Source organism: Nocardioides sp. B-3 (assembly GCF_024703895.1).
In the GTDB taxonomy this organism is placed as follows: domain Bacteria; phylum Actinomycetota; class Actinomycetes; order Propionibacteriales; family Nocardioidaceae; genus Nocardioides.
Genome location: NZ_CP087968.1, coordinates 1,979,688 through 2,034,074 on the forward strand (window position 1 = coordinate 1,979,688; position 54,387 = coordinate 2,034,074).

Annotated in this window: 64 protein-coding genes, 1 tRNA gene and 6 pseudogenes (2 of these 71 running past the window's edge); 34 read left to right on the forward strand and 37 right to left on the reverse strand. The window is 71.0% G+C overall.

Going from position 1 to position 54,387, the window contains the following annotated elements:
- The 3 genes and pseudogenes from LP418_RS13060 to LP418_RS13070 form a co-directional block, all read right to left on the reverse strand.
- Positions 1-149, reverse strand: a pseudogene (locus LP418_RS13060) (acetyl-CoA carboxyl transferase) (its annotated part extends 178 nt beyond the left edge of the window); the annotation flags it as partial.
- Positions 150-363: 214 nt separating this feature from the next.
- Positions 364-831: pseudogene (locus tag LP418_RS13065) on the reverse strand (carboxyl transferase domain-containing protein); the annotation flags it as partial.
- 13 nt (positions 832-844) lie between these two features.
- Positions 845-1,969 carry a M1 family metallopeptidase gene (locus LP418_RS13070; RefSeq protein WP_257956589.1) on the reverse strand — a complete coding sequence of 375 codons (1,125 nt, stop codon included), beginning with the start codon at positions 1,967-1,969 and terminating at the stop codon, positions 845-847.
- On the opposite strand from LP418_RS13070, the gene LP418_RS13075 reads away from it, so the two are divergent.
- Complete coding sequence (locus tag LP418_RS13075) at positions 1,920-2,336, forward strand: hypothetical protein (protein WP_257956590.1); 417 nt, start codon at positions 1,920-1,922, stop codon at positions 2,334-2,336. The genes LP418_RS13070 and LP418_RS13075 overlap by 50 nt on opposite strands.
- A gap of 51 nt (positions 2,337-2,387) precedes the next feature.
- Here LP418_RS13075 and LP418_RS13080 read toward each other — a convergent pair whose 3' ends face one another.
- On the reverse strand, positions 2,388-2,561 hold the full coding sequence (locus LP418_RS13080) for a sigma factor-like helix-turn-helix DNA-binding protein (protein WP_257956591.1): 174 nt from the start codon (positions 2,559-2,561) through the stop codon (positions 2,388-2,390).
- 426 nt (positions 2,562-2,987) lie between these two features.
- On the opposite strand from LP418_RS13080, the gene LP418_RS13085 reads away from it, so the two are divergent.
- Together LP418_RS13085 and LP418_RS13090 are read left to right on the forward strand one after the other, a co-directional pair.
- The gene (locus LP418_RS13085; protein WP_257956592.1) at positions 2,988-3,479 is read left to right on the forward strand and encodes a protein kinase; all 492 of its coding nucleotides are present in this window, start codon (positions 2,988-2,990) and stop codon (positions 3,477-3,479) included.
- A complete protein-coding gene (locus tag LP418_RS13090) occupies positions 3,422-4,456 on the forward strand; it encodes a hypothetical protein (protein ID WP_257956593.1) in 1,035 nt (344 codons plus the stop codon). Before LP418_RS13085 ends, LP418_RS13090 begins: the two co-directional genes overlap by 58 nt.
- Here the strand turns inward: LP418_RS13090 and LP418_RS13095 are convergent.
- Complete coding sequence (locus tag LP418_RS13095) at positions 4,431-5,069, reverse strand: hypothetical protein (protein ID WP_257956594.1); 639 nt, start codon at positions 5,067-5,069, stop codon at positions 4,431-4,433. The genes LP418_RS13090 and LP418_RS13095 overlap by 26 nt on opposite strands.
- A 43-nt stretch (positions 5,070-5,112) precedes the next feature.
- Between LP418_RS13095 and LP418_RS13100 the strand changes: the two genes are divergently transcribed.
- The 8 genes and pseudogenes from LP418_RS13100 to LP418_RS13130 all read left to right on the forward strand — a co-directional run bounded on the left by LP418_RS13100 (position 5,113) and on the right by LP418_RS13130 (position 9,998).
- Positions 5,113-5,535: a hypothetical protein gene (locus LP418_RS13100; protein WP_257956595.1), complete on the forward strand. Its 423-nt coding sequence runs from the start codon at positions 5,113-5,115 to the stop codon at positions 5,533-5,535.
- A 13-nt stretch (positions 5,536-5,548) separates the two neighbouring features.
- On the forward strand, positions 5,549-5,878 hold the full coding sequence (locus tag LP418_RS13105; protein WP_257956596.1) for a hypothetical protein: 330 nt from the start codon (positions 5,549-5,551) through the stop codon (positions 5,876-5,878).
- Positions 5,793-6,644, forward strand: a complete 852-nt coding sequence (locus LP418_RS13110; protein ID WP_336276075.1) for a penicillin-binding transpeptidase domain-containing protein — start codon at positions 5,793-5,795, stop codon at positions 6,642-6,644. The genes LP418_RS13105 and LP418_RS13110 overlap by 86 nt, the downstream gene beginning before the upstream one ends.
- A complete protein-coding gene (locus LP418_RS13115; protein ID WP_336275986.1) occupies positions 6,592-7,776 on the forward strand; it encodes an amidohydrolase family protein in 1,185 nt (394 codons plus the stop codon). The genes LP418_RS13110 and LP418_RS13115 overlap by 53 nt, the downstream gene beginning before the upstream one ends.
- Positions 7,740-8,117: pseudogene (locus LP418_RS33340) on the forward strand (amidohydrolase family protein); the annotation flags it as partial. The gene LP418_RS13115 and the pseudogene LP418_RS33340, both read left to right, overlap by 37 nt.
- On the forward strand, positions 8,032-8,469 hold the full coding sequence (locus LP418_RS33345; protein WP_442940263.1) for an amidohydrolase family protein: 438 nt from the start codon (positions 8,032-8,034) through the stop codon (positions 8,467-8,469). The pseudogene LP418_RS33340 and the gene LP418_RS33345, both read left to right, overlap by 86 nt.
- A gap of 30 nt (positions 8,470-8,499) precedes the next feature.
- Entirely contained in the window at positions 8,500-9,585 is a 1,086-nt protein-coding gene (locus LP418_RS13125; RefSeq protein ID WP_257956598.1) for an RNA polymerase sigma factor, read from the forward strand.
- An 8-nt stretch (positions 9,586-9,593) separates the two neighbouring features.
- A complete protein-coding gene (locus LP418_RS13130; protein WP_257956599.1) occupies positions 9,594-9,998 on the forward strand; it encodes a hypothetical protein in 405 nt (134 codons plus the stop codon).
- On the opposite strand, the gene LP418_RS13135 is transcribed toward LP418_RS13130, so the two are convergent.
- The 3 genes from LP418_RS13135 to LP418_RS13145 all read right to left on the reverse strand — a co-directional run bounded on the left by LP418_RS13135 (position 9,963) and on the right by LP418_RS13145 (position 12,189).
- Positions 9,963-10,853 carry a hypothetical protein gene (locus LP418_RS13135; RefSeq protein ID WP_257956600.1) on the reverse strand — a complete coding sequence of 297 codons (891 nt, stop codon included), beginning with the start codon at positions 10,851-10,853 and terminating at the stop codon, positions 9,963-9,965. The two genes, LP418_RS13130 and LP418_RS13135, sit on opposite strands and share 36 nt — an antisense overlap.
- A gap of 9 nt (positions 10,854-10,862) precedes the next feature.
- Positions 10,863-11,198 (reverse strand): hypothetical protein, encoded by a 336-nt coding sequence (locus tag LP418_RS13140; protein ID WP_257956601.1) that lies wholly within the window; start codon positions 11,196-11,198, stop codon positions 10,863-10,865.
- Between the two features lie 121 nt (positions 11,199-11,319).
- On the reverse strand, positions 11,320-12,189 hold the full coding sequence (locus LP418_RS13145; RefSeq protein WP_257956602.1) for a helix-turn-helix domain-containing protein: 870 nt from the start codon (positions 12,187-12,189) through the stop codon (positions 11,320-11,322).
- A 430-nt stretch (positions 12,190-12,619) separates the two neighbouring features.
- Between LP418_RS13145 and LP418_RS13150 the strand changes: the two genes are divergently transcribed.
- The 6 genes from LP418_RS13150 to LP418_RS13175 all read left to right on the forward strand — a co-directional run bounded on the left by LP418_RS13150 (position 12,620) and on the right by LP418_RS13175 (position 18,711).
- A complete protein-coding gene (locus LP418_RS13150; protein WP_257957029.1) occupies positions 12,620-13,549 on the forward strand; it encodes an FAD-binding oxidoreductase in 930 nt (309 codons plus the stop codon).
- Between the two features lie 17 nt (positions 13,550-13,566).
- A complete protein-coding gene (locus tag LP418_RS13155) occupies positions 13,567-13,725 on the forward strand; it encodes a hypothetical protein (protein WP_257957030.1) in 159 nt (52 codons plus the stop codon).
- Between the two features lie 19 nt (positions 13,726-13,744).
- The gene (locus LP418_RS13160; protein WP_257956603.1) at positions 13,745-14,938 is read left to right on the forward strand and encodes a fatty acid desaturase family protein; all 1,194 of its coding nucleotides are present in this window, start codon (positions 13,745-13,747) and stop codon (positions 14,936-14,938) included.
- A gap of 718 nt (positions 14,939-15,656) precedes the next feature.
- On the forward strand, positions 15,657-16,814 hold the full coding sequence (locus LP418_RS13165; protein ID WP_257956604.1) for a carboxypeptidase-like regulatory domain-containing protein: 1,158 nt from the start codon (positions 15,657-15,659) through the stop codon (positions 16,812-16,814).
- Complete coding sequence (locus LP418_RS13170) at positions 16,795-17,037, forward strand: hypothetical protein (protein ID WP_257956605.1); 243 nt, start codon at positions 16,795-16,797, stop codon at positions 17,035-17,037. Before LP418_RS13165 ends, LP418_RS13170 begins: the two co-directional genes overlap by 20 nt.
- A 72-nt stretch (positions 17,038-17,109) precedes the next feature.
- Positions 17,110-18,711 (forward strand): hypothetical protein, encoded by a 1,602-nt coding sequence (locus tag LP418_RS13175; RefSeq protein WP_257956606.1) that lies wholly within the window; start codon positions 17,110-17,112, stop codon positions 18,709-18,711.
- Between the two features lie 69 nt (positions 18,712-18,780).
- Here the strand turns inward: LP418_RS13175 and LP418_RS13180 are convergent, their stop codons facing one another.
- From LP418_RS13180 to LP418_RS13195, 4 genes are all read right to left on the reverse strand, one after another.
- Positions 18,781-19,236 (reverse strand): hypothetical protein, encoded by a 456-nt coding sequence (locus LP418_RS13180; RefSeq protein WP_336275987.1) that lies wholly within the window; start codon positions 19,234-19,236, stop codon positions 18,781-18,783.
- Positions 19,125-19,742, reverse strand: coding sequence for a glycerophosphodiester phosphodiesterase family protein (locus tag LP418_RS13185; RefSeq protein WP_257956608.1), 618 nt, complete (start codon positions 19,740-19,742; stop codon positions 19,125-19,127). The genes LP418_RS13180 and LP418_RS13185 overlap by 112 nt, the downstream gene beginning before the upstream one ends.
- A 120-nt stretch (positions 19,743-19,862) precedes the next feature.
- Positions 19,863-20,786 carry an SDR family NAD(P)-dependent oxidoreductase gene (locus LP418_RS13190; protein ID WP_257956609.1) on the reverse strand — a complete coding sequence of 308 codons (924 nt, stop codon included), beginning with the start codon at positions 20,784-20,786 and terminating at the stop codon, positions 19,863-19,865.
- Positions 20,783-21,388: a maleylpyruvate isomerase family mycothiol-dependent enzyme gene (locus LP418_RS13195; protein WP_257956610.1), complete on the reverse strand. Its 606-nt coding sequence runs from the start codon at positions 21,386-21,388 to the stop codon at positions 20,783-20,785. The genes LP418_RS13190 and LP418_RS13195 overlap by 4 nt, the downstream gene beginning before the upstream one ends.
- On the opposite strand from LP418_RS13195, the gene LP418_RS13200 reads away from it, so the two are divergent.
- The 3 genes from LP418_RS13200 to LP418_RS13210 all read left to right on the forward strand — a co-directional run bounded on the left by LP418_RS13200 (position 21,378) and on the right by LP418_RS13210 (position 23,745).
- Entirely contained in the window at positions 21,378-21,626 is a 249-nt protein-coding gene (locus tag LP418_RS13200) for a hypothetical protein (RefSeq protein ID WP_257956611.1), read from the forward strand. The genes LP418_RS13195 and LP418_RS13200 overlap by 11 nt on opposite strands.
- 20 nt (positions 21,627-21,646) lie before the next feature.
- Positions 21,647-23,359 carry an NHL domain-containing thioredoxin family protein gene (locus LP418_RS13205; RefSeq protein ID WP_257956612.1) on the forward strand — a complete coding sequence of 571 codons (1,713 nt, stop codon included), beginning with the start codon at positions 21,647-21,649 and terminating at the stop codon, positions 23,357-23,359.
- A gap of 173 nt (positions 23,360-23,532) precedes the next feature.
- Entirely contained in the window at positions 23,533-23,745 is a 213-nt protein-coding gene (locus tag LP418_RS13210) for a hypothetical protein (RefSeq protein WP_257956613.1), read from the forward strand.
- 4 nt (positions 23,746-23,749) lie between these two features.
- Here the strand turns inward: LP418_RS13210 and LP418_RS13215 are convergent, their stop codons facing one another.
- The 8 genes and pseudogenes from LP418_RS13215 to LP418_RS33360 all read right to left on the reverse strand — a co-directional run bounded on the left by LP418_RS13215 (position 23,750) and on the right by LP418_RS33360 (position 28,857).
- Entirely contained in the window at positions 23,750-24,364 is a 615-nt protein-coding gene (locus LP418_RS13215; RefSeq protein WP_257956614.1) for a response regulator transcription factor, read from the reverse strand.
- Complete coding sequence (locus tag LP418_RS13220; RefSeq protein WP_336276076.1) at positions 24,361-25,209, reverse strand: sensor histidine kinase; 849 nt, start codon at positions 25,207-25,209, stop codon at positions 24,361-24,363. Before LP418_RS13220 ends, LP418_RS13215 begins: the two co-directional genes overlap by 4 nt.
- On the reverse strand, positions 25,112-26,104 hold the full coding sequence (locus LP418_RS13225; protein WP_257956615.1) for an ABC transporter permease: 993 nt from the start codon (positions 26,102-26,104) through the stop codon (positions 25,112-25,114). The genes LP418_RS13220 and LP418_RS13225 overlap by 98 nt, the downstream gene beginning before the upstream one ends.
- A gap of 105 nt (positions 26,105-26,209) precedes the next feature.
- Positions 26,210-26,716 (reverse strand): ATP-binding cassette domain-containing protein, encoded by a 507-nt coding sequence (locus tag LP418_RS13230; protein WP_257956616.1) that lies wholly within the window; start codon positions 26,714-26,716, stop codon positions 26,210-26,212.
- A 94-nt stretch (positions 26,717-26,810) separates the two neighbouring features.
- Positions 26,811-27,068, reverse strand: a pseudogene (locus tag LP418_RS13235) (ATP-binding cassette domain-containing protein); the annotation flags it as partial.
- A gap of 127 nt (positions 27,069-27,195) precedes the next feature.
- Entirely contained in the window at positions 27,196-27,603 is a 408-nt protein-coding gene (locus LP418_RS33350; protein WP_442940264.1) for an acyl-CoA dehydrogenase C-terminal domain-containing protein, read from the reverse strand.
- Positions 27,604-27,745: 142 nt separating this feature from the next.
- Positions 27,746-28,627: pseudogene (locus LP418_RS33355) on the reverse strand (acyl-CoA dehydrogenase family protein); the annotation flags it as partial.
- Positions 28,591-28,857 carry a hypothetical protein gene (locus LP418_RS33360; RefSeq protein WP_257957330.1) on the reverse strand — a complete coding sequence of 89 codons (267 nt, stop codon included), beginning with the start codon at positions 28,855-28,857 and terminating at the stop codon, positions 28,591-28,593. The gene LP418_RS33360 and the pseudogene LP418_RS33355, both read right to left, overlap by 37 nt.
- Positions 28,858-29,329: 472 nt before the next feature.
- On the opposite strand from LP418_RS33360, the pseudogene LP418_RS13260 reads away from it, so the two are divergent.
- Positions 29,330-29,787: pseudogene (locus LP418_RS13260) on the forward strand (RrF2 family transcriptional regulator).
- A gap of 8 nt (positions 29,788-29,795) precedes the next feature.
- Here LP418_RS13260 and LP418_RS13265 read toward each other — a convergent pair.
- Positions 29,796-30,335: a hypothetical protein gene (locus LP418_RS13265; protein ID WP_257956617.1), complete on the reverse strand. Its 540-nt coding sequence runs from the start codon at positions 30,333-30,335 to the stop codon at positions 29,796-29,798.
- Between the two features lie 106 nt (positions 30,336-30,441).
- On the opposite strand from LP418_RS13265, the gene LP418_RS13270 reads away from it, so the two are divergent.
- On the forward strand, positions 30,442-30,903 hold the full coding sequence (locus LP418_RS13270; protein WP_257956618.1) for a nuclear transport factor 2 family protein: 462 nt from the start codon (positions 30,442-30,444) through the stop codon (positions 30,901-30,903).
- A gap of 56 nt (positions 30,904-30,959) precedes the next feature.
- Positions 30,960-31,466, forward strand: coding sequence for a SigE family RNA polymerase sigma factor (locus LP418_RS13275; protein ID WP_257956619.1), 507 nt, complete (start codon positions 30,960-30,962; stop codon positions 31,464-31,466).
- Between the two features lie 118 nt (positions 31,467-31,584).
- Here LP418_RS13275 and LP418_RS13280 read toward each other — a convergent pair whose 3' ends face one another.
- A complete protein-coding gene (locus LP418_RS13280) occupies positions 31,585-31,908 on the reverse strand; it encodes a hypothetical protein (RefSeq protein WP_257956620.1) in 324 nt (107 codons plus the stop codon).
- Here LP418_RS13280 and LP418_RS13285 point away from each other — a divergent pair.
- The gene (locus tag LP418_RS13285) at positions 31,892-32,299 is read left to right on the forward strand and encodes a hypothetical protein (RefSeq protein ID WP_257956621.1); all 408 of its coding nucleotides are present in this window, start codon (positions 31,892-31,894) and stop codon (positions 32,297-32,299) included. The genes LP418_RS13280 and LP418_RS13285 overlap by 17 nt on opposite strands.
- Positions 32,300-32,329: 30 nt before the next feature.
- Here LP418_RS13285 and LP418_RS33365 read toward each other — a convergent pair whose 3' ends face one another.
- The 10 genes from LP418_RS33365 to LP418_RS13335 form a co-directional block, all read right to left on the reverse strand.
- Complete coding sequence (locus tag LP418_RS33365; RefSeq protein WP_257956622.1) at positions 32,330-33,004, reverse strand: DUF2461 domain-containing protein; 675 nt, start codon at positions 33,002-33,004, stop codon at positions 32,330-32,332.
- A gap of 10 nt (positions 33,005-33,014) precedes the next feature.
- Positions 33,015-34,034 (reverse strand): hypothetical protein, encoded by a 1,020-nt coding sequence (locus tag LP418_RS13295; RefSeq protein ID WP_257956623.1) that lies wholly within the window; start codon positions 34,032-34,034, stop codon positions 33,015-33,017.
- Positions 34,034-34,942: a hypothetical protein gene (locus LP418_RS13300; RefSeq protein ID WP_257956624.1), complete on the reverse strand. Its 909-nt coding sequence runs from the start codon at positions 34,940-34,942 to the stop codon at positions 34,034-34,036. Before LP418_RS13300 ends, LP418_RS13295 begins: the two co-directional genes overlap by 1 nt.
- Entirely contained in the window at positions 34,897-35,232 is a 336-nt protein-coding gene (locus LP418_RS13305) for a hypothetical protein (protein ID WP_257956625.1), read from the reverse strand. The genes LP418_RS13300 and LP418_RS13305 overlap by 46 nt, the downstream gene beginning before the upstream one ends.
- A gap of 88 nt (positions 35,233-35,320) precedes the next feature.
- Positions 35,321-35,875: a hypothetical protein gene (locus tag LP418_RS13310; protein ID WP_257956626.1), complete on the reverse strand. Its 555-nt coding sequence runs from the start codon at positions 35,873-35,875 to the stop codon at positions 35,321-35,323.
- 89 nt (positions 35,876-35,964) lie between these two features.
- The gene (locus LP418_RS13315; protein ID WP_257956627.1) at positions 35,965-36,408 is read right to left on the reverse strand and encodes a hypothetical protein; all 444 of its coding nucleotides are present in this window, start codon (positions 36,406-36,408) and stop codon (positions 35,965-35,967) included.
- On the reverse strand, positions 36,350-37,723 hold the full coding sequence (locus tag LP418_RS13320) for a hypothetical protein (RefSeq protein WP_257956628.1): 1,374 nt from the start codon (positions 37,721-37,723) through the stop codon (positions 36,350-36,352). The genes LP418_RS13315 and LP418_RS13320 overlap by 59 nt, the downstream gene beginning before the upstream one ends.
- Before the next feature lie 148 nt (positions 37,724-37,871).
- Positions 37,872-38,195, reverse strand: coding sequence for a cyclic nucleotide-binding domain-containing protein (locus LP418_RS13325; protein ID WP_257956629.1), 324 nt, complete (start codon positions 38,193-38,195; stop codon positions 37,872-37,874).
- A 372-nt stretch (positions 38,196-38,567) separates the two neighbouring features.
- Positions 38,568-38,640 (reverse strand) — tRNA-Gly (locus tag LP418_RS13330).
- A 37-nt stretch (positions 38,641-38,677) separates the two neighbouring features.
- Entirely contained in the window at positions 38,678-39,436 is a 759-nt protein-coding gene (locus LP418_RS13335) for an SGNH/GDSL hydrolase family protein (RefSeq protein WP_257956630.1), read from the reverse strand.
- 63 nt (positions 39,437-39,499) lie between these two features.
- Here LP418_RS13335 and dcd point away from each other — a divergent pair, with 63 nt between their 5' ends.
- The 9 genes from dcd (at position 39,500) to LP418_RS13375 (ending at position 45,690) form a co-directional block, all read left to right on the forward strand.
- Positions 39,500-40,075 carry a dCTP deaminase gene (gene dcd / locus LP418_RS13340; protein WP_257956631.1) on the forward strand — a complete coding sequence of 192 codons (576 nt, stop codon included), beginning with the start codon at positions 39,500-39,502 and terminating at the stop codon, positions 40,073-40,075.
- Positions 40,075-40,710 carry a Pr6Pr family membrane protein gene (locus LP418_RS13345; protein WP_257956632.1) on the forward strand — a complete coding sequence of 212 codons (636 nt, stop codon included), beginning with the start codon at positions 40,075-40,077 and terminating at the stop codon, positions 40,708-40,710. The genes dcd and LP418_RS13345 overlap by 1 nt, the downstream gene beginning before the upstream one ends.
- A 62-nt stretch (positions 40,711-40,772) precedes the next feature.
- Complete coding sequence (locus tag LP418_RS13350; protein ID WP_257956633.1) at positions 40,773-41,183, forward strand: hypothetical protein; 411 nt, start codon at positions 40,773-40,775, stop codon at positions 41,181-41,183.
- A 66-nt stretch (positions 41,184-41,249) separates the two neighbouring features.
- Positions 41,250-41,606: a hypothetical protein gene (locus LP418_RS13355; protein WP_257956634.1), complete on the forward strand. Its 357-nt coding sequence runs from the start codon at positions 41,250-41,252 to the stop codon at positions 41,604-41,606.
- Positions 41,597-41,812: a hypothetical protein gene (locus LP418_RS13360; protein ID WP_257956635.1), complete on the forward strand. Its 216-nt coding sequence runs from the start codon at positions 41,597-41,599 to the stop codon at positions 41,810-41,812. The genes LP418_RS13355 and LP418_RS13360 overlap by 10 nt, the downstream gene beginning before the upstream one ends.
- Positions 41,813-41,989: 177 nt before the next feature.
- Positions 41,990-43,906, forward strand: coding sequence for an iron chelate uptake ABC transporter family permease subunit (locus LP418_RS13365; protein ID WP_257956636.1), 1,917 nt, complete (start codon positions 41,990-41,992; stop codon positions 43,904-43,906).
- Positions 43,903-44,307, forward strand: a complete 405-nt coding sequence (locus tag LP418_RS33370) for an ATP-binding cassette domain-containing protein (protein WP_442940189.1) — start codon at positions 43,903-43,905, stop codon at positions 44,305-44,307. Before LP418_RS13365 ends, LP418_RS33370 begins: the two co-directional genes overlap by 4 nt.
- Complete coding sequence (locus LP418_RS33375; protein ID WP_442940190.1) at positions 44,204-44,746, forward strand: ABC transporter ATP-binding protein; 543 nt, start codon at positions 44,204-44,206, stop codon at positions 44,744-44,746. The genes LP418_RS33370 and LP418_RS33375 overlap by 104 nt, the downstream gene beginning before the upstream one ends.
- Entirely contained in the window at positions 44,743-45,690 is a 948-nt protein-coding gene (locus LP418_RS13375) for a siderophore-interacting protein (RefSeq protein ID WP_257956637.1), read from the forward strand. Before LP418_RS33375 ends, LP418_RS13375 begins: the two co-directional genes overlap by 4 nt.
- A gap of 109 nt (positions 45,691-45,799) precedes the next feature.
- Here the strand turns inward: LP418_RS13375 and LP418_RS13380 are convergent, their stop codons facing one another.
- The 4 genes from LP418_RS13380 to LP418_RS29885 all read right to left on the reverse strand — a co-directional run bounded on the left by LP418_RS13380 (position 45,800) and on the right by LP418_RS29885 (position 50,945).
- Positions 45,800-46,621: a DUF4097 family beta strand repeat-containing protein gene (locus LP418_RS13380; RefSeq protein WP_257956638.1), complete on the reverse strand. Its 822-nt coding sequence runs from the start codon at positions 46,619-46,621 to the stop codon at positions 45,800-45,802.
- Between the two features lie 68 nt (positions 46,622-46,689).
- On the reverse strand, positions 46,690-47,229 hold the full coding sequence (locus LP418_RS13385) for a toxin-antitoxin system HicB family antitoxin (RefSeq protein WP_257956639.1): 540 nt from the start codon (positions 47,227-47,229) through the stop codon (positions 46,690-46,692).
- Between the two features lie 175 nt (positions 47,230-47,404).
- Positions 47,405-50,221 carry a (Fe-S)-binding protein gene (locus tag LP418_RS13390; RefSeq protein ID WP_272496335.1) on the reverse strand — a complete coding sequence of 939 codons (2,817 nt, stop codon included), beginning with the start codon at positions 50,219-50,221 and terminating at the stop codon, positions 47,405-47,407.
- Positions 50,169-50,945 (reverse strand): hypothetical protein, encoded by a 777-nt coding sequence (locus LP418_RS29885; protein ID WP_272496336.1) that lies wholly within the window; start codon positions 50,943-50,945, stop codon positions 50,169-50,171. Before LP418_RS29885 ends, LP418_RS13390 begins: the two co-directional genes overlap by 53 nt.
- Before the next feature lie 334 nt (positions 50,946-51,279).
- Here LP418_RS29885 and LP418_RS13395 point away from each other — a divergent pair, with 334 nt between their 5' ends.
- Positions 51,280-51,684 carry an SRPBCC family protein gene (locus LP418_RS13395; RefSeq protein ID WP_257956640.1) on the forward strand — a complete coding sequence of 135 codons (405 nt, stop codon included), beginning with the start codon at positions 51,280-51,282 and terminating at the stop codon, positions 51,682-51,684.
- A 2,695-nt stretch (positions 51,685-54,379) separates the two neighbouring features.
- On the opposite strand, the gene LP418_RS13400 is transcribed toward LP418_RS13395, so the two are convergent.
- Positions 54,380-54,387: the 3' end of an IclR family transcriptional regulator domain-containing protein gene (locus LP418_RS13400; protein ID WP_257956641.1), read on the reverse strand. It continues 283 nt past the right edge of the window; only the last 8 of its 291 coding nucleotides appear in the window; its start codon lies beyond the right edge, outside the window; its stop codon occupies positions 54,380-54,382.

Here is a 54,387-nt window from a genome sequence, read left to right on the forward strand (position 1 = left end):
CCGGTGCCGTTGAGCGGCACCACGTCGGACGCGGCATAGCGCAGCAGACGGCGCACTCCCGGGCGGTCCGGACGACGCGAGCGCTTCACCGCGTCCCGGGTGTCGACGTCGGGCACGTCCTCCTGCCCCGGGTCGGCAACCGGCGCCACTCCCTCGCGCGGTGCCTGCAGGATCGACAGCGCGCGATCGAGGATGCCGGCGATCTCGGAGGGCGGGAAGACGCCGTCGATGATGCCGCGCTCGAAGAGGTTCTCCGAGGTCTGGACGTCCTCGGGGAAGTCGCGCCCGTAGAGCGCGGAGTAGACCCGCGGGGCCGAGGAAGCCGACGAGGGCTCCGGGCTCCGCGACCGTGACGTGCCCGAGGGAGCCCCACGACGCCATCACGCCGCCGGTCGTCGGGTTGCGGAGGTAGACGAGGTAGGGCAGCCCGGCCGCCCGATGGGCCGCAACCGCGGCGGAGATCCGCACCATCTGCACGAAGGCCGGCGTCCCCTCCTGCATCCGCGTGCCGCCGGAGACCGGCGCCGCGAGCAGTGGCAGGCCCTCGCGCGTCGCCCGCTCGATGCCGGCCACGACCCGGTCCGCGCTGGCCCGCCCGATCGACCCGGCGAGGAACCGAAACTCTCCGAGCAGTACGGCGACGCGCCGGCCCTTCATGCGACCTTCACCGGTGATGACCGACTCGTCGGTGCCGGCCTTCTCCGCGGCGGCGGCCAGCTCTGCGGCGTACTCCTCGGAGATGCCCATGCGCGACGGCGCCGTGTCCCACGAGGTCCACGAGTCGGCGTCGAGGACGAGGTCGATGAGGTCGCGAGCGCCGAGGCGGGTCATGCGCGCAGAGTAGTCAGACTCCGGGCGGTGGCGTCGTGCGTCCCATGATCCACGCGTCGAAGAAGGCCGACAGCTCGAGGCCGGTCTCCTTCTCCCAGTGCGCGTACATGTCGTCCCGGGTGACGGACCTGTTGTCGTGGGCCGCCAGCCGGGACCGCGCGATCTCGAAGAACCGGTCGTCGCCGAGCTCGAGGCGCAGCGCGTTCCACATCAGGGCGGGGAGTAGTAGATGTTCGAGCCGCCGAACCGGGCCTTGTCGTAGGCGCCGGGCGGGCCGTAGTCGTCGCGCAGGCCCCAGGTCCCGGCGGCGCCAGTCCGCGATCCTCGACTTGATCGGTCGGCCGCCACCGTCCTCGGACGCGTTGTCGGACTCCCACAACCCCTGCATCAGCATCGTCATGCCCTCGTTGAGCCAGACGTCGCGCCAGTCGGCGGGCGAGACCCGGTCGCCGTACCACTGGTGCACGAGCTCGTGGACGAGCACGGGAGCCGAGCGGACGTAGTCGTTGTCGCCGATCGTGACCATCGTCTGGGTCTCCATCGCCGACATCGAGTCGGTGGCGACGATACCCGCTGAGCTGAACGGATAGGGCCCGAGGCGCGCCTCGATCCAGTCGATCGCGGCGTTGCCGGCGGTCATGGCGTCGAGCACCAGCGGCTGGCCGCGGGGATACCAGTAGTCGAGCACGACGCCACTCTTCGAGGTGCCGCTCGAGTGCGCGTAGTCGCCGATGGCGAGGGTGATGAGGTAGCTCGCTGCGGGCTCGTCGAGCTGGAACTCGGTGGTGCGCGTCCCGTCCTGCGTGGTGTTCGCGACGAGGCGGCCGTTGGCGATGCCGGTCCACGGGTCGGGCGCGGTGACGGTGATGTCGTAGAGGGCCTTGTCGGCGGGCTGGTCGTTCACGGGATACCAGCTGTAGGCGCCGTAGGGCTCCTGCATCGTCCAGACCTCGTCGCGGTCGGTGACCGTGAAGCCGAGCGTGGAGAAGTCCTCGCGCGTCGTCGGCGCCGGCACGGGCTGTGGCTTGCCGGAGTAGCGGATGACGAGCTCGTGCCGGTCGTCCCGGACGAGCGGACGGAGGATCAGGATGTCTTTCTGGGCTTGGGAGAACTTCGCCTCGGTCCCGTCGACGGTCACGCTGGTCACCGTCAGGGCTCTCGCCGGAGTCGAGCGAGAAGCGGCGCGCCGTCCGGGCTGCGCGGAAGGTGATGGTGGCCGTGCCGGTCAGCGTGCGCGAGGTCGGCGCCCACGCGAGGTCGAGGTCGTAGAGCAGCGCGTCGACGTCGGGCCCGCCGACGGCGGGATAGACGGAGTCCTCGACCGGGGTGCTCTCCGCGAGGGCGAGGTCGGGCTCGACGCGTTCGCCGACGGTCGGTGCAGCGACCGACGGGGTGGCTGCCTCGGAGGCGGACGTGCTGGCAACCGTCGGCGTCGGATCGGCCGCCTCGGGCTCGGAGGTGTTCGAGCAGGCGGCGAGCAGGAGGGCCGCAAGTCCGCTGGTTGAGCAGGCGCGCCAGCGCCGTGTCGAAACCAAGGACCGGCGGAAGCGGCTCATTTACTCGCCTCGTAGGAGCGGTCGCGCCAGCTTCCGGCCGTGGTGGATCTGGGCCTTCACGGTGCCGAGCGGCACGTCGAGGAGCTGGGCGATGTCTTCGTAGGCCATCCTGTAGACGTCGCGCAGCAGCAGCGGCTGGACGTACTGCGGGTGGTCCTGCTCGATCGTCTCCATCGCCTCGAGCAGGTCGAGGCGCGTGCCGGCGATGACCGAGGTCGTGCGCGGGTCGGGCCGGTCGTGGTGGCCGCCCTCGAAGTCGGTGGGCGTCGCCCTGGTTCTTCAGCTTGCGGTAGGTCGTGCGGGCGCTGTTGAGCGCGACGACGTGCATCCGGGTGGTGAAGCGGCCCTGCCCGTTCCACCCGCCGATCTTGGTGGCGATGTTGAGCAGCGCCTCCCGGCAGGCGTCCTCGGAGTCCCCGGAGTAGGGCAGGACGCCCCGGCAGACGTTGAGTGCGGGGGGCGCGTACGGCGCTCAGCAAGCCCTCCGGGGCATCGCGATCGCCATCGCGGGCGCGCCGCGCCAGTCATCGATGTCGTCCGGAGTCACGCCTGCAACATAATGCAGGTGTGTCTGCCCCCTCTCGGCTCGGTCGCTACCCCGTGCGCCGTCGCATCGGCTCGGGTGCTTTTGCGACCGTCTGGCTCGCCTACGACGAGCAGCTCGACTCACCGGTCGCGATCAAGGTCCTCGCAGACAACTGGACCGAGGACCTGCACGCGCGTCAGCGCTTCATCGAGGAGGGGCGCTTCCTCCGCAAGGTCGAGTCGCCCCACGTCGTGTCCGTCTACGACGCCGGCGAGCTGGCCGACTCCCGCCCCTTCCCCGGTCATGTCCTACGCCGACCGGGGCACGCTCGCGGACCGCCCGGAGATCGAGCCGCTGACTGTCTCCCGGGGCCTGCACGTCATCGGCCGGGTCGGCGCCGGGCTGCACGCGCTCCACCAGCGCGGCGTCCTCCACCGCGACGTGAAGCCGGCCAACGTCTTGTTCCGCACCGTCGAGCACAACGGCTCGCCCCCGGTCAGTCAGCGCCATGCTGGGCGACCTCGGGCTCGGCAAGGCGATGGACATGTCGTCGCGGCTCACCATGATCGGCGGCACGCCCTCGTTCGTCTCGCCCGAGCAGGCCCGGGGCGAGCCGCTCGACGGCCGCGCCGACCAGTTCTCCCTCGCGGCACTGGCCTACCTGTTGCTGGCCGGGCGGGCGCCGTACAACCACACGTCGCTGAAGGCCGCCTCCGACCCCGGGCCGCCCGCGCCGCTAGACGGCGGGCTGCCCGGCGAGACCGAGGCGGTCCTCCTCAAGGCGTTGTCCAAGGACCGCGAGGAGAGGTACGCCGACGTGCCGGCCTTCGTCGCCGCGCTGACGACCTCACTGGCCGGCCACGCCGACGAGCCGCCGACGTGGATCCCGGTCGACCACGACCTGACGCGCCCCGCACCGCAGGAGGAGATGTTCACGGAACTCTCGGGGGACCGGTCGTCCGGAGGGACGCGGACCACCGCCGGCCTGTCGCGAAACCGGAAGGTGGGCACAGGTGTCGCCGCCGCCGTCGTCGGGCTGTTCGGCGGCTTCGTCGCGCACGGGCTGGTCGTGACCGACCGCACCATCGTCGACTCCGAACGCACCCTGACCGTGACCGTGCCGGAGGCGTGGACCGAGGCCGTTGACACCGATCGATGGGTGCCGCCGGATTCGGAGTTCGAGGAGTCGGCCATCTCGGCGGGCACAGGGGCCGGATGGAACACGAACGAGAATCCGGGCGAAGGGGTCTTCCTCGGGGTGATCTCGGGCGAGATGCCGGACACGGTGCCGCAGCACCCTGAGTGCGAGGTCACGCGGCCGGTCGTCAACGACCGCCGCAACGGCGACTCCTACAAGACGGTGGACTTCACCGGGTGCGAGCACGGCGGCATCACGGTCGAGCGCATCATTGCAGGTCACTGCCAATCGCCTGCTGTGGGTGCAGGTCCGTGCCGCCGACCGTGGGACCGCCTACGACGTGATCGACTCGGTCACGACGTCAGGGATGTGAGCGTCCTCAGCCCTCGCGGATCCCGCGGATGATCTTGGTCATCAGGTCGCGCATGCCGGGCAGGTCGACCTCGCGCCCGGTGACCGCGATCTCGGCCTCGGCCCTGGTCGGAACCGGTGATGTCGAGCCGGTGTAGAGGGCGAACCGCCGGTAGCCGTCGTGCACGTAGGACACCTCGAGCGCGTCGTAGGTGCGCGCGCCCAGCGGGATGCGGACTCGGTCCTCGTCGCGGCGAAGGTCGTCGACCCGCTCCTGCACCATGTCCGGGATCTTCTCGTGCTGGGAGACGACCTGCTCCACGCGCATGATGTACGTGTTGGTGGGGTTGCCGGCCTTCTTGTACTTCACCTCGTTGGACGAGGTCTCCAGACGGCTCCACCCGCGGGGGGCGGGGAAGACGAACTTGTAGTTGTCGGTGCCCACCGAGACGTCACGCAACGGCAGGTTGCTGCGCAGGGCCTCCTGTGGCGGGTCGGCCTCCAGCGGTTCGCGGGGGTTGCTCGGGAAGCTCGGGCTCTCCGCGGTGACGGGCCGCGGCGCGCCGGACGTGACGGGCGAGGACTGGAGGACCTCGGCGATCGCGAAACCGCCGACGATGCCCGCCGCCAGCAACGTCACCACCGCGACGAGTCCCCGCCAACTCATGGGGTGCAGGGTATCTGCCTGCGTCCCCGGCTAGCGTGAGGCCATGCGCTCTCGGCTCGCTGTCCTTGTTGTCGGGACCTCCCTCGCACTCACCGGCTGCCAGCTGCTCGGCGGTGGCGAGGACCCGTCGGTGGCGCTCGATTCCCTCGCGGCGGGCCTCTCATCAGGCGACCTGAGCGCGGTTCCCTTCGATGTCGAAGATCCCTCGGCGGCGTACGGCGACGTCGTGGCCGGCCTCGGTGAGGTGACGCCTGCCGTCGACGCGGCCGAGGCGGAGGTCACCGAGGACACCGCGACCGCGGCGCTCACCCGGACCCGGGAGCTCGACGGCCAGCCCCGGAGCTACGAGACGACCGCCGACCTGACCCCCGGTCGACGACGCGTGGCAGGTCGCCTGGGAGCCGGCACTCGTCGAGCCGTCCCTCGTGGAGGGGGAGCACCTCACGCTGACTCGCACAGCCGCTGAGCGCGGCCGGATCATGGGCGCGGGCGACCGCGCGATCGTCGCGCCACGCGACGTGGTGCGGCTCGGGCTGGACAAGACCAAGCTGACCGCGACCGACGACGTCGCCACGTCGGCGTCGGCGATCGCGGAGGCGCTGAAGATCGACGCAGCTGCCTTTGTGAAGAGCGCCGAGGCGGCCGGCGACAAGGCGTTCGTCGAGGCGATCGTGCTCCGCGCGGAGGAGGCGACCTCCGCCGTACCCCCCGTCGTTCGCGGACATCCCCGGCGCCGTCTCGCTCGCCGACCAGCAGGACCTCGCGCCGTCGCGCGGCTTCGCGGCGCCGATCCTCGGCAGCGTCGGTGAGGCGACGGCGGAGATCATCGAGGAGTCTTCCGGTGCGGTGGAGGCCGGCGATGTCGTCGGGCTCTCCGGACTTCAGGCGCGGTACGACGACGACCTCACCGGCACGCCCGGCCTGACCGTGATCGCGGCCGGCGTCGACAACGACCGCGCCGTCCACGAGGTGGCACCGGTCGCCGGCACGCCGTTGCAGACGATGCTGGACATCGACCTGCAGACGAAGGCGGAGTCGGCACTGGCGTCCATCCTTCCGGCGAGCGCGATCGTCGCGATCCGCCCCTCGGACGGCGCAATCCCGGCGGCGGCCAGCGGGCCCGGGAGCAAGGGCCTGAACACCGCGACCTACGGCCAGTACGCGCCCGGCTCGACGTTCAAGGTCGTGACCTCGCTGGCGCTGCTGCGCGCGGGGCTGCGTCCTGAGGACACCGTCCAGTGCGATGCAACGACGGTGGTGGACGGCAAGTCCTTCAAGAACTACGACGACTACCCGTCCTCCGGCATCGGCACCATCACCCTGCGGCAGGCGGTCGCCAACTCGTGCAACACCGCCTTCATCTCGTCACGCTCCCGTCTGGAGGACGGCGACCCGGCTGACGCAGCGGCGGCCCTCGGGCTCGGCGTCGACCACGACCTCGGGTTCCCTGCCTACTTCGGCCGGGTCCCTCCGCCCGAGGGGGAGACGGAGGCGGCGGCCGACCTGATCGGCCGGGGGCAAGGTGCTCGCCTCTCCGCTCGCCATGGCGACGGTCGCGGCCTCCGTGGTCGCTGAGCGCGCCGTACTCCCGATGCTCCTGCCCGCCCACGCGGTCGAGCAGACCGAGCCCGCCGTCCAGATCACGCCGGCGGAGGCGGGAGACCTGCGCGGTTTGATGCGCGCAGTGGTCACCGACGGCTCGGGCTCCTTCCTCGCCGACCTGCCCGGCGAGGTGGGTGCGAAGACCGGGACCGCGGAGTACAGGCTCACCCGACGCCTCCGGCTCGCTGCCCACGCACACCCGGATGATCGCGACCCGGGGCGACCTCGCGGTCGCGGTGTTCGTCGAGACCGGCCAGTCCGGCTCCACCACCGCCGGGCCGATCCCGGAGCGCTTCCTGTCCTGATTCGGCCGCCACCTACGGTGGGCCGCATGCACATCAACGGAGTCCGCCCGGTCGGGCTCACCGACCCCGGGCCGGAGGGCCTCGTCGACGTCACCGTCACCGACGGAGTGGTGACCGCCGTCTCGCCCTCCGTCGGAGGTGCGGACAACGGGTGGCTGATGCCCGGGCTCTGGGACCAGCACGTCCACCTCGGCCAGTGGTCGCTGTCCTCCGCCCGCCTCGACTCGGCGCCCGCGAGGTCCAGCGCGCAGGCGGTGGACCTCGTCCGCGAACGCCTCAAGGAGTTCCCCGACTGGCCCGTCATCGGGTGGGGTCACCGACCCACGGCCCGGGACGACGCGCCCGTCGTGTCCGACCTCGACGCGATCGGGACCGACCAGCCGATCGTGCTCATCTGCGGGGACGGCCACCACGGCTGGCTCAACACCCGCGCCCTCCAGATGCTCGCCCTCCCCACCCGCGAGGGCGTCGTCGCGGAGGCCGAGTGGTTCCAGGGCCTACGGCCGCCTCACGACCGTGCTCGGCACCGACGGCACCGGCCCCGACGCCTACCGCCGCACCATGGAGGCCGCCGCGGCACAGGGCATCGTCGGCCTCGTCGACTTCGAGTTCAGCGGCGGCGTCGCCGAGTGGCTGGAGCGCTGGCACGAGGGCGCCGACCTCCTGCGCATCCGGATGGCGTCGTACGCCGATGGGCTGGCCGACGTCCTGTCCCGCGGCCTGCAGAACCGGCGACCCGCTCGGGTCGGATCCGCGCCTCACGATGGGCCCGCTCAAGATCATCAGCGACGGCTCGCTGAACACCCGCACGGCCCGGTGCTGCGAGCCCTACGCCGAGAAGGCGGTCCACGGTTTCCCGCTCGGCCAGCCCAACCAGACTCCGGAGGAGCTCCGCTCACTGCTGGCTCGGGCCCGCGAGAACGGGCTGGACGTCGCCGTACACGCCATCGGCGACCGCGCCGTCACGGAAGCCCTCGCGGCGTTCGCCGACACCGGCGCCCGCGGCGGGATCGAGCACGTGCAGCTGACGACGCGCGACGACGTACGCCGCATGGGTGCCCCGGGAGTGCGCGCGAGCGTGCAGCCGGCGCACCTGCTCGACGACCGGGACGTCACCGAACGGCTCTGGCCCGGCCGGGCCGAACGCTGCTTCCCGCTCCGGTGGATGCTCGACGACGGCGTCGACGTGGTGCTCGGTTCCGGACGCCCCGGTCTCGCCGCTGGACCCGTGGCTGGCGATCGCGGCCGCTGTCCACCGCGCCGTCGACGGCGACGAGGCGTGGCACCCCGAGCAGTCGATCACCGCGCGCGAGGCGCTCGCCGCCTCGACCGACGGCTGGGGGACGGTCGCCGTCGGCCACCCCGCAGACTTCGTGATGCTGTCCGTCGACCCGCTCGAGGGTGACTCGGACGCTGCACACGCGTCGCGGCTGCGGGCCATGGGCGAGAACGTCCGCGGCACTCGGGTCGCCGGAAATCGCATCCACGGGTAAGAACGACGCGCCTCGCGACATGACAAGGGTGTGAGAGCAATCAACGACGGCGACCACAGGCTCGAGGAGCTCTGGGACGCCCACGCGCGACGACTTCATGCCTACGCCCGACGGCACGCCGATGCGGCGGACGCCGAGGACCCGGTCGCCGAGGCCTACCTCGTGGCGCTGCGGCGGATCGACGACGTCCCCGACGAACCGGGAGAGGCGTTCGCCCGGCTGGTGGTGACGGTGCGCAAGCTGGCCGCCAACCACCGGCGTCGCGCCGCGACGCGGGACCAGCACTGGGCACAGGCCGTCCGCGACCTGTGGCAAACCGTGGCCGGAGCCTCCGCAGAGGACAGCCCGGCCGATCGCGACCAGTGCGTCGATGCGCTGGCGGGCCTGAGCGAGGCGGATCGCGAGACCTTGCTGCTCGTCGCGTGGGAGGGGCTGACCCCGGCCCAGGGCTGCCCGCGTCCTCGGCTGCTCCGAGAACGCCTTCGGCGTGCGGCTGCACCGCGCGCGCAAGCGGCTCGCCGCCGCCCTCGACACCGACGCGACCCCATTGCGGGTCGCCACCTCCCAGGAGCTCCGATGACCGACCTGATGCAGCGACTCACAGCCGCCCGGCCCACCGATGCCGACCTCGACGTCGCCCGGCCTGCCGCCGATCGCGACCGCGCGCTGGCCGGGATTCGTGCGCGCTCGACGCTTCGGAGAGCGCGTCGCCGTACGCCGTGGCTCGCGGCCGCCGCGGTGGCCGGGCTCTGCGCCTTCCCCGATCGTGACCTCCTTCGGCGACTCGAGCGCGCAGGCGCTCACCGAGCTCGCCGCCGTCGCAGCGCAACGTCCGGGCCCCGTGCTCGCCCCCGGCACGTTCCTGCACATCAAGACCGAGTCGGTGCAGAAGAACAGCTCGATCTTCGACGACGGCAAGACCCTCGACACCAATCGCGAGTCCCGGGTCAGTTGGGACGGCGATCTCCCCGGCCATCGACACCCGGCCGACGTCAGGCTGGACGGAGTATCACCAGTTCCCTGCATCGGATCGGGAGGGAGCCTCCTTCAGTGGCCCCACGCCCGAGTTCGCCGCGTCGCTCCCCGACACCGCTCCGGAACTGGCCGACTATCTGAACGCGAACGTGTCCGGCTCCAACTCGCACGAGGAGGCCGTCTTCACCACGATCACGGACTCGGCGCACTCCAACTTCCTGCCGCCCGAGACCCTCAGTGCCGCGCTCCCGGTGCTGGCCGACGTGGACGGCGTGAGCGTCCACGATGTCGAGGTCGATGGCCGACCCGCGGTCGAGCTCTCCTATGCGGCCCGGGTGGGCGCGCCTGATCGTCGACGACACAGTGATCATCGACAAGGAGACCGCGCGCGTGATCAGCGTGCGGGACTCGAGCCCGGTCAGCGACTATCGCAGCGACACCGTCCTCACCGAGGTCGTCACCGAGGTGCCGGCCGAGGTGCTCGCAGCGTTCGCGGAGCACGAGGACGGCGAGCGGGTCTACGACTGACCGTCAACGAGCAGCCCCCGCGGTAGTCCAGTGGCAGATGGCTGTCCTGAGACCCGTTCGGCAGCCATCTGCCACTGGACTATCCGGGCCTCAGCGCTCCAGCCTGACGGACCTGCTGGTGACACGGGGGACACCTTCGTACGCCGGCAGCAGCACGCGGTACTTCCCCGGCGCAGGTCGACCCGCTTCACGTCGCGCGGCCCCGTCGTCATCACCAGCACGACGGTGCGCCACTTGCGCTGTTTGCGGACCCGGACGACGCACTCGTAGTCGACACCGGCGGCATTGGGGCCGACGTCGATCTTGAGCTTCGACTTCTTGATCGCCGAGAGGGCGACGGTCCGAACGACGGGCGCGGGAACCGGAGTGGGCGTCGGCGTCGGGGTCGGCGTGGGCGTCGGGGTCGGCGTGGGCGTGGGGGTCGGCTCCGGAGTGGGAGGTGGCGGCGGAGGTGGCGGCGCGTTCAGGTGGGACCACCGGCCGGGCTGGCCGGCGTTGGCGATGGCCCGGGGATCGACGCGGGTGCCGCAGGCGCCCGTGCCGTTGCCGATCGGCGCGCCGCCGGTGATGACGTAGCAGTTCGTGCCGTCGTGGATCTGTGTGCCGTCCGGGGGCCGGAAGTTGAGGTGGTTGAACCGGGCCTCGCCGTTGCCGGCGTTCCGGATCGCCACCATGTCCACCACCGTGTAGGGCCGCGAGCCGCCGATGCCGTCCCGGTGGCGACGTAGATCGGGGCGCCGCCGGCGATGACGAAGACGGAGCCGTTCTCCGGATCGTCTGGGAGTTGACCGCGGATCAGCGTCCCGTCGAGCGGCTGCCTGCGGAGCCGGGACCAGCGCGCCGTACCCGCCTCCGAGATGGCCCGGGGGTCGATGCGCCACGACGTCTTCTCACCGCCGACATTGGCCCAGTCGGTGATGACGATCGGGGCACCGCCGGCCCAGCGGTAGGTCTGCACACCGTCGTTGGCGATCGCGCCGTCCGCGGGGGTACGGCGGAAGGCTGTTGAAGTAGGCCTGCGAGACATCTGTGTAGGGCTGGGTCGTGGTTGCGCCGACGGCGGCCCACGAGCTCACGTAGAGAGGGGCTCCGCCGACGATCCGGTAGACCGGGCCGCCCCGGTCCTCGGGGTACACGCGGATGTAGTCGCCATCGGCGGCATGGGCAGGCGTCGGTGCGAACGACAGCAGCGTCGCGATCAACGCCACGACACACAGTCGCGCCACCCGCATGTCTTCCCCCTGTCGAGGCGGTCGCGAGATTCTGTCACGACCCCCGGCCCGGGACGTCATGGAGACTGGTTGTTGGAACGATCAGTCCCCATGACGTCCGCTGCACGGGTGGGGGTCAGGCCGGGGCGAGCGTTGCCTCGAGCACGAACTGGGGGTCCTCCAGCCGGTCGCCGTACAGCTCTCGCAGCTGCTGGACGCGATAGCGGACGGTCTGGGCATGCACGAAGAGCTCGGCGGCGACGGCGTCGCGGCGGCCCCGGTTGAGCACCCGGGACCGCAGGGTCTCGGTGAGCTTGTCGACGGTCGAGGGCCGTTGCCCGGCGAGCGGCGCGAGCACTCGGGCGCGCAGGTCGGCACGGGTGTCCGGGTCGGCGGCGAGGACCAGCGCGGCGAGGTGCGTGTCGGCGTCGACGAGGCCGGGCAGCTCGAGGGCGAAGGCCCGACCGGCGCGTTCGTGCGAGCGCGCCGCGTCGAGCCGGGGCACCGACGGACCGACGACCGCGCTGGTGCCGCGCAGTGCGCGGATCAGCCCGGCGCGTGCTGGTGCGGAACCGGTCGAGGGCACGAGCAGCAGCGCGTGTCCCTCGGGGACGCCCGGCAGGTCCTCGTCCGGTTGCAGGGTCTCGGCGGTGACCAGCGTCGAGGCATGCCCGGCCTGCGACTCGGGCAGCAGCACGGCGATCAGCTCCGCCGGCGGGACCCAGCTCGCGCGCTCCGCCGCCGCGACGACCGCCTCCGGTCCCGCACCGGTGACCAGTGCCCGCGCCAGCCGCTCGAGGTTGCGCTGCCGGAGCCGGCCGGTGCTCTCCAGCTCGTCGGTGTGACCGGCGGCGCTCGCGGCCGAGAGCTCGTCGATGTAGGCGAAGACGAGCTCGGCGAAGCGTGACAGCTGGGCCGCGTCGATGTCGTTGGCGACCGCCGTTCGCGACATGTCGCGCCGGGACACCCGGGCCCCGATGCGGTAGGCCGCCAGCAGCGCCTCCATCGTCCGGCCGTTGCGCGCCTCGCCGCGCCCGAGCTGGTAGGCGCCCCTCGAGCGCGGGGGCCATCGGTGGGCTCTCGCCGTCGCGCGTGGCCGGGGTGAGGAAGCCGCCGAGGGCGAGCTGCACGGCGTTGCGGATGGTCGCGCCCATCGGCCCGCTCAGGGCTCCGGCGTAGCTCGGCACCTCGTCGATGATCGCCGCGACGGCCCTTTCGGCGACGTCCGCAAGCTCGCCGCGGAGCACTCGGACGACTGCGTCGTCGAGGCCGACCACCGTGCGTTGTTGTGTGGTGGGGCGCACAACGCGTCGTGCCATGGGCGTCCAATCTCCAGAACTTGTTCTTTGTGAACAAGAGTCTAGCCCCGATTCACGTGCACGGGGCAGGAACTTCGCCGGCCGGCCCGTCACGCTTGAGCCATGAGCACAACACTGATGTCCGGGAGCAGCGCACCGTCGCTGCGCACCCGCCTGACGCGGCTGGCCGAGTCGGCCACCACGCCGCTCGTGCCCGCCGACTTCTTCGACCTCTTCGCGCCGCTCCGCGCCGGCGCCGACCTCCGCGGCCGGATCGAGTCCGTCCACGCGGAGACCCCCGACGCCGCCACCCTCGTCATCCGCCCCGGTGCCGACTGGGCCGGCCACCAGCCGGGTCAGTACCTCCGCATCGGCGTCGACGTCGACGGCGTCCGCCAGTGGCGCGCCTACTCCCTGACCCACGGCCCCCGCGCCGACGGTCGCATCTCGATCACGGTCAAGGCCGTGCCCGACGGCCCTGGTCAGCAACCACCTCGTCCACGAGGCCGTGCCCGGCACGCTGGTCCACCTCGAGCAGGCGGCCGGCGAGTTCGTGCTGGCCTCCGACCACGACAAGCTGCTCTTCGTCACCGCCGGCTCGGGCATCACGCCCGTCATCGGGATGCTGCGCAACCTCTACCCGAGCACCGACAAGGGCGTCCTCAAGCTCGACCGGAGCAAGGACCTCGACATCGTCGTCGTCCACGTCGCGCCCAGCGAGCCCGACTCGATCTTCCTGCGCGACCTGCAGGCCCTCGACGTGTCCGGCGCGATCAAGCTGATCGCGCGGTACGACGACGTGCACGGCGTCCTCAAGGTCGACGACCTCGCCGACCCGGTGCCCGACCTCGCCGAGCGCCGCACCCTCGCGTGCGGACCGGCCGGACTCCTCGACGCGCTCGAGGCGCACCACGACGCCGCCGGCCCGGAGCTGGTCACCGAGCAGTTCCGCACCGCGCGGGTCGAGCCCGGCGACGGCGGCACCGTCGCCTTCGCCAACGGCACGACGCTCGAGCTCGACGGTGGCACCCCCGATCCTCGACGCCGCCGAAGCGGCGGGCGTCCTGATGCCCAGCGGCTGCCGGATGGGCATCTGCATGGGCTGCGTGCTGCCGATGACCGAAGGCTCGGTGCGCGACCTGCGCAACGGCCAGATCACGACCGCCATCCCCGGCGAGAGCGGTGCGATCAAGGTGCAGACCTGCATCAGCGCCGCCGCCGGCCCCTGCCACCTCGACCACTGACCTCACGGAGGAGACTCACATGACCACGATCCAGAAGCAGGCGCAGAGCCCCATCGCGCACCTCACCGAGGCCGACATCGAGCAGATCGGCATCGAGCTCGACGCCATCCGTCAGGACGTGCTCGACAGTCGCGGCGCTGACGATGCGGCGTACATCCGAAAGCTCATCGACGCCCAGCGCAAGATCGAGCTCGGCTCGCGCGCGGTGCTGCTGTTCAGCATCTTCCCGCCGGCTCGGCTCCTCGGCACCGCCGGCCTGAGCGTCGCCAAGATCCTCGACAACATGGAGATCGGGCACAACATCCTGCACGGCCAGTGGGACTGGATGCGCGACCCGAAGATCCACTCCAGCACTCGGGAGTGGGACATGGCGTCGCCGTCGGAGCAGTGGAAGCACAGCCACAACGAGCTGCACCACACCTACACGAACGTCATCGGCAAGGACAACGACCTCGGCTACGGCATCATGCGCGTCGACGAGGAGCAGCGCTGGGCGCCGTTCCACCTCGGCCAGCCGATCTGGTGCTTCATCAACGCGGTCTTCTTCGAGTACGGCATCGCGGCCTACGACCTCGACCTCGGCGCCGTGATCAAGAAGAAGCAGACCAAGGACCCGGAGTTCCAGCGCCGCGCCAAGCAGGTGCTCGGCAAGATCCGCAAGCAGGTCACCAAGGACTATGTCGCACACCCGATCCTGTCGATCCCGACCGGCTCCTTCCTGCCGACCCCGGCCGCCAACTTCACCGCCAACATCGTGCGCAACCTGTGGTCCAACTCGATCATCCTGTGCGGCCACTTCCCCGAGGGTGTCGAGACCTTCGAGAAGCGCTCGATCGACGGCGAGACCAAGGGCGACTGGTACGTCCGCCAGATGCTCGGCTCGGCCAACATCTCCGGCTCCAAGGCGATGCACCTGATGAGCGGCAACCTGTCGCACCAGATCGAGCACCACCTCTTCCCGGACCTGCCGTCCAACCGCTACGCCGAGATCGCCCCCAAGGTGCAGGCGCTGTTCGAGAAGTACGAGCTGAACTACCTCGCACGCCCGTTCGTGCCGCAGGTCTACTCCGCCCGGCACAAGGTCGTGCGCCTCTCGCTGCCCAACGGCTGGCTGGCCACCACGAACAAGAAGAACCTCCCGAGCCAGCTGAAGATGCTCTACGCCATGTCGACCAAGGGCCCCAAGGTCCGTCGTGCCGCCCGGCCCGGCTGACCCAGCAGGCGCGTCGCGTCGAGATGGACGTCGCGGCCTGAACTTCTGCAGGGTCATCCCCAACCTTGGCGATGTCGAGAGGTACCGGTTCGGGGGACGGTGGTCCCGGCAACGGCAGACACCTCGGGACATCGACAGGGGCAAGGGATGCTTAGGAAAAGGTCTGAGGACAACGTCGACATCACCGGTCGACTTCGCATGATCCAGCTGCTGGAGGTGCCCAGCATGGTGGCGCCCCGCGTGCCGCGGACGATGCGATCGAGGAGTCGCTCCCGAGGCTGCTGGACGTCGACGTTCACGAGGGTCGCATGTACGTCGCCGGCCACGAGCCGCACTTCCGGCCGGTCACCCTCTTGCAGCGCGTCCCCGCGCCGCGGCAGGCCGAGCCGTCCTGACGCAGGTCAGAAGCGCGGTCTAGCGCTGTCTAGCGCAGTCAGCCACGAAATTCCACGGATCAGTAAACGCTCAACCATTCCGGATCGCGCCCTGCGCGCTGCCTACAGGTCGCGCCAAGGCACTGATCGAGGTGCCTTCACGACAATCGGAGGCACCACCGTGCACACCTTTTCGAAGAAGTCGGCCGCCCTGCTTCTCACACCCTTCGTGGGGCTGGGCCCGTTCATCCTGCTGGCCAGCGCTCCGGGCGGACGCCGCGCCCCCCGCCCGGATCTCCGGGACCGTCACCGCTGCCGGCGGCGGTCCGCTGGTCGGCGTCAAGGTGACCGCCCTGAAGCTCGGCGGGACCGGCCAGTGGGCCGAGGCCGACAATGCGGTCACGAGCACCAGCGGCACCTACTCCATCGGCAAGTTCACGTCCGGCACCTACCGGATCCGCTTCGACGACCCGTCGGGCAGCTTCGAGACCGAGTTCTACGACGACCAGCCCCGCGTCGGCCCGGCCCGGGACATCGAGCTGCTGACCGGGGGAGGCAACTTTCCCAACATCAATGCCGAGCTCGGGGCTGCCGCACACTTCAAGGGCGCAGTGAAGAACAGCTCTCTCGTCGGCATCGAGAACGCGACCGTGACGGCCTACGTCCGCCGGGCCGATGCCCGGGTCGAGTTCCGGGACGTCACGACCGCGGCCGACGGCTCCTACGACCTCGGCGGACTGCCGGGCGGCACCTACACGCTCGGCTTCTCCGACCCGGCCTCCGGCATCGAGGAGTTCTGGAACGACAAGGCGACGCTCGAAGCGGCCGACTCGCTCGTCGTCACGAACGACGGCACGCAGACGGGCATCGACGCGACGCTCGCAACGCCGGTCGACCTGACGCCGAGCCCGACGGTCACCGAGACGGCCACCGCCACGGCGACCGCCACCGCCACAGAGACGGCGACCGCGACGGACACCGCCACGGCAACCGCGACTGCCACGGCGACCGCCACCACCACGACCACCACGACCGCCGCACCCGCGCCGATCACGGTCGCGATGAAGACGATCGCGGTGCACAAGAAGCCGGTCATCAAGGGCACTGCCAAGGTCGGCGCCCGCCTGCGTCACCGCGGGCACGATCAACCCGACCGCGGTGGTCCGCAAGATCCAGTGGTTCGCCAACGGCAAGGTGATCAAGAAGGCGACCAAGCGCCGCTTCGCGGTCACCGGCAAGCAACGCGGCAAGAAGCTGACGGTGAAGATCACCGTCTCCGCCCCCTGGCTACACGACCGTCGTGCTCAAGACGAAGGCCACGGGGAAGGTCATCGCCTGACGACGTAGGGGCAGCTGGCGGCGTACGACATGCAGATCGGCCGAGCCGATGTCGTCCGCCGCCAGTCTCCGAGCGCCCGCTTCGGCGAGCGTTGCATTGCCGGGGTTTCGGGCTGTGCCCGGCTTCACCGAAAGGGGAGGGTTATGAAGCGAAACAAGACTGAGGAGAACGTCGTCATCACGGGTCGACTTCGCCAGATCGAGATGCTGGAGATGCCCAAGCTGGCGTCGCCCCGCAGGCCGGTCGACGACCACTTCCCGCCGCTGCATGACGTGGAGCGACACGAAGGTCGGATGTACGTCGCCGGCCACGAGCCGCACCTCCGGCCCGTCACGTTGCTGCACCGGGTGCGGTCGCCACGGCACGTCGGGCTCGACCCGACCTGACGGCCACCCCGGCGCCGAGCGCTGAGCGGGCTGTTGCACGGATCCGGGGCGCGAACCCCCTAGCCTTGCCCGGTGATCTGGATCGTCCCGGGACTGCTCGTGGCCCGGGTCGCCGTCGGTCCGTGGGTGCTCGTCGCCGTGGCGGTCGCGCTCTGTGTGCCGCGGATCCGCTGGTGGGCGCAGGACCGCATCTGGATCGACTGGCGGCGCGCGGGGATCGCCGTCGCCGTGCTCGCGACCCTCACCGGCCTCGTGGTGCTGATCCCGGACGGCTGGCTGCCGATCCCGCAGTCGCCCGGACTGATGATGACTCCGTCGTACGTCGGACGGCCGGCCAGCGCACGCCCGGTGCCGATCGCCTCGGTCCCGCAGAACCCGCACTCGGCACGCAACGGCGCCAGCTCGATGCACAACGACGCATCGGCGTCGGACACCTACGAGTGGGCCGGGCCGACCGGCCTCGAGCCGGAGGTCGACACGGCGTGGTTCGGCGTCGAGGAGTGCGCCACCCTCGCCTTCGACTCGCACGACCGACTGATCGCCCTGTGCGGTGACCCGGCCGGCCCGACGATGCACGTGATCGATCCCGACTCGATGCGCAAGCTCGCGACCAAGGACCTGCCCGACCGCGCCGAGAGCGACAAGCCTGCGTGGGAGGACCTCTGCGGTGGGGCGTACTTCTACCTCGACCCCGCCGACCGGGCCGTCGTCGCGACGACCGACCGGCGGATCATGGCCATCCGCACCTCCGACGCCGACGGCGAGCCGGACCTCACCACCGACAAGACGTGGGACCTCACCGACGCCGTCCCGAAGGACGACTGCCTGATCGCGCTGCTGCCCGACTGGAGCGGGCGGATCTGGTTCGAGACCCGGGACGGACTCGTCGGCACGATCGCGCCCGACAGCGGCGAGGTGAGGACGCTCGACCTCGGCGAGGAGATCGCCAACTCCTTCGCCACCGACGAGAACGACGGCATCTACGTCGTCACGACGCACGCGCTCCACCGCCTCTCCGCCGGGCCGGGCGGAGCGCCGGTCGTCGACTGGCGCACGGAGTATGACCGCGGTGGTGAGAAGAAGAGGGGTCAGCTGAGCCGGGGCAGCGGGACGACGCCGACCATCATCAACGGCGGCATCGTGGCCATCACAGACAACGCCGAGCCGCAGATGAACGTGGCGTTCTACGAGCGCTCGTCAGGCCGCGAGATCTGCAAGGCGCCGGTCTTCGAGGACGACGCGAGCGCGACCGACAACTCGCTGATCTCCGTCGGTGACGGCGTGATCGTGGAGAACAACGCCGGCTACGGCAGCCCGCTCTCCACCCTGCTCGGCCGCGCCACCAGTCCCGGCTTCGCTCGCGTCGACGTCGCCGGCGGCGACTGCAAGGTCGTCTGGACGAGCGACGAGATCGCGCCTTCCAGCGTCGCGAAGGTGTCGCTCGCCACCGGCCTCGCCTACGCGTGGACGAAGAAGCCCAACTGGTGGGGCGTGAGCGCGTGGTACCTCACGGCCATCGACGTCACCACCGGCCGCACCGTCTTCAGCGTCCGCGCCGGGACGGGCGTGCTGATGAACAACCACTACGCGGCACTGACCATCGCGCCCGACGGCGCTGCCCGGATCGCCACTCTCGCCGGCCCGGTGCGCGTCCGCGATCGCGTGCGGGGCTAGCTCGTCGCCGTACGGCGAATGGTGGATCAGGTGCAGGGATGGACGCCCGGCTCTCCGGGGCGCTCGATGTCACGCTCGTCCAGGGATCTTCTCGAACAGCCTCGGCCTCGCCGGCATCAGGCCGTCGGCGCACATGTCGATCATCGCGTTGTAGGTCGTCGCGTTGTCCGGAGCGCTGCCGCTGAACCACACGTGCACGGCATAGCCGTCGGCGTGCGCCTTCGCGACGAACTCCTTGCTCATCACCCGGATGCCGCCGAACGTCACCGGCACCTGCAGGGCTACGGTGCCGGCGGGCGGGCGGAGCCCCGTCAGGAAGTAGGCGGCGAGCGCGTCGCGTCCGGGGGCCGGGCCGATCTGCGGGGCCCGGGCGTGGAAGTCGGCGATCGCGGCATCGTTGAAGGACGTGACGATCACGTCGGTGCGACCCGCGTCGTTGAGCATCGCGGCGAGCAGTCGACCCGTCCGGATGAAGGACGCCGCGTCCTCGTCGGCCGTGCCCTTGATCTCGATGTTGATCGGCACCGTCGGGAACTTCGCGAGCACCTCGGACAGCAACGGGATCCGGAAGTCGGCGGGCTGGTAGCCCTTGATCCGGCGGTCGCCGTCGCGCGCCTGCGCAGCTTGTACGCCGCCTTGCGAGCATCGTGCGTCGTGCCCTTGCCCGGCACGAACCAGTAGGCCGCGTCGAGCTTCTTCACCGCGCGCCACGTCTGGGTGACGACTCGGCCGGTGCCGTTGGTGGTCTCGTCGAGGGTCGAGTTGTGCAGGACGACGAGCAACTTGTCCTTGGTCGACTGGACGTCGAGCTCGATCATGTCGGAGCCGACCTTCACGGCCCGCTTGAAGGCATACATCGTGTTCGTCGGGGCCTCGCGCTCGCCGCCCGAGTGCGCCATGTTGAGGACGCGCTGGGTCAGCCGGGGGTTCTCGTCGACGGCGAGTGCCCGGGCCGGTGTGCTGGTGGCGGCTGCGATGAGCGGGAGGGTGAGGGCGGTCAGGGACGCGGCGACAGTGGCGCGAAGGCTCATGCGGCCGACCTTAAGCCGCTGGTTGAGCAGCGACGAGCGCAGCGAGGAGCGTGTCGAAACCAAGGCCCTTGGTTTCGACACGGCGCTGGCGCGCCTGCTCAACCAGCGGGCCTGCCGACCCTACGGCCGGGAGAGCCCGACAGTCTGCTCGCTCAGCTCCCACAGCTGTCGCTGCACCTCGGCGTTGTGGGCCAGTGCCCGGGCGGTGACGACCTGCGGCGTGCCGCCCATCTGGCCGAGGCCGGAGGGGCCGACGTAGGTGCCACCGGGCAGGTCGTCGGTGGCCGCCATCAGGCTCGGCCGGGCGCCCGCGTGGGCGGGCTGGGAGACCGCCTTGACGGCCGCGTCGAGGATGCTGGCGACCCCGCCCGCGGCCCGACCGTACTGCCCGTTGGCGGCCAGGTGCGTGCCGGCGAAGCCGGGGTGCGCGGCCGGGGCCTTGAGCGGGAGACCCCTTTCCCGAGCGCGTCGGTCCAGCTCGAACGTGAAGAGCAGGTTGGCCAGCTTGGTCTCGCTGTAGGCCATCCAGCGCTGGTAGCGGCGCTCGGACCTCGGGTCCCGTGTCGGCGCGTGTCGAGCGGTGCGGTGCATGTTGGACGACACCGTGACCACGCGCGCATCGCCGCTCGCCACGAGCTGCGGCAGCAGCAGGCCGGTGAAGAGGAACGGCCCGAAGTGGTTGGTCGCCATCTGCGACTCGAGCCCGTCGACCGTCCGCCGGAAGGGTGGCGCCATGATCCCGGCGTTGTTGACCAGCACGTCGATCGGCCCGAGCTCGCCGGCCGCCGCGGCCGCCGTACGCACCGAGGAGAGATCTGCCGGGTCCACGACCAGCTTCTCGAGCGCGGCGCCCGGCACCTCGCCGAGGATCGCCGACTCGGTCGCATCGAGCTTGTCGGCGCCCCCGACCGGCGAGGACCACGCGGCCGCCGCGGCGGGCCAGCTCGAGCGCGGTGTAGTGGCCGAGCCCGCCTCGCGTGGTGCCGGTGACGAGGGTCGTGCGTCCCGTCTGGTCGGGGATGTCGCCCGGGGTCCAGGGGTCACGGGGTCACGGCCGGGTGGTCGAGGAGCTGCTGGCCCGGGACCTCGTCGCCGGAGATCTGCACCCGCCCGGCGTCGGGTCGCCGGCGCCCGCCGGCCAGCACGACGAACGACTCGCGGTCGGTCCGCAGCGCCACCGTCGGCTCGGCAGGCACCTCCGGCAGCAGCCGTCCGCGGCCCTCGTCGGTGACGGTCGCGGCGACGGGGGCGTGCCCCTCGACCTCCAGCAGCACCGTGGTGCCCGGGTCGGCCTTGAGCTTCTTGGCGAGCACGTAGCCCGGGCTCTCCGCGAGGTAGTCGGCGCTGTGACGAGCCGCGGGAGAGTCCAACCCTCCGGGCATCCCGAGCGCGCGGCGTACGTCTTGCTCGTGCATCCAGAGGTCGAGCGGCCGGTTCTTCAGCAGGGTCCGGGTGTTCCAGCCGATGGCGCCGAACAGCCCAGGTGCGGGCGCCGCGGGATCGGTGGGCGGGTCGGCGAGCAGCTGCGTGTGCCGGGCGGTCGTGCAGGCGCGGATCTCGTTGATCAGCTCGTCCGGGGTGCGGTCGCGTCGCGCCACCACGCCCTGCTCGGTGAACTGGCCCATCATCCCGCGCGTGCGGCGCATCGCCGATCTCGACGTCGTCGTGGTCGTGGCCGGCGAGCAGCGACTCGAGGTGGGCGACGTGCGCCGCGATGGCGTGGACGTCCCACCCGGCCGGGTCGGTCTGCGTGTGCCACGCGTCGTCGGGCACCTTCTCCAGCAGCGCCGTGAAGTCGTTGACCGCCTCCCACCAGACGTCGAGGTAGCCGCTCAACTGCTCGGGGGCATCAGTCATGGGCAGCACCCTAGGGGGTCACTGTGACAATGGGCAGGTGCGTGTCCGTGCCCCCTGAACTCACCGGCCGCGGCTGGCTCAACACCGCCGCCCCGCTGGCCCTTCGCGACCTCCGTGGCCGCTTCGTGCTGCTCGACTTCTGGACCTTCTGCTGCATCAACTGCCTGCACGTCCTCGACGAGCTGCGCGAGATCGAGGAGGCGTACGCCGATGAGCTGGTCGTCATCGGCGTCCACTCGCCGAAGTTCGTGCACGAGGCCGACCCCGACGCGCTGGTCGCCGCCGTCGAGCGCTACGGCGTCCACCACCCCGTCCTCGACGACCCCGACCTGACGACCCGGCAGGCCTACACCGCCCGCGCCCGGCCGACGCTCGTGCTGGTCGACCCGGAGGGCTACGTCGTCGCGCACTACGCCGGCGAGGGCCACGCCCATGCGATCTCGGCGCTGCTCGCGACGCTGATCTCGGAGCACCGCTCGAAGGGCACCCTCCAGCCCGGTGACTCGCCCTACGTCCCCCCGACCGTCGAACCCACAGACCTCCGCTTCCCGGCCAAGGCGGTCCCGTTGCCCGACGGGCGGGTGCTGCTCGCGGACGCGGGCCACGACGCGGTCGTGCTGCTGTCGGCCTCGGGCTCTGTGGAGCAGCGGTTCGAAGGCTTCCGCGAACCCAACGGGCTCTGCCTCGTGCCGCCGTCCCCGGGCCTCGACTACGACGTCGTCGTCGCCGACACGGTCGGGCACCGACTGGCCGGGCTGTCGCTGGCCACCGGTGTCGTCACGACGCTCGCCGGCGACGGCCGGCAGTGGTTCGAGGGCGACGGGGTCTCGCGGCTCAGCAGTCCCCGGGACGTCGTGTGGTGGCGCGATCGCGTGTGGATCGCGATGGCCGGCGTGCACCAGCTGTGGACGTTCGACCCGGTCACCTCCTCCGTGGAGGTCGTCGCCGGTACGGCGAACGAGGGGCTGCTCGACGGGCCGCTCCTCGACGCGTGGTTCGCCCAGACCAGCGGTTTCGCGGTCGACGGCAACCGGCTGTGGCTGGCCGACTCGGAGACCTCGTCGCTGCGCTACATCGAGGACGGTCTGGTGCAGACGGCTGTCGGGACCGGGCTCTTCGACTTCGGCTTCCGCGACGGCCCGGCCGCCGACGCACTCCTGCAGCACCCCCTCGGCGTCGCCGTGCTCCCCGACGGATCAGTCGCCGTCGCGGACACCTACAACGGCGCGATCCGCCGCTTCGCGGACGGGCAGATGACGACGATCGCCACCGACCTCAGCGAGCCCAGTGGCCTGTACGTCGAAGGGCGCGACCTCGTCGTCATCGAGTCCGCCGCCCACCGACTGACCCGGATCCCGCTCGACGCCCGGGTCGCCGCGGACGACTTCAGCCACACGACGCAGCGTCCGGTCACGTCGGTCGCGGCCACGGTGCGGCTCGACGTGCCGTTCACCCCGCCGCCCGGCCAGAAGGTCGACGACCGCTTCGGCCCCTCCTCCCAGCTGCTCATCACCTCGACGCCGCCCGGCCTCATCCGCAGTGGCGAGGGTCGGGGGACCGCGCTCACCCGCGACCTCGTCCTCGACCCGCACGTCGGCGACGGGGTGCTGCACATCGCCGCCCGTGCCGCGTCCTGCGACATCGGTGAGGGCGACGGCGCGGCCTGCCACATGCACCAGCAGGACTGGGGCGTCCCCGTCCGGATCAGCGCCGACGGCGGCGCCGTACTCACCCTGCCCCCGGGCGGCGCTTGGACCTGAGTCTCCAGAAGACTCAGGTCCAAGGATCGGCGACCCCGGCCTGCGTTGGCACGCCCTTTGACCTGAGTCTCGAGAAGACTCAGGTCAAAGCGGTCGACCGCGTGTCGCCCGGTGGAATCGGCCACCCCAGCGGCCTAGGGTCGAGGGCAGGAACACAACGACTAGGAGTCATCATGGGTTTTGGTGTCGGCATTGTCCTGCTCGTCCTCGGCGCGATCCTCGTCACCGGGGCGGTCGACCTGCCCGCCTCCGTCGACGACGTCGTTGCCACCACGACGGTCGGCTGGATCCTGATCCCGGCCGGTGCCCTCGGGATCGTCCCGGGCCTCATCGCCACGCGCAGTCGCTCGCACACGACGGTCGTGGAGGAGCGCCGCGACGTCTGACGGGTCAGAGCCAACCGTTCGCCTGCGCCAGCTGAGCCGCCTCGGCCCGGGTGGTCGCGCCCGTCTTGCCGATCGCGGCGGACAGGTGGTTGCGCACGGTTCCCTCGGACAGGTGGGCGCGGGCGGCGATCGCGGACACCGGTGACCCGTCGAGCGCGAAGGTGAGGATCTCGGCCTCGCGCGCGGTCAGCGGGCTCGGACCGGACATCAGCGCCTCCGCCGCGAGGTCGGGGTCGATCACCCTGAGACCGGCGTGCACGCGGCGTACGGCGTCGGCGAGCTGTTTGGCGGGAGTGTCCTTGACGACGAAGCCGGCGGCCCCGGCGTCGAGCGCGCGCCGGACGTAGCCCGGGCGGCCGAACGTCGTCACGATCAGCGAGCGCACGTGCGGCAGCTCGTCCCTCAGGCGAGCCGCGGCCTCGATGCCGGTCAGGCCGGGCATCTCGATGTCGAGCAGGCAGACCTGCGCGTCGGACGAGCGAGCGGCGGCCACGACCTCGTCACCGCGACCGACTCGGGCGACGACCGCGAGGTCGGGCTCGAGGTCCAGCAGCGCGGCGAGGGCGCCGCGGACGAGGGCCCGGTCGTCGGCCAGCAGCAGCCGGATCGGGCCAGTCATGGCAGCACGACCTTCAGGCGGGTCCCGGGGCCCCCGAAAATGTGGAGTGTGCCACCGGCCGCCGACACCCGCTCGCGCATGCCGCGCAGGCCGTTGCCCTCACGGAAGCCCCCACGCTCGTCGGAATCCTCGAAGCCGGCGCCGTCGTCGGCGACGACCGGGCCGTGGGGCGAGAGCTCGAGGGACACGGTCGTCGCGTTGGCGTGCCGCACGACGTTGGTCACGGACTCGCGCAGCACCCGGGCGAGCAGGGTCCGGTGCCGGGGGTCGGTGTCGGCGACGTCGCCGACCACCGTCGTGGTGATCCCGGCATCCGCGAGGACGAGAGGCGCGGCGGCCAGCTCGGCCTCGAGGTTCGCGGCGCGCAGGCCGCCGACGGTCGCGCGGACCTCGCCGAGCGCCTGCCCGGCGATCTCCCGGATCGACTCCAGCTCGGCCCCGGCCCGCGGTGGGTCGACGTCGATCAGCCGGGCCGCGAGCTCGGCCTTGATGGACAGGGCGGTCAGCGTGTGCCCGAGCACGTCGTGGACGTCGCGGGCGACGCGCTCTCGCGTTCGGCGACCAGCGCGAGGCGATTGCGGGTCTCGGTCGCCTCCCCGGGCCTTGTCGCCGAACACCCGGATCAGCACGCCCCCGAGCATGATCGGCCAGACCATCAGGAAGAACCGGGCAGGGAACCAGTCCGGCCCGGCCGGGGACGCCAGCGGCAGCAGCACCATGACGGCGGTCGCCCACTTCCACCACGGATCAGGCAGCTGCAGGGCCGAGAGCATCCCGAGGTATGGCGTGAACGCGAGCACCTCCACGCCGATCATCGGCGTCGTTGCCAGCGCGAAGGCGCCCATCAGTCCCGGGGCCAGCCGGGCTCGGTCGGCCCAGATGCTGTAGCCCAGCACGTTGCTCACCGCGAAGCCGAGGATGCAGACGAAGCTCGCGACCTTCCACCCGGTGGCGACGTCGGCCTCGATGGTCGCGACGATCGGGTAGATGAGGAAGACCAGCCAGATGGACGCGAAGGCCCAGCCCCACCGCTCCCGGGGGTTGGTGGCGTCGTCGCTCACACCCGCTCCCGCCCCCGCGCAGTCCCCACACCGCCAACGCCGCGAAGATGATCGTCCACGCGCACACGTTAGCGAGCAGCAGCCAGATCGAGTCGTGCCCGGCCTCCATCGGCAGGTAGCCCTCCGTGATCGGGTAGCGCGCCGGGCCGGCATAGCCGTAGAGCGGGGTGAGTCGGCCGATGTCCAGCATGACCCCGTCCATGGGAGTGAACACGTTGCCCGGGAAGCTCAGGATCACGATCAGGCCCGAGGCCACGGACGCAGCGTTCTCGCCCTTGAACAGCAGACACATCGCCGGGCCGTAGACCGCGAAGAGCGCGGAGCCGAGCCACACGATCGCGGCCGTGGCCAGCCAGTCGACGGCGTTGCCCGAGGAACCGGTGATCGCACCGATGACGTAGATCAGGGCGATCGGCACGACCGCGACAGACATCGCCACCGCCGTCTTGACCAGCACGAAGGACAGGGCGGGCAGGGGCGTGAGCGCGATCTGCCGCCCCCACCCCATCGCCTGCTCGGTCGCCGCGGCGCCCGCCACGGTGGTGGTCGCGGTGACCGCGCCGTACGCCGCCATCGAGACCATGACGTACATCGCGACGTCGGCGCTGCCGTAGGCCTCGTCGTCGCCCATGCCGAAGACGAAGAACAGGAACGCCGGCAGGGCGACGATGAAGAACATCCCCACCTTGTCCGCGCAGCTGCCGCTTCAGGTCCGGGCGGGCGTACGCGAGGGCCATCGGCCGGGTGGAGCTCACCCCGGAAGGGGTGCTGACCGTCGTGGTCGTCATCGGACACCTGCCGCGTCGGTCAGGGCGAGGAAGGCCGCCTCCGGGCTGGCGCTGGCCACCTCGAGCTCGGTGACACCGAGGGGCGCGACCGCCCGGCGGACGGAGTCGAGCCGGGCCTCGTCGATCCCGCCGGCGGCGACGACGTGACTGGGCGGTCGCAGGGTGACGGTCCTTCCGCCGTACGCCGCCCGGATCTCCGCGGTCGGGCCGTCGGCCACGATCCGGCCGCTCGCCATCAGCACGGTCCGGGAGGCGTTGGCGTCGGCCTCGGCGAGGTAGTGGGTGGCGAAGACGATCGTTCGACCGGTCGCGGCATCGGCGCGCATGGTGTCCCAGAACGCCTGCCGGGCGGCGACGTCCATGCCGGTGGTCGGCTCGTCGAGGAGGATCAGGTCGGGGTCGGGGACCGGGGCGAGGGCGAACTTCAGTCGCTGCTGCTCGCCGCCCGAGCAGGCCTTCACCGGGCGGTTGACGAGCGGGCCGAGCCCGACGCGGTCGATCACCTCGTCGACGCGGTCCGGTCGCCCGTGCAGGGCGGCGATCGCCCTGGATGGTCTCGCGGACCGTGAAGTCGGTCAGCAGGCCGCCCGTCTGCAGGACCGCGGAGACACGGCCGTCGACGACGGCGTGGTGCGGCGTCTCGCCGTACAGCTCGATCGTCCCGCTGGTCGGCGACGTCAGCCCGAGCATCATGTCGACGGTGGTGGTCTTGCCGGCGCCGTTGGGGCCGAGGAAGGCGACGATCTCGCCGGGCTGGATGGTCAGGTCGACCCGCTCGACCGCGACGACGAGTGTGCCGTCGGTGGCCCTGAAGGTCTTGTGCAGGCCGGTGGCCCGGATGGCTGGTGTGCTCATGGCTCCAGCCTGCGCGGCCGAACGCCTCCGGCCCCGGGGGAAGTGTCATGACCTCGCCATGACAGGTGTCATGAGATGCCGTTGGCCCGGCACGAGATCGTGCCGGGCCAACGGAGGTGGAGCTGGATCAGAAAGCAGCCTCGTCGAGGTCCATCAGCGAGAGGTCGATGCCCTCGGCGATGGCGCGCTCTGCGGTGAGGCGGGGAAGGTTGGTCTGTGCGAAGAACTGCGCAGCGGCGACCTTGCCCTCGTAGAACGACTTGTCCTTGCCCGGGTCCGAGTCGAGCTTCTGCAGCGCGACCTCGGCCCGGCGCAGCAGCAGCCAGCCGCACACGACGTCACCGAGCGCCATCAGCAGGCGGGAGGTGTTGAGCCCCACCTTGTAGATGTTGCGCAGGTCGCCGCCCTCGGCGGACGCGTCGGCCGACATCAGGTCGTTGATCATGTGACCGACGATGGCGTTGGCGTCCTCGAGCGCGGTGGCGAGCAGGCCACGCTCGACCTTGAGGCGACCGTTGCCGGCCTCGCTCGCGATGAAGCCCCTGGATCTCGTTGGCCGGGTGGCCCAGCGCGCGACCCCGGTCCTTGACGATCTTGCGGAAGAAGAAGTCCCGGCCCCGGATCGCCGTGGTGCCCTCGTAGAGGGTGTCGATCTTGGCGTCGCGGACGTACTGCTCGATCGGGTACTCCTGAAGGAAGCCCGAACCGCCGAAGGTCTGCAGCGACTCGGTGCCCAGCAGCACCCACGAACGCTCCGAGCCGTAGCCCTTCACGATCGGGAGCAGCAGGTCGTTGACGGCGACCGCGAGGCGCGCCTCCTTCGAGTCCGCTGTGCCCTCGTGCTCGGCGATCATGACGGTGTCCTGCCACGACGCGGTGTAGAGCACCAGCGCGCGCATGGCCTCGGCGAACGACTTCTGCGTCATCAGCGAGCGACGGACATCGGGGTGGTGCGTGATCGTGACGCGCGGGGCGGCCTTGTCGGCGGCCTGCGTCAGGTCGGCACCTTGGACGCGCTCCTTGGCGAACTCGAGCGCGTTGAGGTAGCCGGTCGACAGGGTCGCGATGGCCTTGGTGCCGACCATCATCCGGGCGTTCTCGATGACGTCGAACATCTGCGCGATGCCGTTGTGCACCTCGCCGAGCAGCCAGCCCTTGGCCGGCTCGCCGCCGCCGACCTGCGGGTCGCCGAAGGTGACCTCACACGTGTTGGAGACCTTGATGCCCATCTTGTGCTCGACGTTGGTGACGTAGACGCCGTTGCGCTCGCCGGTCAGCTCGCCGGTCTCGTGGTCGAAGTGATGCTCCGGCATCCAGAAGAGCGACAGGCCCTTGGTTCCGGGGCCGCCCGCGCCCTCGACGCCCTCGGGGCGCGCGAGCACGAGGTGCATGATGTTCTCGCTCATGTCGTGCGTGGCGCTGGTGATGAAGCGCTTGACACCCGTGACGTTCCACGAGCCGTCCTCGTTCGGGGTGGCCTTGGCGCGGCCGGCGCCGACGTCGGAGCCCGCGTCGGGCTCCGTCAGCACCATGGTGCAGCCCCACTGGCGATCGACCATGATCTGGGCGACGCGCTGGTCTCGCTCGTTGCCGTTGTTGTAGACGACACCGGCGAAGGGGCGCCGGCGGCGTACATGTGGATCGGGGCGTTGGAGCCGAGCACCATCTCGCCCATGGCCCAGTTGATCGTGGAAGGCGCGGGGGTGCCGCCGAGCTCCTCACGGATCTGCAGGCGCCAGAACTCGGAGTCCATCCGGGCCCGGTAGCTCTTCTTGAACGACTCGGGCACCGGGGCGGTGTTGGTCTTGGGGTCGAAGACCGGGGGTTGCGGTCGCTGTCGACGTACGACGCGGCCAGCTCACCCTCGGCGAGCTTGGCCACCCGGGCCGGGATCTCGCGGGCGGTCTCGCCATCGACCTCGGCGAAGGGGCCCTGCCCCGGGATCTCGTCGTGGCCGAGGACCTCGAAGAGGTTGAACTCGATGTCGCGGAGGTTGGACTTGTAGTGGCTCACGTTCTACCTGTTCCGTTTTCGTGGCACCGGTCCATGTCCCGGGAAGGGTCTGGATCCGGTCCGTGCGGAGCCGGGCTCCGGGGAGTCCGGCGACGAGGAGCTCGGAGCGCTACTCGTCGGTAACTTAATTGTGCATCGGCGATGGGCGGCGCGCAACACGAACGGCACATGTGGCAGGTCACACGGGTGGATCGCCGGGGTGCCGCAACGTTGAGTGACTTGGCCGACATATCTGACAAACTGGGTCCATGCGCGTTTCCGCCAAGGCCGACTACGCCCTCAGGGCGCTGATCGAGATCGCCTCCGTCACGGACGGCACCGCTGTCAGTGCCGAACAGCTCGGGAAGGCGCAGGACATCCCGCACGGCTTCCTGCAGGCGATCCCGGCCGACCTCCGTCGCGCCGACATCGTGGTCTCCCAGCGCGGCCAGTCCGGTGGCTGGCGCTTCGCGCCTCGCCCGAGTCGGTCTCGGTGGCCGACGTCATCCGCGCCGTCGACGGTCCGCTCGTGTCGGTCTACGGCCTGCGGCCGGAGTCCGTGGCGTACGGCGAATCTGCCAAGGTCCTCCAGCACGTCTGGATCGCCGCCCGCCGTTCCCTGCGGTCGGTGTTCGAGGGCGTGTCGATCCGGGACCTCGCCGACGGCAAGCTGCCCGACGCGGTCGCGGAGATGACTGCCGACGAGGACGCCCGGCAGCCGCACTGATCGACTGATCAGGCGGCGAGCTGCTCCTTGACCTGCTTGCGCCGCTTCTTGAGCTTCAGCAGCGACTTGTCGAGCCGCGCCTTCTCCTCGGACAGCGCGATCCGCGCCATCTCCGCGGCGAAGTCGGCCGACGACAGGCCGGGCTGGATCGCGTGGATCCGCTCGGGCTTCACGAGCCGCGTCCGGGCAGTGGGCAGCTCGGCCTGTGCCTCCGGGGTGACCACGAGGTGCACCTTGAGGCCGGCGAGGCCGTCGATCGCCAGCGCGGCCCGGTCGTCGTCGGCGTCGAGGAAGCCGGGCTCGCTGATGAAGCAGTCGGACTTCAGCCGGAACGTCTTGCGACAGACCTTGGCCCACGCGCCTTCGACGTCCTTGCGCTTGAGGTCGGCCGCCTTGTGCGCGCGGCGGATCTCGAGGTCGGCGCGGTGCAGGTCGTCCCGGCTGACGTCTGGAGTGAGTACGGCGACGGCGGCAAGTCGCTCCCGGACCTCGGCGTCGATCTCGACGACGTCGGGTCCGATGTGCAGGAAGACATGGTGCTTGGCCATGGTCGCAACCTCGCAGGGTCCGACGACCGGGCGGTGAACTCCGTGCGACCCGCGACGGAAGGGTTGGATCTAGAACACGTTCTCGTTTCGCCGTACGATCGTCGGCATGATCACCAGTGACGCCATCACGTGGGACGCGCCCGACGGCGACCACCCCGCCCGTCGTGCCTCCCAGCGCTCCTACTCCGCCGTCTCGCGCGGCGACCTCGAGGAGTGGCTCACGGGGTACGCCGAGGACGCGGTCATCGAGGATCCCGTCGGTCCCTCGATGTTCGACCCCGAGGGTGTCGGCCACCACGGGCACGACGCGATCCGGAAGTTCTGGACCGCCGCGATCGAGCCGATCGCGACCTTCCACTTCCACATCACCGACAGCCACGCGAACGGCAACGAGTGCGCCAACATCGGCACCATCACCACGACCTTCCACGACGGCGGGCAGGTCGACACCGACCCGGTGATGGTCTACCGCGTCAACGCGGACGGCCTCGTCGCCTCGATGCGCGCACACTGGGAGCCGGAGCGGGCGATGGCGACCTACCGAAAGCCTTTACCGAAGACCGTGTGACGCGTCCGGGGTGGTGCGCGTCATGAGGGGTGACGCCAACCAATCCAAGGAGTGACATGTCGGGCAAGCAGGGGGACTTCGAGGAGTTCGCGCTTGCCCGCACGCCGGCCCTGTATCGGGCGGCCCGGCTGCTGTGCGGTGATCACCACCGGTCCGAGGACCTCGTCCAGAAACCCCCGGCGAAGATCTTCGTGCGGTGGCACAGCCGGCTGCGCGGGCCGATCGACAACCCGGCGGGCTATGCCCACACGACGCTGGTGCGCACCTTCATCAGTGCGCAGCGACGCAAGAGCAACCACGAGCGACCGACCGAGCACCTGCCCGAGGTCGCTTCCGCGGAGGGCGGGATCGACGTGCGGCTGACGCTGCGCGACGCGCTCGCCTCGTTGGAGCCTCTGGATCGAGCAGTGCTGGTGCTCCGCTACCTCGACGACCGCTCGGTCGCCGAGACGGCGGAGGCGATCGGGGTCAGCCCCGGCGCCGTACGCAACCGGACCATGCGGGCCCTCGAGCGCCTTCGCGGCGAGCTCGGCACGTCACTCCCCGACCTCATGAAGTCCTGAAAGGACACCCCTCATGACTGCTCCTGACCACGGCGTCGACCTCCTCCTGCGCCACGCCACCGACGACCTCCGCCCCGACGTCGACCGACTCGTCGCCGGCGGCATCAACCGCGGCCGCTCACGCCGGCGCCGCGCCCGGATCGGTACGGCGGTCGCTGCTGTTGCCGTGTTTGGCGTCATCGGCGCAGCAGCGGCCGTCGTGCCTCAGCTCGGAGGTGATCCCGACGCCGCCCGCGAGAGCGACATCGCGTCGGAGACGACCACGACCTCGACCACGCCGCCCGTGCCCGTCGAGGACGAGCAGGCGAAGAGAAAGGCCCTGCGCGAGCTGCAGAACCAGCCCGCTCCCATCACGGCCGCGCTGGCCATCAACGCGGCAAACTTCCCGACCGCGGTTCGCCTCCCCGGTGTCGCCGGCGCACCGGGTGGAGGACGCGCTCACGGTCGCCCCCTATCCGTTGGTCGACGAGACCGCGGAGAAGATCGCCCACTTCCGCGTCGACGGCATGCTGGCCTCCGTCGTGATCACGCAGTCGACCTCGGCGTTCGAGTGGGAGTGCCAGCAAGGCGCCGAGCTCGGCAACCGGGTCTGCACGCAACTGCCCGACGGCTCCCGGCAGCAGGTGTGGGGTCCGGACACGGCCGACCGGGTGACCGCTCAGGGCGTCACTGTCTGGCGGCACGGATATGCCCCGGCGGTGCTCGCGTACAACGCCCCCGAGGGCAAGGAGGTCGCTCCGGTCCAACCCGGTCCGGCGCTGAGCCCGGCCGAGCTGACCACGATCGCGACCAGCGACGTCTGGTTCTCGGGCCTGCCGGCGTCGGACGGCTGAGCCCCCTTTCGTTACCGAACAGTCAGGGGGTCAATTTTGCTGGGGACCCCCTGACTGGTCGGTAACTCGGGTCAGGCGGGGTCGAGCCGGGCGAGCCAGTCGACGAGCGGCTTGAGGGTTCGCCAGTCGTCGCGGATGACGTCTCCGAGCGACGCCGTGTGGACGACCGGCTCGAACCCGATCGTCCGCCCGGCGAAGAGCTGCTTGTGCCGCAGCAGCTCGATGCGCGGGGTGCTCCTTGTCGTAACCCCGCGGCGCGGTCTTGAGCTGCTCGCCCGAGACCTCGAAGCCGGCCTTCTCGATCTTGGCCAGGATCCGCTTCAGCTGCGGCCCTGACAAGTCGCTGACGATCGCGTCGCGAAACGCTGCCAGCCGCGCCCCGTCGGCCTCGTAGAAGCCGGCCCCGGTGCGCACCCCGCGGGCCGACACCTCGACGTACCACCCCGTCGCGGGAGCGACTCCGACGAAGGCGCCCCGGTGGGTCTTGTAGGGCGTCTTGTCCTTGGCGAAGCGGACGTCGCGGTAGGGGCGGAAGATCTTCAGCGACCCGAACTCGGGCTCGACGAGCGTCGCCAGCGCCTTCATGGGCGCCTCGACGGAGTCCTTGTAGACGGCCTTGTTGGCCTCCCAGAACGACTTGGTGTTGTCCATCTCGAGGTCGTCGTAGAAGTCGAGCGCGGCGACGGGGAATCCTTCGAAACTCACCTACGCGACGTTAGCCGAGACCTGCTCGTCGCCGTCCTCGCCGTACGACGAGATGGTGATGATGCTGTCGGCGCACTCGGGCTTGCCGATGAAGGCGTTGCCCTGCGACGTCGACTCGTAGGCGGTGCTCAGGGTCGAGCCGTCCCAGCGCATCAGCCGCGCCGGATCGCTTGCCTTGATCGGGTCGCTGACGTAGAAGGTGTCGCCGCCGCAGGAGGTGAGGGTGCCGGTCGTGCCCCTGCCCAGCTCCTGCGCGCTGCCGTCGACCAGCGCGTGGAAGGCGGCCTCCTGCTGGCGCTTGGGGCGGGGGACCTCCGACCAGACGATGCCGGTGCTGGTCGCGGCGATGTCCCAGCCCGCGCACTCCGCCGGCCCGTCGACCGGCTGCGGCACGCCGGCCCGGTCCGAGCAGGGTCAGGGTGCGGCACCAGATGTCGCTGTCGTAGTCGAAGAGCATCGCGGCGACGCCGTGCTCGTTGGCCTCGAGCTCGGCAATGCCGACGCGCTCGGGCGGGCACCAGCCCTCCTCGCCGTTGCCGTCGGTGACGGCGAGCGTGGCCGAGCAGGCGTGCTGGTCTGCGTCGAGCGCCGGGTAGTAGAGACTGTCGTCGACCATCGCCCAGTCGCCGCCGTTGGCCGGCTCGGGCGTGACGATCTCGGCCCGCTCGCCGGTCGCGAGGTCGATCCGGTGTCCGACGCCGGTGGTGGTCTCGCCGCCGAAGGCGAACGACACGACGGCGGTGTCGCCCTCGAGGAGTACGGCGTTGACGGTGCCGCCCTCGTCAGTCGGACCGGCGACGTCGTCCGCGCCCGTCGCGCTCTCGAACCGGACGTCCGTCTCGGTCGCGATCGCCGTCCACAGCTCACCGACGACCACGCGCTCGTCGACGGAGTGGCCCGTGGGTTGCCAGTCGAGGTCGGTCGTGTCCTCGGCTGTCGGGGTCGGCGCGGGGGCCGGCTTCTCGTCCGCACTGCACGCGGTCGCGGCGAGGAGAACGGCGGCGATCGCCGTACGGACCGAAAGGCGCATCAGACGCCCGAGGTTGTGCTGGAAGTGGGCCCGGTTGGCGCGGAAGCTCTTGTAGGCGGACTGCCACTGCGTGCGCGGGATCCGCGGCTCGGTCGGGTCGAACCTGCTCTGGTCCCGGGGCTCGAAGTAGCCGAGCAGCTTCTGCCCGTCCTCGGTGCGGTGGTAGCCGCGGCCGACCCGAAGTGCCCGGAGGCGTCGTCGTCGAGGTAGGGGAAGTACTGCTTCAGCAGGATCGGGTGCAGCACGACCGGCGCCTTGTAGGTGTGGATGTGCCTCTTCATCAACCGCCACCACTGCTTGTAGGTGAAGTCGCTGATGTCGAGGACGACATAGGGCCCGGCGCGGTCGGCGTTGTCGTAGCCGGTGTTGTGGTTGACCACGCGGACCATGTCGGTGATGCCGGTCCCGGCGGTCGTGGTGTGCAGCCGGTCGGCCCAGAGCGCCCGGCCCCGGCGGCGGTCGCGCCAGCCCCACGCGATCATCTGCACGGTGCCCGGCCCGCACCAGTAGGACTCCTGCTGCGGCCGCACCTGCCGCTCGTCGAGGATCCGGAACTTGCGCGGGTGCTTGCGGTCCGTCGTCGCGCGCGCGGACACCGCCGCCTCCGGGTGCTGGTTGAGGAAGTCGTCGGGCAGCGGCACCCCCGGATCTCGTGGCGGATCAGCCAGACCTTCGCGACCGACCGGGCGGCGGCAGTGAGCTCCGCGCGCTCCGCCCGGGCACGAGCCTTCGGCGAGAGCTCGGCCCCGCTGGCGCATCGAGGTCATCGGGTCGAGGTCGCCGGTCTGCTCGGGCGCCGTACGCGCGGGAAGGGTGGGCTGCTCCGCGGCGGCGAGCCCGGCCGCCGCCTCGTCGCGGGTCTTCATCGTCCAACCCAGTCCGAGGCAGTAGCGCTGCCCGTCGAACATCGCGCAGCGCGTGCTGGTGGCCGCGAGGTCGTACGCCGAAGCGCGACCGTCCGGGGAGTGCTCATGCCCTCCGCGACGACCCGCTCGATCTCCGCCTGCATCGCGGGCGTGACTCGGCCGGCGCCGACGCTCGTCGTCAGTGGTGGCCCGGCCTCGCTCGACCGGGGCTGGATCGCGGGTGGCGATTGGTCGGAGTTCGGCAGGAAGGGGGTGCCGGCGACGAGCAGGGTCAGCGCCCCGGCGGCCACCGCGATGGTGCGCCGTCGACGGGAAAGGGATCCGAGAAGCATGGGGAAGGCCTCAATGTGCTGGACATCAGGGACGTCCCACTGTCCCCTCTGGCCACAAAAGGCGCAACCTTCGCTCCCGCCTCACGGGTCACACGCGCTCGGGAACCGAGCGCTGCGTCACCCAGCGAGCCGTCTCGGCGACCGCCGGATCGGGATCGCCGATGAACTGCTCGACCAGATCGATCGCAGCCGCTCCCGACAGCTCGCTCGGGACGGCGTACATCGCACAGGCCCGCAACCGGGGCTCGTCCCAGAAGGCGTCCTCGTCTCGGACCAGCTCCGCAATCCACTCAGCCGGGGACCGGGCCGGAGCTGGAGAGCCCTGCGTGAGCAGGCGCCGACGTGCCGGGTCTTCCAGCGTCGGATCGACGATCGCGAGCGTCATCCGGGCCACGGAGCGCCCGAGCGTCACTTCGAGCATCTCGAGAGCCGTGCTCCGGCTCCGTTCGTCCACCGATGCCGGGACGGAGACGGCCGACTCGATCGCCCGAGCGTCGTGCACGAGGTCGAGGAGCACGCCGACGCGACGAGCCGCAGCGGCGATCTCGTCGCGCAGGGCGTCGCGCAGTGGCTCGTGGTGGGGATCGGCACCGAGCAGGGCCAGGGACGTCCGGGCACCGTTCGACCCGTGCCGCGAGCGCAACGAGCCCGGGCACGAGGTTCAGCTGGTCCGGTGTCTCACTGTGTCCCACCGCCACCGGGCAGAGGGCGGCCGCCTCGACGATCGCGGGATCACCGTCGTCGAGGTGCGCGACGATGAGGTCGCGCGCCTCCGGTGTCGAGGCAAGTCCGAGGCAGTGCACCATCCGCTCGCGGGTCTGCCGGGGAACGGACGGGTCGTCCAGCAGCTCGCCCGCCCGGGGAGCAAGGTGGTCGCAATGGGCTGCGAGCGCATCGAGCACCTCCCCCGACGCGCTCCCGGCCGATGCCGGGGCCACGATGTGCGGCACGAAGAACGTGTCGGGAAGCTGCGCTGCTGCGGCCGGGGCCCCCGTGAACCTCGGTGACATCGTCGGCAGCGACGGCGCTGAGCCACGCCGAGCACCCGGCGTCGCGATGCCCGTCGGCCAACCGGGCCAGCGCGGCCGCCGCGTGGAGCGCCACGTCCCGGTCGCGGTCAGCGAGCAGTGCCGCGACCCGGGCGTGCACCTCCGGGGTCTCCAGCCGGTCGGTCACGACGGCCATCTGCAGGCCCAGCCTGCGGCGGGTCGGGTCGTCGTCGGCCAGCAGGGCGAGCAGGTGCTCGGTGACGTCTCGCCCGGTGTCCGACAGCGCGTCGAGACCGGCATGTACGTCGTGCGGGTCGGCGCTCGCCAGCAGCTGGTCCACCACGGCGTGCGAGGCGGCGTCGTCGATGCGCAAGGCGGCGGGCTCCCGGGGCCCTTCTCGACAACACGTCGCGGAGGTTGGCGCCGTACTCCCTGTAGGCAAGCACGGCCGAGACGAGCCAGACCGCGGTCAGCAGGAGCGTGACCACGACGACGGTCCGGATCCCGAGCCCGAGCGCGTCGAAGACGATCAGCAGGACGCCGACGAAGCCGAGCGCGAGTGGCACGCCGGCACCCTCGACCATGGTCTGGGCGCGCAACCGCTCGTCGGGTCGCAGCGCCCGGTAGGTCGCATTGATCGACGTACGCGTCGTGCCGTCGGTGAGCGAGATGTCGACCACCTGCTGGGCGCAGACAAGGACGAGCAAGAGGAACGTGGCCGTCCCTGCGGTGAAGCCGACCGGGCACGTCCCGACCAGCAGGACCAGCACGCCGAGCGGGTTGGCCGCCAGCCCGAACCCGATCCCGAAGCGGCTCAGCAGCCAGCCCGCCGCGACGGCCACGAACAGGACGCTGACCACGTTGATCACGGCCCCGAAGAGCCCGAGGAACTGTGCGAGCGAGTCCGGATCCGGATAGCGGGCGGCGGCGCGCTCCCACACCATGTAGTCGAGCAGCTGCGTCACCGCGGCCGACAGCACTCGGTAGCCCAGGATCAACGCGACCATCCGGTTCGCGATCAGCTTCCGCCGGGCGTGGCGATCAGGCGCCGGCGCCTGCCGGTCTCGACGCTCCGGCGCCGCGTCGAGCTCGTCGGGGAAGGCACGGGCGGTGGCCACGACGAAGGCAAGCATGACCGCGGCGGCCAGCACGTCGAGGCCGAGCAGCTGGTGCGGCCCGCCCAGCGGGGACACGAGCCCGGCCGCGGCCGGGCCCCCGAGAGCGAACCCCACCGAGAAGCCAGCCGCGACGCGTGGGAAGTGCGCCTTCATCTGGCGTACGTCGAGGAGCCGGCCCGCCTGCGAGCCGACCAGGACGAAACCGAGCGGAATCGACAGCGGGAACAGGACCGGGAGCGGGAACGTGACCCAGACCTCGCCCGTCCCCACCAGCAGGACCCAGCCGACAGTCACGACGACCAGATAGCTGACGATCATCCCGGCCGCCAGCCGGGCCGGGGAGAACCGGCCCCGGGCGCGCGACATGCCCGACGACACGGCCACGCCCGCCGCGGCAACGGCGAGGTAGACGTAGGGCAGCGAGTCGGCGCCGTACTCGTCCAGGGAAGAGCGCGCTCACGGGCACGACCCGGGAAGGCCATCATCAGCCCCGGGGCGATCGTCTGCCCCGCCGGGAGGACGAGCCGCTTCCTCACGACGGCGGCCGCGGCTCGTGCGTCTCACGAACCCGACGGACCAGATCGATGATCACGCCCCGCGCGATGTCGGGGCTCAGGCGCAGCGCCTCGTCGAACGCGGCCTTGCTCAGCCGCAGCGCCCGGACCGGCGTGTACGCCGTGATGGTGGCCGAGCGGCCCCGGGGGTCCAGCAGCTCCATCTCACCGATGGTCGTGCCCGGACCCATCCGGATCCACCGGTCCCGGCGAATGACATCGACCTCGCCCTCGACCAGCACGAACAGCCAGTCCTCCGCCGCGCCGACCTCCATGAGGACGGCTCCGGCCGGAAAGTGCACCTCCTCGAGGACCTGCGCCGGAGCCGGCCAGCAACCGGCCCGGGGCGCGGCTGAACATCGCGACATGGCGCAACGCCGCAACCCGCTCGACCACCGGGAGCATGCTCGCAACGCTACGCACCCCCGGCAGTCGCGGGTAAGACCAATCTGAGGCATTCCGGGCACACCAAAGGACGGCGTCTCGGCCGGCCGCAGGCTGGTAACCGGCGTTTACCTCGACTGCCCGGCCGCTGGGCGGGCCGTTCAGTTCAGGTAAACGCCGGTTACAAGAAGAGTCGGTATGGGTCGGCTTGCCCGGCTTCGCCGTGCTGCGCCGCTTCGCGAGACAACTCAGGCCGCGACTTCGTCGCGGCCTGAGGTGATCTCGCTCGGAGCGGATGACGAGATTCGAACTCGCGACATCGACCTTGGGAAGGTCGCGCTCTACCAGCTGAGCTACATCCGCAGGATGCGCCGGAATCGTACCCGACGCGGGGAGCGTGTCAGTCGAGGCGGCTCAGGGTCGGCCAGCGCGCTGCGACGGTGTCGCCGGACGAGGCGCGGGCCGGGCGGCGGCGTACCCACGGCGCGGCGCTCTGGCGAGCCCGGGTGGCGTTCTCGTTCCACACCTCGCGGCGGGTGCGGGTCACGGTGGCGGGCAGGTCGACGGTCAGGGTGTGCGGCACCTTGAGCGCGTCGAGCATGGCGATGGCCACGCGCTGGTGTCCCCGGGGGCCCATGTGCAGGCGGTCGCTGTCCCAGTGGCGCTCGTCGCGGAGGTCGCGCAGGCGCCAGTAGTCGACGATCGTCGCGTCGTGGCGCTGGGCCGACCAGCGCACCATCTCGTTGTAGATGGCGAAGCGGCCGCGCAGGGGGCGGAAGATCGCGGACCCGCCGGGGTCGTAGGCGGTGAAGACGACGAGCCGGGCTCCCGTGGCGGCGAGCTTGCCGAGTGCCACGTCGTAGCGCGCAGAGATCGCGTCGATGTCGACAGACGGGCGCAGGATGTCGTTGCCGCCGGCGTAGACGGAGATCAGGTCGGGGTTGAGCTCGATCGCGGCCGGGACCTGCTCGTTGATGACGCCGTCCATCTTGCGGCCACGGACCGCGAGGTTGGCGTAGCCGAAGTCGTCGGTGTGGGTCGCCAGCACCTCGGCAACACGGTCGGCCCAGCCACGCAGCCCGTTGGGCCGGGTGGGGTCGTCGTCACCGACGCCCTCGGTGAAGGAGTCGCCGAGGGCGACGAAGCGATGGAAGGTCACGCGGGCATTGTCCAGTGCGTGCGCCCGCCGCGCGCAATCGTCTCGAGTCACTAGGCTGCCCCCGTGCTGCTCTCAGACCGCGACATCCCGGCCGAGCTCGATGCCGGGCGGATCGCCCTCGACCCGTGGGACCCCGCGATGCTGCAACCGTCGAGCATCGACGTACGCCTCGACAGGTTCTTCCGCGTCTTCGAGAACCACCGCTACCCGCACATCGATCCGGCCGCCGACCAGTCCGACCTGACCCGCGAGGTCGAGCCGGAGGGCGACGAGCCGTTCATCCTGCACCCGGGCGAGTTCGTGCTCGGCTCGACCTACGAGGTCGTCAGCCTGCCCGACGACATCGCCGCCCGCGTCGAGGGCAAGTCGAGCCCGGGTCGCCTCGGCCTGCTCACCCACGCCACCGCCGGCTTCGTCGACCCGGGCTTCAGCGGTCACGTCACCCTCGAGCTGGCCAACGTGGCGACGCTGCCGATCAAGCTCTACCCCGGCATGAAGATCGGCCAGTTCTGCTTCTTCCGGCTGACGTCGCCGAGCCAGCACCCCTACGGCTCCGAGAAGTACGGCTCGCGCTACCGGGGCCAGCGCGGCCCGACGCCGAGCAAGAGCTTCCAGAATTTCCACCGTACGGCGATCTGATGACGCCCTCGCGGTGGTGGCACCTCCTCACCGCGCTGGTCGCGACGTTCGCGCTCGTCCTTCAGCTCGTGCTGGTCTGGCAGGGCAACTCGATCCCGGAGACCGACGATCCGCCCGCGCTGGGTGAGCGACTCATCCGCTTCTTCGGCTACTTCACGATCCTGTCCAACGCGCTGGTCGCCTACAGCTCGTGGACCATCGCCCCGGGCCGCGATCGCGACACCACGCTGTGGCGCCTCCTGCGGCTCGACGGCCTGATCGGCATCACCGTCACGTTCGTCGTCGTGCAGGTCCTGCTCAAGGGGCTGGTCGAGCTCGACGGGGCGGACCTGCTGGCCGACAAGCTGCTGCACGTCGTGGTGCCGGTGCTCGCCGTGATCGGCTGGCTGGTCTTCGGCCCCCGTCTTCGCGTACGGCGAAGCGATCTCCTGCCCGCGTTGGTGTTCCCGGTCGCCCGGCTGGTCTACACGCTGGTCCGTGGCGAGGTCGTCGACTGGTATCCCTACCCGTTCCTCGACGCGGGGAGCACGGCTACTGGCAGGTGGCGGCGACCTGCCCGGTCATCGCGGCCCTCTTCATCGGCCTCGCGGCCCCGGCCCGGGAAGGGTGACGAGCGCCTGACCCGGACGCGGTGATCGGGTTAGGGAAACCTAAGTTAGGCTGGCCTCACTAAGGCATCCCTCACCACGGAGTTCCCATGACCTTCACCCTGCGCCTCGGCGCCGCCGCCGCTCTCGCGGCGGCCGCCCTCACCGCCTGCAGCACCGGCTCGACCAACGACGACGCGGACACGGCGACGGAGCCGACGACCAACACGTCGGCCGAGGCAGACGCCTACCCCGTCACCATCGAGCACGCGTTCGGCGAGACGACCATCAACGAGGAGCCGGCCCGGGTCGCCACCCTCGGCTGGACCGACCACGACCACGCGCTCGCGCTGGGCGTCGTCCCGGTCGGCGCGACCGCGATCACCCGGGCGGCAACGAGGCCGGCTCGACCGAGTGGTTCGACGCGGCCATCGAGGAGGCCGGCGCCGAGGCGCCCGTCCGCTACGACGACGCCGACGGCGCCCCGATCGACGAGGTCGCCGAGCTCGCCCCCGACCTGATCCCGGCCACCAACTCGGGCCTGACCGAGGCGGAGTACAAGAAGCTCTCCAAGATCGCCCCCCGTCGTGGCCTACCCCGAGGCTCCCCGGACCACCTCGTGGCAGGACTCGCTGGCCATGGTCGGCGAGGCGCTGGGTCGCAGTGCCCGGGCCGACGAGCTCAAGGCCGAGGCCGAGGCCACCATCGAGGAGGCCAAGGCGGAGAACCCGGTCCTCGACGGTGCCGAGCTGATCTACGGCTACCTCACCACCGCCGACCTGTCGACGGTCGGCATCTATGCACCGCAGGACCCCGCGTCTCCTTCTGGCACGACATGGGGATGGTCGACGCCCCGGCTGTGGCCGACGCCATCGAGCCGGGCCAGTTCTACGGCAGCGTCTCGGCCGAGAAGGCCAGCGAGCTGGACTCCGACGTGTTCCTGACCCGGGTCGACACCGCGGACGCCGTCGACGTGATCGCCAAGGACAAGCTCCTCGGCGACATCCCGGCGATCGCCAGTGGCCACTGGTATGCCGAGACCGACAAGACCGTGACGATGGCCGCGACGAACCCCACGCCACTGTCGATCCCGACCATCGTCTCGGACGTGCTGCCCAAGGTCGTGAAGGCTCTCGAAGGGTCGAAGTGACCGTCCTCGCTCCGTCCGGGGTCGACGCGGCCGTTGCGCCGCGTCGACCCGGCCTGCCGGCCACCACCGCGATCTGGATCGCGGTGGTGGCCGGCGCCGGCGTGCTCTCGGTCCCGGTGGGGGCACGCGCCGTCCCCGTTCGAGGCCGTCCTCGACGGCGCCCACCCGTTGCACCCCGTGATCGAGGTGCGCTTCGAGCGCACCGCGCTCGCGCTCGCGGTCGGCGCCGCCCTCGGCCCGGCCGGCGCGCTGATGCAGGGCCTCACCCGCAACCCGCTCGCCGACCCGGGCATCCTCGGCGTCAATGCCGGCGCCACCTTCGCCATGGTCATCGGCATGTCCGTCTTCGGTATGTCGACGATGAACCAGTTCCTCCCGATGGCCTTCCTCGGTGCGGCCGCCGCTGCCCTCCTCGTGCACGCGATCGCCTCGCTCGGCCGCGACGGCGCCACGCCGATGAAGCTCGCCATCACCGGAGCCGCGCTGAGCGCCGGCCTCGCCAGCTGGACCACCGGCGCTCTGCTCGCCGACCGCAAGACGATGGAGACGTTCCGCTTCTGGCAGGTCGGCACCGTCGGGGGCCGTGGGTTCGACGTGCTCGTCGCCGGGCTGCCGTTCCTGCTCGCCGGCGCGGCCCTCGCCCTGACCGGTGCCCGCCTGCTCAACACCCCGGCGCTGGGCGACGACCCGGCGCGCGGCCTCGGTCGCCGTACGACCCGGGACAGGCTGGTGCTGGCGCTCGCCATCGTCCTCCTTGCCGGTACGGCGACCGCGCTGGCCGGCCCGATCGCCTTCGTCGGCCTCGTGGTGCCGCACGTGGTGCGCGCCTTCGTCGGGCCGGACTACGGCCGCGTGCTCCCCTTCTCGATGCTCGCCGGTGCCGCGCTGGTGATGCTCGCCGACACTGCCGGGCGGATCGTGCTGCCACCCGCCGAGGTGCAGGTCGGCATCATGGCCGCCGTCGTCGGCGTGCCGGTGTTCCCCGGTCCTGATCCGCCGGACCGGGAGGGCCCTGTGACCATCACCCTTGACCCTGACGTCGTCACCGAACCGCTCCCCGTGGATGCCCACGACGTCGTCCGCCGGGCGCGCCGGGCGCCGATCCGTCGACACCGTCTCCTGCTGGCCGGCCTGTCGCTCACCGTCGTGGCGGCCTTCGCGGCCCGGGTGCTGCTCGGCGACTACACCGTCACCATCCCCGACTTCTTCCGGATCCTCGGCGGCGAGCAGATCCCGGGCGCCTCCTTCATCGTGATGGAGTCCAAGCTGCCGCGTGCCGTGCTGGCCGTGCTCGTCGGCGTCGCCTTCGGGATGGGTGGCGCGATCTTCCAGACCACGCTGCGCAACCCGCTGGCCAGCCCCGACATCGTCGGTGTCAGCCTCGGTGCCAGCGCCGTCGCGGTCTCGCTGATCACGCTGGCCGGCTGGAGCGGCTGGTCGGTCTCGGCCGCCGCCATCGCCGGCGCGCTCGCGACCGCGCTGGTCATCCGGCTCGTCGCCGGCGACCACTCCGGATTCCGCCTCGTGCTGGCCGGGATCGGGATGGCCGCGGCCATGCAGTCGGTCATCCAGTACGTCTTCACCCGCGTCGACGAGTACGACGTGCAGCTCGTCCTGCGCTGGCTCACCGGCAGCGTCAACGGCGTCGCGTGGTCGACCATCGGGCTGCTGGCGATCGCGTTGGCGGTGCTGCTGCCGGCCACGCTCTGGGCTGCCCGGTCGCTGCCGGCGACCGAGCTGGGCGAGGACGCCGCGTCCGGGCTCGGGGTCGGACGTCGCCGTACGGACCTCCTGATGCTGCTCGGCGTGCTGCTCGTCGCAGTGGGTGTCGCGGCCGCCGGACCGGTCGCCTTCGTCGCGTTCCTCTCCGGCCCCATCGCCCGCGCGCTCAACCGGGGGCGCACCACCCTGCTGGCGTCCGGTCTCGTCGGCGCGGTGATCGTGCTCGTCGGCGACTACGCCGGGGCCTATGCCTTCACCGACCTCAACCTGCCCGTGGGCGTCGTCACCGGCGCCTTCGGCGCACCGTTCCTGCTCTGGCTGCTCGCCCGCGGCCCCGTGAAAAATGCACACCGTGGAAGGAGGGCGGCATGACCGCCACCACGACTGCCCCCACTCGCCTCAGCGCGCGTGAGCTGACGCTCGGCTACACCGGCACCGCTGTCGTGCAGGGGCTCGACCTGCAGATCCCCGACGGCAAGGTCACCGTGATCGTCGGGGCCAACGCCTGCGGCAAGTCCACGCTGTTGCGGGGCCCGGCCCGGCTGCTCAAACCGCGCTCGGGTGCCGTCCTGCTCGACGGCGAGGCGATCCACCGACTGGCGACGAAGCAGGTCGCTCGTGCCGCTCGGGCTGCTGCCGCAGAACCCGATCGCCCCCGAGGGCGTGACGGTGGTCGACCCGGTCAGTCGTGGTCGCCACCCCCACCACGGTGCCTTCCGCCGCTGGACGAGCGCCGACGAGGACGCCGTCGTCGAGGCGCTCCGCCTGACTGACACGACCGCCCTCGCCGACCGTGTCGTCGACGAGCTGTCCGGCGGGCAGCGCCAGCGGGTCTGGATCGCGATGGCGCTCGCGCAGGGCACCGACCTGCTGCTGCTCGACGAGCCGACGACCTTCCTCGACGTCGCCCACCGGGTCGAGATGCTCGACCTGCTCGCCGACCTCAACGCCCGCCGCGGCACCACGATCGTGATGGTGCTGCACGACCTGAACCTCTCGGCGCGTTACGCCGATCACCTCGTGGCGCTGCGCCACGGGAAGGTCGTCGCGGAGGGCACGCCGCGCGAGGTCGTCACCGAGGAGGTCGTCCGGACCGTCTTCGGCCTCGACAACCGTGTCATCGACGACCCGGTCTCGCACACCCCGCTCGTGGTGCCCGTCTCGCGGCACCGGAATCGAGCGGCTCGACAGCCAACACAGGAGAGCTCATGACCACCAGCATCGACGTCCTGCCCATGCTCCTCACCGAGGTCGAGGTCGTCTCGGCCGAACGGCTCAGCCCGACCTTCGTGCGGCTCTCGCTCGGCGGTGCCGAGCTCGCCGACTTCGGCGTGGACGGCCCCCGCCACGACCAGCGGATCAAGCTGATCTTCCCCGACCCGGTCACCGGCGGCATCACCTCGGTCGAGAATCCCGACGAGTCCCGGATGGCGACCCGGCTCGACCAGCCCACCGAGGAGCGCGGACACATGCGCACCTACACGATCCGCGACGTCCGCGGCTCCGGCGCCGACACGACCATCGTCGTCGACATCGTCCTGCACTCGGACGGCGACGAGGTCGGGCCGGGTTCGAACTGGGCCGCTTCCGCCACCACCGGCGACCGCATCGTGATGCTCGCGCCGCGCGCTGGCTTCCCCTACGGCGGCATCGAGTTCACCGCCCCGGCGGGCGCCGACCTGCTGATGGTGGCCGACGAGACCGCCGTACCCGCCGTGTGCACCGTGTTGGAACAGCTGCCCCCGACCGCGACCGGCGCGGTCTTCATGGAGGTGCCGACGGCAGCCGACTTCCGGGACGTCCGAGGCCCGTCCGGGGTGACCGTCACGTGGCTGGCTCGCGGCGACTCGCCCCCGGGGCAACGACTCCACGACGAGGTGGTCGCTCACCCGGGGACTCCGGGTGCCATCGTCGAGGTCGCACCCGACGAGGTCGATCCCGACCTGTGGGAGACGCCGTCCTACTCGTCCTCGGGCGAGGAGATCGCCCGAGCGCGGGCCGTCGGGCACGAGTTCGACGGGCTCTACGCCCGGATCGCGGGGGAGTCGAAGGTCGTCACCGGCCTGCGGCGCCACCTCGTCAACGAGCTGCACATCGACCGGAGCCGGGTGGCCTTCATGGGCTACTGGCGCCGGGGCGTCGCGATGAAGTCCTGAAACCTGCGGCTGCGGCGGGTGGCCGTCGCCTCGTTTCGGCGCTCGGTCTGGTGGTGGCGGGCAATGAGCTCGAGGTCGGTACGTGCGTTCATGGCGGTGCTCCTGTCGGCTAACGCTGCTGGAGGGTGATGTCGCCACTGGCTGTCGTGGCGCGGATCTCGAGGTGGTCCCGGCCCTCGGCCGGGGCGCCGACCGGGGTCAGGTCTGACCGCACGCGGCCCGAGATCGTGCTGATGTCGGTCCACACGGGGGTGCCGGCCGGGACGCCGATGCGGACGTCGCCGCTGGCTCCCTTGAGGACGTACTTCCCCTTGTGCGCGACGTCGACGGTGAGGTCGCCGCTGCCGGTGGACAGGGACAGGTCGTCGGCGGCTTCGCCCACCTGTACGTCGCCGGACCCCGTCTTGATGACGAGCTGACCACCGACGGACTCGATGCGGACGTCGCCCGACCCCGTCGAGACGGCGAGGTCGGCGCACCGGTGCACGACGACGTCACCGGACCCGCTCTTGATGCGGGCGGAGCCGAGGAGCTCGACGAGCCGGACGTTGCCGGAGCCGCTCTGCAGTCCGCAGTTGCCGTCGACGATCTCGGCGCTGACGTCGCCCGAGCCCGTGTTGACCCAGAGGCCGTTGACCGGGCCGTGCACGACGGTGTCGGCGCTGCCGGTCTTCACGGTCAGCGCGCTCTGGGCCGGCATGACGACCGTGACGTCGAAATGCTTGCCGCCGCCGGACAGGAAGCCCATGCCCTGCTTGGGTGCGACGACTGGACTCGGGTCGCCACGCTGCTCGACGACGAACTCCTCGGCGCGCTCGCCGGTGACGGTGACGTCCGTCCGGTCGACGTCTGCGGCGGTGACGGTGATGGAGCCGGAGCCGCTCTCGACGTACAGCTCTATGGGGCGGGGTGTCTCGAAGGTGCGTTCCATGGGTGTCTCCGGGGGTGTGTTCGACCGCCCGACCAGCCCGGGTGCTGGTCGGCTCGGGTGCGTGCGGGCTACTGCCAGCCGGTCATGCGGCGCGAGCCGCGGGTCTTGCTGAAGGGGTCCTGCCCGCCGAAGAACGGCAGGCTCGACAGGTCGAGGTCGACACTGACGGCGTGGTCGTTGGTCGCCGCGCGGACGACGTTGACCAGCCACGTGTTGAGGCTGTGGCCCGCCGCGGCGGCCTTCTCCTCGGCGCGGGCCTTGACCGACTCCGGGATGCGGAGCGTGACGCGGGCCGGGCCCTCCTCCTCGTCCGGCGGGGCGGGCGGCGCCGGCGGCGGAGGAGGAGTGGGCGCGGCGACGGGGCTGGGGGCGATGTCGACGACGAAGTCGAGCTCGCGGCCGTTGAGGCGCACGTCGACGCCCCCGTCCGGCAGCTCGGCGGTGATCTCCGCGGCCGCCCGGGAGATGGCCTCCATCAGCGCGAGCCGGGCGCTGGGATCGAGGGCGTAGGTCAGCCGCTCGGCCGCCTGTCGCACCTCGTCGCCGCCCGCCTCGGCCGCGGCCATGAGGTCCCGGCGGAGGGAGTCGATGTACGGAGTGATGTCCATGCGCACCACACTGACATCAGTATGACGTCATGTCAAGGGTGAGTGACGTCAGATCGATGCCTGCCTGACGTCAGGCCGTGTCCCTGTGGCTTGCCCGAACGCGAAGGTGGCGGCAGATCGCACGGCCGCGGCCGCTTCCTTGCGATCTGCCGCCACCCCCGGCGGTACCCGTGGATCAGAGGTCGAAGAGCGAACCCGACTTGTTGATGTCCACATCGGTCTTCGGCGTGTGTACGGCGCCTCCGCTGGCCGGCTTCGGTGCCTCGGTCGGCTCCGGCTCGGCGTCTGACGCGGCCTCGGGCTCATCCGCCTGCTCGGCTGTCGGCTCCGCCTCGGCTGCCGGCTCCGCCTCGGCTGCTGGCTGCGTCGGCGCTTCGGGTGCGTCGTCGGCGTCGAGGATCGTGTCCGGGTCGTCGGACGCTGCCGCGGTGGCCGCCCGGCTCAGCTCGGCGCCGCCGGCGAGCGGGTCGACGCGCTCCGGGGCGGCGGCCGGTGCCTCCGGGACGTCCGACGAGTCGGTGGCCGGAGCAGCCGGTTCGTCGGACGTTGCCGACTCCGGCTCGGCCGCGGGCTCGGGCGCCTTCGGGGCAGCCGCGACCGGCTCGGGTGCGGCCGGGTCGAAGAGCGACCCACCCTCGGGGATCGAGGTGGCGGGCGTGCTCACCGTGCTGGACGACGCCGGCTCCGGGACGTCCGACGAGCTGGCGGCCGGGGCAGCCGCTTCGTCGGACGTTGCCGGCGCTGGCTCGGAGGCAGCTGCGGGCTCGGGCTCGGAGGCAGCCTCCGGCTCGGCCTCGACTGCCGGCTCCGCCTTGGCCGCGGGTGCGGGTGCGGCCGCCGGGGCGGCGATGTCGAACAGGGACCCACCCGTGCCGAGGTCGGCCGAGGGTTCGCCCTTCGCATCCGGCTGGCTCGGGACGTCCGTCGAGTCGGTCGCCGGGGCAGCCGTTTCGTCGGACGTTGCCGGAGCCTCGGGGGCAGCCGGCTCGGCGGGTGCCGCCTCGGGCTCGACGATGTCGAACAGCGACCCACCGGAGCCCGGGTCGGTGGCCGGCGCGCTCTTCGCGGGCGGTGCGTCAGCAACCTTCTCGGCGGGCGCTTCGGTGGCAGAGCCACCGCTCGTCGGCGCCGGCATGTCGAACAGCGACCCGCCCGAGGCCGGCTCGGCCTTGGGGGCGGCCGGAGCCGGAGCCGGAGCCGCGGGCGCAGGCGTGTCGAACAGCGAGCCACCCGACGCCGGAGCAGCCGGAGCGGCGGGCGCAGGCGTGTCGAACAGCGACCCATCCGACGAAGCCGGAGCGGCCGGCGCGGCCGGCTTCGTCGGCGCCGCGGGGGTGTCGAAGAGCGACGAGCCACCGGACGCCTTCGCGGCGGGACCGGCGTCGGCCGTCTCGGTGATCGTGTCCTCGGTGACCGTCACGTCGCCGGCCTCGGGGTCGGCCTTCGTCGCGACGTCGGTTGCGGCGGCGGCCTTCGCCGTACCGGAAGAGGCAGAAACGGTGGCGGCGGCAGGTGCGCGCGTGGCCGACTCACCCTTCACCGACGCGAGCAGCATCTGCGCGACGTCGAGCACCTCGACCTCTTCGCGGGCGTTGCCGTTGGCCTGCTCGGCGGTCAGGCCGTCGGCCAGCATCACGCGGCAGAACGGGCAGCCGACCGCGATCTGGTCGGCACCGGTGCCGACGGCTTCCTTGGTGCGGTTGACGTTGATCCGCTCACCGATGTTCTCCTCCATCCACATGCGCGCGCCACCGGCGCCACAGCAGAAGGACTTCTCGGAGTTGCGCTCCATCTCCTTGAACTCGGCGCCCGGCAGGATCTCGAGCAGCTCGCGCGGCGGCGTGTAGACGTCGTTGTGGCGACCGAGGTAGCACGGGTCGTGGTAGGTGATCGAGCGCTTCGCGGCGCCCGCGCCCTCCTTGACCGGGGTCAGCTTGCCCTCGCGCACGAGGCGGTTGAGCAGCTGCGTGTGGTGCACGACCTCGAGCTCGATGCCGAAGTCCTTGTACTCGTTCTTGAGCGTGTTGAAGCAGTGGGCGCAGGTCGAGACGACCTTCTTGACCTTGAACTCCTTGAACGTCTCGACGTTCTGCGCGGCCGAGCCCCGGAAGACGAACTCGTTGCCGGCACGACGAGCCGGGTCACCCGTGCAGGTCTCACCATTGCCGAGTACGCCGAAGCTCACCCCGGCCATGTTGAGCAGCTCGGCGACGGCGCGGGTGGTCTTCTTGGCACGGTCCTCGTAGGCGCCCGCGCAGCCGACCCAGAACAGCCAGTCGACCGACTCCAGCGACTCGAGGTCCTCGCCGACGACCGGCACGTCGAACTCGAGGCCCTTGGCCCAGTCCATGCGGGCCGTGGACGACATGTTCCACGGGTTGCCCTTGTTCTCCAGCCCCTTGAAGAGACCGTTGAGCTCGGCGGGGAAGTTGGACTCGACGAGCACCCGGTAGCGGCGCATGTCCATGATGTGATCGACGTGCTCGATGTCGACGGGGCACTGCTGGACGCAGGCGCCGCACGAGGTGCAGGACCACAGGACGTCCTCGTCGATGACGAAGGCGCCGTCCGTGGGGTTGTAGAAGTAGTCGAGCACCTCGGGTCCGGTGCCGTCGCTCTCGTGGTCGGTCTTGCCGATCAGGGTCCGCTCGGCGTGGCTCTCGTCGCCGTTGGCCTTGGCGTAGGCGTGCTCACGCAGGCCCATCATCAGCAGCTTGGGGGAGAGCGGCTTCTCGGTGTTCCACGCCGGGCACTGCGACTGGCAACGGCCGCACTCGGTGCAGGTCGTGAAGTCGAGGATGCCCTTCCGGGAGAAGTCCTCGATCGAGCCCGCGCCGAGGACGGAGTCCTCGTCGAGGTCGTCGATGTCGTCCGGGGTGATCGCCTTGCCACCCGACGTGAGGGGCTTCATCGCGCCCAGCGCCGTACGGCCGTCGGACTCACGCTTGTAGAAGATGTTGAACCGGGCGGTGAACCGGTGCCGAGGCCACACCCATGGTCAGGTTGCTGGCGATGACGATCAGCCAGACCATCGCGGAGACGATCTTGATCATCGCGATGATGTAGATGGCGTTCTCGAGCGAGCCGATCGAGTCGGCTCCGGTCGGGAACAGGTTGGCGAAGAACTGCGACAGCGGGAAGTGGAAGGCGGTCGCGTGCTCGGCCGGCTCGCCGCCGTGCGCCTTGGCGAGGTTGAACTCCGCGCCGCGGATGAAGAGGATCGCCGAGCTCTCGAGGAGCACCATCGCCTCGACGAAGTAGGCCTGCCACATGGTCGAGCCGAAGAAGCGGCTGCTGCGTCCGTTGGCGCTGGGACGGTTGCGGATCCGGTAGATGATCAGCGGGATGATCGCCAGCGCGCCGAGGAAGCCGATCACCTCGGCGACCCACTCGTAGAGGAACAGGGTGCCGACGATCGGCCACGCGAACTCGGGGTCGAAGATCTGGAGGTAGGCCTGCATCACCGCCGAGGACAGGATGATGAACGCCGCGAAGGCGAACCAGTGCAGGATCCCGACCCAGGTCCACTGCAGCATCCGCGTGTGGAGGACGGTCTCCTTGAGCATCGTCCCCAGTCGCGCGACGGGCCGGTCGGTGCGACCGAGTGCCGGCTGCCCCTGCTTGATCACCGCGAGCATCGCGCGGACGGCTCGCGTCGTCAGCACGACGGCGACGACGGTGATCGCCGGGGAGACGACGATGGCAAAGATCTGCATGAAGGAGCGCTCCTCAGGTGCCGGGCATTCAAAACACGTCCGTGGCGGTGGACGGATTGGGCCGAGCCTAGGCTCTGCGGCCGTGGCCGTCAGCCAACGAACGAGTGATGATGATCCTACCGGCAGGTAACTTCTCCCGGGCATCGAGCGCCGGTCGGGGGTAGTTCAGTGAGACTCGGTGGCGGGAGCGACGAATTCCTACAAACTCTCACTGAACTATCCCGCCGACCCGTTGTAAGGACCCCCATGACCCGCTGGTTCACCCTGACCCCCGCTGGCGACGAGCTGCTGACGTCCGCCCCCCGCGACCACCACCCGGGTGCTGGATGTCGACGTGCCCGCCGCCACCCTCTGGGCCGCGCTGGCCGCCGACGACGCGGTCGTCTCGTGGGGTGTGGGCGCGACCGGCATGCGGTGGACGACGCCCAAGCCGTACGGCGTTGGGACGGTCCGCGAGGTCACGGTGGCCGGCATCGCCACGGTGCGCGAGCAGTTCTACCGCTGGGACGAGGGCCAGCGGATGTCGTTCTTCGTCGCCGAGTCGACCCGGCCCGGCATCCGCCGCATGGTCGAGGACTACGTCGTGGAGGAGACCGCGACCGGTTCGCGGCTCACCCGGACCGTCGCCCTCGAGGTCTCGCACCTCGCCGGGCCGACCGCGATCGTGCTCAAGCCGGTGCTCGGCCCGGCGATCGGGTCGATGGTCAACGGTCTGAAGAAGAAGCTCACGACGCGCTGATCGACCGCACCCGACCGGACGCCGAGAGGCGTACGGCGACCTTGCCGCCCTTCACGCAGTAGGTGAACCGTGCGCCCGGGCGCTCGTAGGGCTGGCCGACCCGACGCATCAGCGCCCGGGTCGAAAGGCCCGGCTTCCCGAGCCGCGTGAACGACCTTCGGGACATCCGGAGGTCGGGGTTGCAGGCACGAGTCGGGGGCGATGCCCTCGGCTCGTTCCCACGTCTGGAGGTAGGCCTCGGCGCCGCGCCACATGTCGGCCTTGAGGGCGGCACCGTCGGCGCCGGCGACGTGGGCGGCGTCCTCGATCCAGTCGGGGTAGGCGCCGTACTGCGCGACGCCGTCGACGTTGATGTCGTAGACCCGCTGCCCGGCTCGTTGACGATCGATGCGAACGCCGCCGAGTCCACGGAAGGGATAGGTCACCGGGTTCGTCACCTCGGCTCCCCGAGGACTGCCCTGCGCGCCGAGGCCGTTGATGTCGGCGCCGTACCCGAAGCCGAAGTAGAAGCGCTCGTCGGCCCAGCCGAGGTGTCGACGCCACTTCTCGACGAAGCCGCTCGAGTCTCCGGCGTACGGCGCGATGTAGCCGCCCGGGCGATAGATCCGCGGATAGGCGTCGGGCGTCGACCACGAGTGGCTCGACAGCACCCCGGAGTAGGCGCGAGCCTCGAGCTGGTCGAGCAGGGTGTTGCGGGCCTTGACGCTCATGTGGTCGGGGTCGATCAGCATGTGCTTGTCGGCGAGGCGGTCGACGAGGTGGGTGCCCGTGTCGGTCAGGCCGCGGGTGTTGCAGTGCATCGGGGTGCCGTAGATCGGCAGGGCGGCGAGGTTGAGGAGCCCGCTCACCTGCCCGATGGCGCCGAAGAGGGCGTCCTGCTGGCCGGCGCTGATGTCGGGAGCGGCGAGCTGGGTGTGGTCGGCGCTCTCGCCGTCGGCGGGGGCGCAGTGCTGCATGTCCCAGAAGGTGCCGGTCTCCGGGAAGTTGGCCGCGTTGACGGCGACCCCGGTCGCGCCGTTGTCGCCGGCGATCCCGGACAGCGCGTTGTCGAACTTGTTGACCAGCTCCATCTGCCGCACGCCGAGCCGGTGCATCTCGTCGAGCTGCCGGTCGATGCCGGCCGGGTCGCACTGGTCGACGTCGCCGCCGGGCAGCTTCTTGAACGTGCAGCCGAAGGGCACGCTCGTCTCGATGCCCATGACGACCGCGAGCTTGCCGGCGTTGATCACCTTGCGGGCCTGCCACGGCGACCGGACGATGCGGTACCACCCCCGGCCGGGTCCGCCGTTCTGCGCGTCGATGTAGTCCCGGAGCTCGTACATCCGCTGGGCCTGCAGGCGCAGCGAGTCCATGTCGTCGCAGGAGTTCTTCTTGAGCGGGTAGAGCTCGCAGAGCTTGTTGTTCTCGACGAGCAGGTTGACGAAGATCCGCTGCCCGCCGCGCCGGGAGCGCTCGAGCCACTTGTAGTAGGTGCCCTCGTGGGTCAGCGACTCGGGCGCCGGCCAGTCCTTGAAGGTCGGCCAGCCGACCGGGTCGTGGCCGGGCTTGCCGCCGAGCGCGGTCTCGAGCGCGGCGCCGGCGCCACCGGTCGCGGTGTGGTCGGGGCAGTCGACGAGGGCGTATTCGGGGCCGTACCTGTCCCACGGCTTCCCGCAGTGCACGGCACCCCCGAGGAACTCGAACGCCATGCCGTGGGTGTGCGCGTCGACGTACCCCCGCACCTCCCGGAAGGGCGTGACGCCCGCGTGCGGCCGCCCGCTCACGTTGACCCGGGCCTCGGCGAAGGCTGGGCAACCGGTGGCCTTCACGAGCCGGAAGTCGGTCCGGCCGTCGATCGTCAGCGTGGTCGCGCCGGACGCGAAGCGCATCCGGCCGGCGCGCCCGGTGGCGACCCACTCGGTGGCGGGGGAGGGTGCGGCCGCGCGGGTGCCGTCGGCGGCGAGGAGGTGGCTGTCGCGGTCGATCAGGAGGTAGCTGCCGAGCTCGGTGGCCCGGAACCGCATCGGCTCGCCGGCCATCGCGTAGCAGCCACCCGCCATCGCGAAGCGGGGTCGCGGGAACCTTCGTCCGCCTCGCCGTGGACCGCACCGTCGTCAGGCGCGGGTCGCGCAGGCGGCGCTGGCTCTCGACGTACGCCGCAGCCGACCGTGCCTGCCGCGCGCTGGTCGGGTCCTGCGTGGCCGCGGACACCTCGCCGCCGCGGGACACGGCGTTCTTGGTCGCGGGGTCGCCGTGGTCGTGGCCGTGCCCGTCGTCGAGGAGGTCGGTCCCGGTCGCATCGTAGGTCGCGAGCAGCGTGCCGGTGCGCGGCTGGGCGCCGTCGGGCAGGGCGAGCGCGGTGGCGACGAGTGCCAGTGCGACCGGGGTCGCGGCGCCGAGTCGGCGGGTCGTGCGGGACGGAACGGGTTCCACGGCTACCTCCTGTTGGCACCACAACGAGCCCGGGTGGCAACCGACACGCTGGCTCGTGCAAGTTGTTACCGAGTCGTGGGTGCGCGGTGTCAGGCCTGTGGCCCGTCAATTGACAGTCTGAGGCTTGTTCGGACTGCGTCTGGCACACACCAGACGTGATCGATGAGACCCGGATCCGGGGGGTCCACGAGTGGCCGGGCCGCTCGTAGCCCGGTCGATTCGCGAGATCATCCGACGCGGCCGGCCAGCTCCTCTTCGAGTGAGCGGTCGGCCGTTCTCGTTCTCAGCCTC

Bases quoted from the DNA above. Each gene is read 5' to 3' on its own strand.
- LP418_RS13350 (WP_257956633.1), top strand. From the start codon at position 40,773: ATGACCTTCACCCTGCGCCTCGGCGCCGCCGCCGCTCTCGCGGCGGCC.
- LP418_RS13170 (WP_257956605.1), top strand. From the start codon at position 16,795: ATGAAGCGAAACAAGACTGAGGAGAACGTCGTCATCACGGGTCGACTT.
- LP418_RS13090 (WP_257956593.1), top strand. From the start codon at position 3,422: ATGCTGGGCGACCTCGGGCTCGGCAAGGCGATGGACATGTCGTCGCGG.
- LP418_RS13385 (WP_257956639.1), bottom strand. From the start codon at position 47,229: ATGGACATCACTCCGTACATCGACTCCCTCCGCCGGGACCTCATGGCC.
- LP418_RS13160 (WP_257956603.1), top strand. From the start codon at position 13,745: ATGACCACGATCCAGAAGCAGGCGCAGAGCCCCATCGCGCACCTCACC.
- LP418_RS13210 (WP_257956613.1), top strand. From the start codon at position 23,533: ATGGGTTTTGGTGTCGGCATTGTCCTGCTCGTCCTCGGCGCGATCCTC.
- LP418_RS13380 (WP_257956638.1), bottom strand. From the start codon at position 46,621: ATGGAACGCACCTTCGAGACACCCCGCCCCATAGAGCTGTACGTCGAG.
- LP418_RS13225 (WP_257956615.1), bottom strand. From the start codon at position 26,104: ATGTTCTTCATCGTCGCCCTGCCGGCGTTCCTGTTCTTCGTCTTCGGC.
- LP418_RS13195 (WP_257956610.1), bottom strand. From the start codon at position 21,388: ATGCGCCGCACGCGCGGGATGATGGGCCAGTTCACCGAGCAGGGCGTG.
- LP418_RS13155 (WP_257957030.1), top strand. From the start codon at position 13,567: ATGGGCATCTGCATGGGCTGCGTGCTGCCGATGACCGAAGGCTCGGTG.
- LP418_RS13105 (WP_257956596.1), top strand. From the start codon at position 5,549: ATGGGCGCGGGCGACCGCGCGATCGTCGCGCCACGCGACGTGGTGCGG.
- LP418_RS13265 (WP_257956617.1), bottom strand. From the start codon at position 30,335: ATGGCCAAGCACCATGTCTTCCTGCACATCGGACCCGACGTCGTCGAG.
- LP418_RS13295 (WP_257956623.1), bottom strand. From the start codon at position 34,034: ATGCGCCTTTCGGTCCGTACGGCGATCGCCGCCGTTCTCCTCGCCGCG.
- LP418_RS13305 (WP_257956625.1), bottom strand. From the start codon at position 35,232: ATGCTTCTCGGATCCCTTTCCCGTCGACGGCGCACCATCGCGGTGGCC.
- LP418_RS13080 (WP_257956591.1), bottom strand. From the start codon at position 2,561: ATGGAGACGATCGAGCAGGACCACCCGCAGTACGTCCAGCCGCTGCTG.
- LP418_RS13275 (WP_257956619.1), top strand. From the start codon at position 30,960: ATGTCGGGCAAGCAGGGGGACTTCGAGGAGTTCGCGCTTGCCCGCACG.
- LP418_RS13100 (WP_257956595.1), top strand. From the start codon at position 5,113: ATGCGCTCTCGGCTCGCTGTCCTTGTTGTCGGGACCTCCCTCGCACTC.
- LP418_RS13220 (WP_336276076.1), bottom strand. From the start codon at position 25,209: ATGGGCGCCTTCGCGCTGGCAACGACGCCGATGATCGGCGTGGAGGTG.
- LP418_RS13145 (WP_257956602.1), bottom strand. From the start codon at position 12,189: ATGGAGGCGCTGCTGGCGGCCTACCGCATCGGGGCCCGGGTGTCCCGG.
- LP418_RS13075 (WP_257956590.1), top strand. From the start codon at position 1,920: ATGTCTTTCTGGGCTTGGGAGAACTTCGCCTCGGTCCCGTCGACGGTC.
- LP418_RS13270 (WP_257956618.1), top strand. From the start codon at position 30,442: ATGATCACCAGTGACGCCATCACGTGGGACGCGCCCGACGGCGACCAC.
- LP418_RS29885 (WP_272496336.1), bottom strand. From the start codon at position 50,945: ATGCAGATCTTTGCCATCGTCGTCTCCCCGGCGATCACCGTCGTCGCC.
- LP418_RS13095 (WP_257956594.1), bottom strand. From the start codon at position 5,069: ATGAGTTGGCGGGGACTCGTCGCGGTGGTGACGTTGCTGGCGGCGGGC.
- LP418_RS13185 (WP_257956608.1), bottom strand. From the start codon at position 19,742: ATGAGCCTTCGCGCCACTGTCGCCGCGTCCCTGACCGCCCTCACCCTC.
- LP418_RS33370 (WP_442940189.1), top strand. From the start codon at position 43,903: ATGACCGCCACCACGACTGCCCCCACTCGCCTCAGCGCGCGTGAGCTG.
- LP418_RS13150 (WP_257957029.1), top strand. From the start codon at position 12,620: ATGTCCGGGAGCAGCGCACCGTCGCTGCGCACCCGCCTGACGCGGCTG.
- LP418_RS13375 (WP_257956637.1), top strand. From the start codon at position 44,743: ATGACCACCAGCATCGACGTCCTGCCCATGCTCCTCACCGAGGTCGAG.
- LP418_RS13345 (WP_257956632.1), top strand. From the start codon at position 40,075: ATGACGCCCTCGCGGTGGTGGCACCTCCTCACCGCGCTGGTCGCGACG.
- LP418_RS13300 (WP_257956624.1), bottom strand. From the start codon at position 34,942: ATGTTCGACGGGCAGCGCTACTGCCTCGGACTGGGTTGGACGATGAAG.
- LP418_RS13215 (WP_257956614.1), bottom strand. From the start codon at position 24,364: ATGACTGGCCCGATCCGGCTGCTGCTGGCCGACGACCGGGCCCTCGTC.